This is a genomic window from Pseudomonas sp. MF08831, from assembly GCF_059862645.1.
Genome location: NZ_JCBCUX010000015.1, coordinates 1 through 50,773 on the forward strand (window position 1 = coordinate 1; position 50,773 = coordinate 50,773).

Genomic DNA, 50,773 nt, shown 5'->3' on the forward strand with positions numbered 1-50,773 from the left:
GTCGGCCAGCTTGGTGGCGGCGCCCAGGTCGTTGGCGGGGCCATACCAAACTTCGGTGCGCTGAGTGTCTTCAGCACCAGGTGGGAAGCCCCACTTGATGCTGATACCGAACAGTTCGCTGGTGGTGGTCAGCGAGCTCACCGCCGGCGGCAGGCCTACCTTCCCTTCCAGGTTGGTCAGGTTGGAGCTTTTCCAGATCGACGAGATTTCGAACGCGCTCACCGACCGCACGCGGGCCAAGTAGGCGCCCGAGTAGATGCCGGTGACGTCGACGCTGGTCGAACCAGTGCGCTGCACCTTGATCCAGTTGCCGCTGTCCTTGCGCCACTCCACGTCGTACGCGACGGCGCCGGTGATGGCTGGCCACGAGATGTTCATGGTGCTGATGGCTAGGCCTTGGTCGATCGACACGTTCGACGTTACGGTTACGCTTTCCGGCGGCGGAACCACGGTTACCGGAATTACGCTGATCGGACGCTCTTCCAGGCGCGCCCCTGTGTCGATGCTGGCGAACTTGCCAGGCTCATATTGCAAGGCGCTGATGTCGTAATCGCCTTCTGGCGTACGTGCGGTCCGCATCACTCGATATAGAGGGATCGCCAGGTCGTCAGCATCAATTGCCCACTGAAGTTGTGCAGCTGGTGCCTCGCTGTAGGCAACAGTCACGGTGACGTTGCGGCCACTCACGCTCTCTACAGTGCGCCCCTCTGCCCGTCCGCCGGGAAGGTTTATCACCAGCCGGTCGCCGGCCTTGGCCAGGGTGTCGCGGTCCAGGGTGATGACCTTCCCCACCGCCGCGGCAATTCGCCCGCCGATCTCACGGCCTGCCAGTAGCGAGTCGGCAACGGGGATGATGAAGCCTGGCAGAGGGATACGGCCTTCCATGCCGGTCCTGAAGCTGATGGTACGGTCCTGGTTATTGCTCAGCACCAGCCATTTAGCGCGGCGCTGGGCCTCAGATGCCCTAGTACAGCCGATGGCACTGATCTCGGTTGGCTTGTCGCCCAGACGACGCTGAAGTGGCAGGTCTGAATAGACCGTGACGTCGGTGTCGTAATTGTTGAGCGGGTTGTCGTAGCTGACCAGGCAGCGAGTGAAGCGGGTCTTCGCCGATGCGCTGCCGTAGGAGATTTTTCCGTCGATGACGTTGGACCGGGTGAAGACGTAGTCAATGTCCTGCGCCCGAGGCATATCAGCCTGCATGACCAGCTGGCCCTGCGCCCAATACGTCATGCCGCGGTAAATACCGGCGATGTCGCGCAGCAGTGACCAAGCATCGGCCTTGCCCTGCAGGTTCATGTCGCACAGGAAGCGCGGCTCCACGCCATCAGCACCATTTGGCACCAACTGATCGCAGTACTGCGCAATGCGGTACAGCTCCCACTTGTCCACCATCCATGGCTTGATACGGCGGCCCAGGCCGAAACGGTCCTGTGTGCAGATGCCATAGGTGACCCATGCAGGGTTGTTCGTCCAGGCCTCCTTCATGGTGCCGTCCCAGGCGCCGGAGTAGGTGCGGGCCACCGGGTCGTAGTTGCTCGGAACCTGCCAGCGGCGGGCTTTGCACTTGACCGTAACAGCCGGAATGTTGGTGAACTGCTCGGCGTCGAACTCAACGAACAGCAGTGCGGTGTTCGGGTAGCGCAGCTTGGCATCGATTACTTGGGTGTATCCGGCAATGAACAGGCTGTCTGCGATCTTGTCTGTGTTCTGGTTTGGAGTGATGCGGCGAACGCGGATCAGCCAGCCACTGGTTGCCGGCGGCAGATCAATGCGCAAGGAGCGCTCGTAGCGAGTAGTGGTCTTGCCGGTTATGGCTCCTACCAACACTTCCTGATAGGCCCCGCCATCAGTGGCAACGTCGACAGCGTACTGGATGCTGTAACCACCAATATTGCCTTCGTTGTCCTGGCTCGCAAGCCGCGGCGTGGCAACGCGAATACGTGCCGCGGACAGCTGCAGGTTGGTCAGCGACTGAACCCACGGCGTTCCGCTGCGCAGCTCGATATTCAGCGAGGTCTCGTTGTCGACCGATGGGATACCCGGGATGTAGGTCTGCTCGACAGAGCCCTGACGCCAGTCCCACTTCACGTTGGTGAAGTTGAAATTGCCGCTGGCATCCTGGATCGGGGTGTTGTCGAGGAAGATATCGCGCGCGGTGGGCGTGCCGTCGAATTCACCCTCGCCCACGGCGATCAGGATCTTGGCCACGTTGGTGGAGCGCAGGCTGTCGGGTGACTCTACAGGAGACTTTGGTTTGCTCTCGCCACCCTTGGCGCCGTGAATTTCCAGCTTTTGTGCTGCGCCCATACTTTCCTCCAGGCAATAAAAAACCGGCTCATGGCCGGCTTGTTTCGTGCGTTGCGTCTACGTTTTGTCTTCGGCGTAAATCGATGCAGAGATGATTGCCCCGCCCCACCGGCGCTCGCCGATGCAGATCGGCACCGGGTTGCCGCTGGCCGTGGTGTTCTTGGCGCTGCCGAACGCGTAGCTGGGCTGATTCTCAGGCGAGGCGCTTTGCTTAAGTCCTGCAGCCTGTGGGCTGAGCATTTGCACGACGCCGCCAGCCACGAGCGCGATGCCCGTAGCCAGCGTCGAACCACCGGTAACATACGACGCTGCGATCAACACAACGCCAATGATTGTCTGAAGCAGGCCTGCGCGCTTTGCACCCTCTACCACCGGCACAATCCTGATTTCCCTAGCGCCGCCCATGCCGAACTCGTCCGATCCGACGTTTTTACGGTTGCGGAAGATGGCGAATCGAAGGCCCAGGCGGGCAAGTCGACGGATCTCAGCCTCGAATCCGTCAAGAGTGGCCTTCAGCGCCCGGAAAACCTCCCAGGTGTCGCCTGCGGAAACCTGGCGCCGGTGCAGTCTGCCGAACTTCTGGGCCAGCGAGCCGGAAAGCTTTATGGTGGTCATCGGCGAATAAACGATGGCGCTCATCGGGCCTCCTTGTGTCGAAGAATTAAACGTGTGCGCTGCAGCCATGGGCCGCCGTAGACGATCACCTCTGACGGCCGTCCATACAGGTGGTGAAGGACGAAAGGCCCGGGGCCGAACGCGCCAGACTCTTCACCTGGCAGCGCCGGGTCAGCGCCCAGGTAAATACCAGCGTGGTTCGGGTGAGCCGTGCGGCCTATCTCCATCACGATCATGTCGCCTCGCCGTGGGCTGTCGACCTGCTCGAAGCCGGCGGCCGCATAGTTCGCCTCATACAGACTGGTGCTTTCCGCGCTCTCCCACCAGCCATCGGCGCGCTGGAAAGCTTCAAATTCAAGGCCCCACTCCCGCTGATACCAATCGGCGCAGACCTGCCAGCAGTCCCAGGCGCCGTGTACAAACGGGCGCTTGAGCAGCGGCGTGCTGCGCGTTGGAGTGATGGTGCGCAGGTCGCCCTCTGGCCAGGACAGAATGTGCCAGGGCAAGGCGGTGGCTTCGCACATGGCCAGGTCCCGCGACGACGGCCTGCTGGTGGCGTTGGGATGCGAATGCACAATACCGATCACCTCGCCCTCGTCTTCCGCTGCGGCGTAGTCCTCAGGATCAAGCCGGAACTCTTCGTTTGGCTCCGTGGCGATGTTCCGGCACGGAAAGTATTTCTGCGCTCTGCCCACGGCCAGCACCAAGCCGCAGCACTCTTTCGGGTACTCGGCCGCTGCATGCGCCTGGATGGCCGCAATGATGTGTTTGCGCATTCTTCAGCTCCGGGCAATGAGTGACACAGCGGGAAATCCACCGAATGGGTAGGGGTTGCCCTCGCCGAATCGCGGGATGCAACCCTTCCCCAGGGTGGCGTCGCACACGTCCAATTCAGGATCATCGGTAACCACCCCGTCCTTCGTGACGTAGGGACCGGTGTATCCGCAGTTTGGGCCTCGATAGCCACCGGTGAGACACCAGTGACACAGCGTGGTCATCTGCCGGCCGATCGTTTCACCGCCGACATCGCCCGGGCTGGCCAAGTCCCAGCTGACCGTTTCGCCGTCCTCGTTGGTCTTCTGGTCGACATACCAGACCTCGATCGATTCCTGGGTGGGATCAGCCGTAGGGTTGCCGCCTTCGAAGTTCGCTGCGTCGAGAAACTCGGCCAGCGTATTGCGGATGGTCAGCTTGAACTCGAGCAGATCCTCAAAGGCCAAGCACAGGGCTGTGATGCGCCCGTTGACGTTTCCGACCGACAGCTTCGGCCTTACCGCAGTGCCGTCGCCGTTCGCCTCGCTGCCCTCGTACTGCATCGGCCAGGCGCCGTACTCTTCGCCCTTCCACCAGATAGACTTAGCCGGCAGTTGATCGGCATCGACGCCGGCAGCGATCAGTTCGGCAGGCGTGTGCGGGATCGCATGGCCATGGAAGCGCAGCACATCGGCGCCATAATCGCTGCCGTTCAGTTCAAACAGCATGACTTCGTTCCCAGGCTCAAGAGTCTGGATAGCATTGATCAGCGACATAAATTGACCTTTACGGGTGGAAAGCGCGCTCGAACGTCGCTGTCACTTTGAATACGCCGCCACCCATAGGGGTGGGGGTTGGGTTCTTGCAGGTGAACAGGCCGAGCTGGCCCAGTGGCGTGGTCCACCGGAAGGCCTTGGCGCCCTGGTGCCGGTCGAAGAACGCCATCATGGCCGCAGCCGTCGCGGTGTTTCCCGTGTGGGTTACCGGGTAGGCATCGACTTTGTTGTTGATCCCATCCCCGACCTCTTGCTTGTAGCCGTCCCCGAACTGGGAGGTGCGCACCCGATAGCTAATATCGGGTGCTTCTCCGTTCTGGGTGGCCCAGGTGAATGTCTCAATCGCCACGTTTACCTCCCATTGATAGCTCGCCAGATAGCCCCGCCAGGCTGCACACCTCGTGCGATGGCTGCCTCGGCTTCCGTCTTGGTGACCTGCTGGATATTTCTTCCGGCCTGCGAGGTGTCCTCCTGCGTTGCATTGCCTCCGCCACCTGCGGTTTGCACGGAAACCGAGACGGGGAAGTTGTAGGTGTTGCCGCCTCCCCCACCCCCTCCGCTGCCAGCTGCAGCCATGATGGAGCTGCCGCCCGTCATCAGCGGAGTGACACTACCGCCCTCGGCACCAGTCATCAGGTACGAGCGGCCGCCCTGACTGAAAAGCTCAGGGCCCTTTTCATTTACCTCATACAGTGTGTTCGGATCGACAGGACCGCCTGACGCCCTTCCCTCGACCAGGGCGCTGCCCATGCTTGAGCCAAAGCTGGGTGTAGCTCCACCACCGAAATACGCCCCCAAGGCACTGCCGGTCAGGCTGGAAAAAATGCTGGACGCCGCTTGCCGAGTAGCGATGCGCGCCATGTCCGCCAGGATCGACTTGGTGAAGTCGGAAAACGAAAGTTTGCCGGTGATGGCAAAATTCGCGACCGCGTCTTCCATGCTGGAAAAAGCATTCGTGAACAGGCTCTTGGTCTGGCCAGCTACATCATTGGCAGACTGCAAGTAGTTCTGAAAAGCCGACGAAGCACCACTGCGCCAGTCTCCCTGGGCCTCCGACATCTTGTCGTAGTTGTCGACCACCGTGTCGCGGTACTTCCGTTCCGCATCTTCCAGGCTGGCCAGGTCCCGCATGTAGTCTTCCTGGCTGTACTTGTCGGGCGCAGTCTTGCGGCGATCCAGAAGCTTGGCGCGCTCGTCGTTGAACTTGTCAGTGGTCGCGTCGAGGGTGGCTTGCAGGCCCGCCTCGCGGTCGCCGAGACCCAAGCCATTTGCAGCGCGAGAGCCCGCCGCTTCCAGTACGGCCCGCTGTCGCTCCAACTGATTGACGTACGCCTCTGAGGCGGCCGTCAGTTGCTCCAGACGGCCCTTCTCGTTTGTGGCGATAACCGTCAGCTGACTATCGGCATCCTTCTGAGCCTTGACCATCCCCTGCCGTGCATCGGCGATCTTCTGGTCAAGCTGGATGCTCTGGGCGGCCGTTGTGCCTTTCTTGGCCTTGGCCACCTCCAGAGCATCGATTTCAGCTTGGTACGCGGCCGTCACATCGTCCTTTTCCTGGTTGATCAGGGCCGACCGTTGCTTGGCATAGTCCGACAGCGAAACCACGCCAGCCTTCTGCTGCGCCTCCAGTTCCTTCTGGGCGTTTCGATAGTCGGTGACAATATCGGACAGGTTATTTTTGGCGTTGTTGAAGCTGGTCAGATCGACCTGGGTGGAGGCTGCTTTGGGGTCTTTGTACTTGTCGTTGACGTCCTTTATCTGCTCGGCGACGTACTTCGGATCAACCCTCTTATCGTTGGGATTTGCCGCGCGGATCTTCGCGGTGTCCTCGTTGATCTTTTTGATCTCAAGGGCGCGCTTTCCTTCATTCGACAAGTTAGCCAAGTGCCGGGCGTCGGCTCTGGCGGTCGCGTCTACTGCATCGTCTTCGACCTTTCTGCGGTCGCCCACGTACTTGCTTTGACGCTTTTCAATCTCGACATAGGCTTCTTTTAGTCGGATCGACTCTTCAAGCTGCTTGCGCTCCTCAGATACCGAAGCACTACCGGCAACAATTTTGTTTCCGGACGTTTTTTTATTCAAATCGGCGAGCTTTGCTCTCTCGCTTTCTAACTGCTCTGCCAGAGTTTTCTCGCGCCCGAGCGAAAGCGGGACATCGAGCGCTTTCTTGGCTGCATCCCGAATGTCATTCCATCCACGCTCAATGAGTCCAAGGTTTTGTGTGATCTGTCCGGCTCTTGTTTCAATGGTCGAAGCGTAACTGTCAGTGAGTATCTTCGCGGCACCGACTGTGTCGCCTTGCTCTTGGAGGGCGACGATTTGCGAGTACACGCTTGCAGTCAAAAAATGATATTGCTCATTTAAAGATTTCGCCGCAGTGACAGGATCCTCAGCAATTTTTACGAACTCTGCGACGGTTGCCTCAACCGACTTGCCAGTCGCCTTTTCCATGGCAAGAGCAGCTTCCGATATCTCAACAAAGCTTCCGCTCGCGAGCTTGCCACTGCCTGCCAGGGATGCCAAAACCTCGGCAGCTTGCCCCGTAGTACCAATGGTTGCGCTCACCTGACGAGCCATATCACTAAGCTGGGCGGCACTTACCCCGGCGCGGTCGCCAGTCAAAATCAGGGATTTGCTGAAGTTTTCCTGCTCCTCGCTGCCCTTGTGGTAGGCATATGCAAGGCCGCCTATGGCGGCGACTACTATCCCTATAGGTGCAGCGATGGCGAGCATGCTTGTCATGGTCGCGCCAGCGCCAACGCCCAGTTGGGTCACAGCACGAACCCCGCTACCCCAGTCCCCTGACTGAAGCGCGTTACTGAGCTGCATGACGTTTTCTTGCGCCTGGCGGGTTCCTAGCTTCAGCTTGTCGAATGCGCTGGCGGTCTCGGTCAGTCCGGCGCGATCCTTGCCGATCTTTGCCAGAGCCTCGTTGTAACGAAGCGCGTCATACTCACCTGATTTATGCAGCTCGTTGAGAGCCCGTTCACGAGCCTCCAACTCAGCCAGTTTCTTGGTGAGTGGATCTATGCCATTAACAGTTCGCTTGAGCGCCTCTATGCGACGGCTCTCTGACTCAATCAGTTTCTGCTTTTGAGCATTCTCTTTCTCAGCGGCGGCGATCTGCCGCATCCGCGATGATTCGACTTTCAGCTCTGCCTTATCGAGAAGCCCCTCAAGTCGAATTTCATCTTCAGTCAGCAGCAGACCACGTTCCTGGGCCTTGACGTAAAGTTCATTCGCCCGAGAAAGATTCTCTCTGGAGCCCGCGGCGGCCGCGACTGCAGCTTCAAGCTGCCGAGTAATGGTCATCTCGTACGCGGCACTATCGCTGCGTTTTTTGCCAGCAGTTGCCTGACGATCAATCGCGCCAGTTGTCTTTTCGACCCCTTGCGCTACTTCCGCCTCGGTCTGAGAGATTTTTTTGCCCGTGTTCGCGAGACCTTCACCAGTTTTTCCAAGCTCATCGATGGCCTTTTCGGCATCCACCGCCGAGTCGACAAGCTTGTCCAGATCATCGGAAGCCTTAGCTGCCTGCGAAGACTCCACCGAAATGCCCAGGGAGGCAAAATTTGTGCTCATTGGCTTCTCTCTTCTTGCACGGTTGACCTGCAATCCGATGCTTTTCTTTGGGCAATAAAAAACCGCCCGTAGGCGGTTTGTTTTGTGTGCTTGTTTCGGCGGAGCCTAGGAAGCCTGCTGTAAATCACTGCCGCAGTGCTTGCACTTAATAGCAATCACGAGGATTTCCTCTCCGCAAAATTTGCAGTTTTTCTTTGGTTTATCCTCCGCATAGAGATTCGGATTTCCTCCCGCAGTCCCAGATACGACAACAGGCGACGGCTGCTTAAACGCCCATACCAAAGCGGCAACCCACCCCAGCAGACTCCAGCCGAGAAAAAAATTAACAGCCGCTATCGCTGGCAGATTATTGCTTTCGCGCAACCAGGCCTCAATCGTTGGGAGCATGTAAAAAGCGGGAATGAATACTATCCCGCTGTACACCACTAGCTGGCCAAACGCATTCAGACCGCCGCGCTCCATTCCCATGGAGTAGCTATAAAAAGCGAGGAACCCCAAAACTACCAGTCTGACTACGAACATCTGAAGTCCCTGTCCAGTGGCCATGGGTTGTCCATGGCTGATAATGCGATGCTATCACTATCAGTCAGTACTGAAAAAACGCCAACACGAAAGCCCCGCATGGGCGGGGTTCTTCAGGTTCGTGGGAGGGTTACGCTACGTCGAGCTGCAGCGTCAGTTGAAGCTGCTCCAGCAAATGCTCGACTCGGCGTTCAAGCACAGGCTTTTGCCAGCGCCATGTCGCCAGCCCTTTCCCTTGGGCGCTGGCGAGTTTTTCACGCTCATCCAATATTCGGCATGCTCCTTCATACTCCTGGCGAATGCCGATATCCCCATGCAATAGCGTATCAATCTGAACATCACACCAAACGGCGAAATCGGCGGAAAGCCAACGCGCAAACGCAACGGCCAGCTTTGGATGAATCCAAGTACCGCCGCCACGATCCGCGCGAGCCCGGCTGGTTTTTACATACGGGATTTCCCCGCATGTACGCGCCATTGCCTTCAGATACTCAATCGTCTCCGGAAGTCGAAGCCATTCATTTGGCTACTTCCCGAACTGCTTGGCCGCCTGCGTGGCGTTAATCCAGCCGCCACCATTAAAGGCGACAGCATGACCGTGAAAATCAAACGGGATAATGTTGCTCATGCTGTCTTCCTCAATTCAATCGACGCGGCCACGTTCGAGTTGAAGCCGTCCAGCGGCATCAGGCTTTTCTCGCTGACCGAATAGCGCTTGCCCTCGACCAGCATCAGCCAGTTTTCATCGATCTTGCTGATCATTTGACCAGAGCGGCCGACCAGATTTGGCCGCTCCGGGGAAAGGATCAGAGCGCGACCGCCTGTTTTGAGGGTGAAGTTCATGCTGCCACCCTCCACTTCACTTTCTCCATCGCCGCCAAAGCGAAATCAAACAGCGCCGCCGGCGGGACGTGAAGTCCGTTAGATTCAGTGACGGCCGCCAAGAACTGAGTCGGCGACATCACGCACGCGTCTAACGAAACAGGCTGAACCTGACGCTTGCCAGAACCGTCAGTGAACACCAGGTAGCGCTGGGTTTCCGAAAGGTCGGTCGGGATGTCGACAGATTGGTAGCCGCCCTTCGGTAAGTATTCGCCCTCGATCGCGTAGCTCGCGACGAAATTGCAGGCTGCATCCATTTGGTCGACAGGAATCAGCTCCATGCGCGGAACATCGAAGCGGGCGTGAAGGGCCGAAGCGAGTTTGGCGGTGGCGCTGCGCTGATGCTCGGCATCCAGCTTGGCTACACGGCAGCGCATGACGTTGCTGAGCGTGCGCGCCCCTTCTGCGCCTAGCGCCTCGTAAACAGCTTTGGCGACGAGAGTCTTGCTCGACAGGCCAAGCTGGGCTGCCATCCAGTTGAAGGCAGCAATATAACCTTCCTTGATAGCTGCGGCTTTCTTGCCGGTGAAGCTCATCACCAGGAACATGAAACCGTCCTTGGTCATTTCGAAGGCTTCATAGGTGTTGCCGCGATGCTCAAACTGAACCGACGAAAAGTTGTCGGTTAAAAATTGAGCAGAACACTCAAGCGCTCGGACCTTGGCAATAACGTGGTTGTGCAGCTTTTCAAATGCGTCAGCGACCTGCCGAGTTGAGGTGAAGACCTCGCCGTTACGGGCCTCAACGAATTTGCGCATGTCAACTACTGTGGTATTCTTGCTCATGACGTTTTTCCTGATAGTTAGACGTTCTGCTTCATAAGCCTCAAGCGTTGGCGCGCTTGGGGCTTTTTTATGCCTGTTTGATTTGTTCATCTCGCTGCATCGCCTCCCTTAGCGCCTTTCCTACGAGCCAGTTCTGGCTGCGCTCCTCTTGTTGGGCCTTCTTTTCAAGCCATGCCTTGATATCCGGCTCTGCCCGAAATACCACCTGCGCCATTTCCCTTACCTTCATATCCCCTCCAGATGCATCACCGTTGTTCATAGCGCAAATGTATAACGGTGATGCATTGCCGTCAATACCACCGTGATGCATTATTTCGTTCCATTAAATGGAACCGGATTTGAGATGAGTCGCAGCGATCCACAGTTCAACCTCCGCATACCAGAGGATCTTCGGGACTTGGTAATGGTCGCGGCCAAGCAAAACAAGCGGTCAGCTACTGCCGAGATACTTGATCGCCTAGAGCGAAGCTTTACTGAAACAGATGATATGGGAGTTAGCGACCTCGATCGGATGAATCCTGATCACCCGCTTTACAGTCCAGGCCCCAACCCCGAGATAACCACGAAAATTCACAAGGACCGTCTGATCACCGGGCTTGATGGCCCGCTGACGGCACAAGAAGAAAAGATCATGTCGGCAATGCTCAAGGCCCTGCGCGGCATAGGCAAATTCGAAGAAGAAGATGCTGATATCCCAAACACGGGCCCCAAGCCTCGCAAGCGCTACCCAAAGAAGTGATTTGTCCGACAAGGAGAGTCAGATGTCACCCAAAGAGCCAGTGCCAGAACCCGATAACGCCAGCGCCTTTTCGTCAGTCACGGTCTGCTTCGTGCCCAGGGCGTTTGCCGCCAACACCCTGGCGAACCTCGGCTTGGTTGGCACACTCTGCAAGTTCGGCGACAACGAGTTTCGACGAATCGAGAAGCTGAAGTGCGACCTGTACTTCCCGGCCGGGACATTTGTCGCTCTTGATCAGAATGGAAACATAGACAGCATCCATACCTGGTCCGACATCGGGCAGCTTGACCTGGCTTTCAACGACTACTTGAATTTCCTAATGGATGTCCGGCGGATCTACGAAGGGACGGGCACCTACGACAAAAAACTTGAGGCCGTCGAGGCCATGACCACCGGCATGGGACGTCAGGGACATTCCCACGGCTACTTCATAGCCAAGCATGGCGGCTCTGGCCCCCTGCTTGATAAATGCGTCCAGCGAAAGCAGTAGCGAAAGCACGTCCTATGCTGAACATAGCCTCCCACACCGATCCCCCGGAGTATTGGGCAGCTGCGTATGCCTGAGTCCATCGAACACAATGTTAGGAAGGAGTAGCTGATCATGTCAAAGACAGCCAATGAGACGCACGATGTCAAAATCGATATCACTGGACATATCGAGCTGCCAACTCTCAAATCTTTGTACATAGAAATGTTCTTTGAGGAAACTCTTCTAAGCAGCGGCACTGCATTCCTTGTGGCCCACGATAGGGAGTCGCACTGCTGCCTCCTGACAAATCGGCACAATGTGACGGGACGGCACCAAGAAACTGGAAAATGCATAAGCCCCCATGCCGCCGTACCTGACTCAATGACTATTTACTTCCATAAAAACGGCGCCATGGGGGAGTGGATCAAGGTACGGCTACCCCTTTACCGAGATGACAATACTCCCTATTGGTTCGAACATTCCAAACTGGGTAGCAAGGTCGACGCAGTCGCAATGAATCTTAACTGGGGTAGCGACGTCCAAAAAATCCCATATTACCTGTCAGAACCTCTCGGGCTTGATCGACATGGGCTGTTCGTCGGTCCGGCGGATACGGTAAGCGTTATCGGATACCCATTCGGGGTCGCTGCCGCTGGTAAATTCCCAATTTGGGCGACTGGTTTCCTAGCTCAAGATTTGAGCTTCGTAAATCCAGACAACCCTTCCTTCCTCATCGACTGTCGAACAAGACAAGGCCAATCAGGATCGGCTGTGATTGCTTATAGGGCTGGAGGGTATAGAAAGCTCTCAGACGGCCGGATGCAATCTGTAATGTCCGCCGAACCGACTTGGGAATTTCTCGGTATCTACTCTGGACGCATCAATGCGGAGTCGGATCTTGGTCGAGTTTGGAGTGTTAGTGTAATCGAAGACCTGTGGAAATCGTCCGAGCAGGATCAGCAACGCCGGGAATCACTTGCACTAAAAGATAAACAGATCTGATCACTACCTGTTACACGTTTTAAAAGCTTCGCCTCGCGTGAACTCCCCTTCTGACCTGCAAACCTTACATACGCCAAGCCCCATTCTATAACGTATAGAATGGGGCTTGGCGTATGCAGACCTCAGCCTACGACCATCGGTGACCAACGTGACAGAGCCCACCCTCACCTTCAAATGCCTCGGCCACACCAAGCGAGACGACGACTTGATCGGCGCTACGACCTGGAAGTGACCGACAGTCGCAGCGAAAAGACAGCAACGATCTCTGTCGAGCCTAGGCACCTTGCCTCTGCCCGAAGCATAAAGAGGATCCTGCTAGATCGGTGCATGCTCTACAGGGCAACACGCGCGGAGCACGATCACATGCTACTTGAGATTTTTGATCCGCAGCCTGAAGCAATCCGAGAGTAGCCGGCGCCGCCGGCTTTTTAATATCTGGCAGAAACTACAAAGCCCGCATCAGCGGGCTTCTTTTTTGCTTGCCCTATCACGGCAGCAGTTTCAGGAAATGTCCCAAATCATTAACACCGTGGTTTACCACCCAGCCTTCATTGAACGGGGCCAAGGGTCCGCCGAACCCCTTTGAATCAACCAAGCGACTTCTAACCACTTGAAATACCGGCTCACCTAACCTAATCGGCACGCCAGCCCCGTCTATAAGAAGCGCGATCGGCTCTTCGTCGGTGTTGTTCTTGAACACACCCCAGCGCCCAGTCAAATACGTTTCGCTCATATCAATTTCCCATTCGAAGCATCAGGGGCAGAAGAGTGCTTCAAGATGTCCGAATGGGCAAGAGTCTGTAGCACTACCGACCCTTGCTGGACATCGTTACGACCATTTTCTGATCGGGTTCGCTGCAACTGATCAAAACACTGCCGTCGGCCGTATAGACTCTGGTGATAGTCAGCACTGACGAGTTTACGATCGGCTCGATGTCTGAGGCTGGCACATTGAGCTTTGCGATGGTATTTGCCTGATACGCTTGGCACTCATCAAAGCTCATTGAAATAGATTTTGACTGTGCGTCGGCATGCGCCACAGTAGCGAAACAGACTGATACCAGTATCCCTATTAAAATCCGCATGTCGTTCCCTCTTTGGTTTGGCGGGACTGTAGCACCGGCAACTAGCTTTTGTACAAAACCAAACCGTAAGCACATCCTGACAAATTTGAGCTGCAGCTCTACAATCGAGCATATCACCATGGATGGATCCACAGTATTTATTGGCATGCCGTGATGGCATAATGATTTCATCTGACGTACTCACAATCAACGACATCAGCCTCATAATCAACAATGGAATGTGAAATGGACATAGCCTCAATCCCGGCGACAGTATACGTTGCTTGTGGCGTAATCACTGCAGCACTACTGACCGGCTTCTTCTCATTTATGAACATGGTCAGTTCCAAAGAAAACAAAGTTTCTGAGTTTAGACTTGTCTGGGTAGACGGGCTAAGAAACGAGATTGCTGAATATATATCCGCCGCACAAGAGCTCGGTCGAGTATCAGGAAAGTTTGACTCCATAGCTCGTATCCACTCGGAAAAAGAAGAGCATGCACTCGACATCGAATGGTACAAAGAAACTCGAGAAGTTTTTAGTCGGGCAGTCGAAAGCTTAAGCAAAATACAGCTTAGGCTAAATGCAGATCATATTGCGGAGGACTCTGACACTCCGGAAGCGCGACTTATGAGAGCTATACTCACCGCACGAAAGCTTTCAATTGAAGGCGACTTCGACAGTGTCATTGATTCCTGTGACGAAATCAGATCAGCAGCAGCCCCAATTTTGAAAAGCACATGGGACTTAGTTAAACGTGGAGAAGTTGGTTACCGTAGAATTCGCAGATACGGGTTACTTACGGTAACTCTTGGATTTTATGCAGTAGTCACTTTCGGCCTTTATATAGGCTTCAGCACTTATAAAGCCAAAGTAGAAAATGACAAAACCCAAACCGCCCAAAAAATACAAAAACTTTACGAAGCTTTGGAAAGGCTTACACCTCGCCCTGCCAACAAATCACTTCAAGAGATTTTAGATAAGACAACCCGGTGAAAAATTCAGTAACAACTTAAACCTTTAGTTACTCGTTAGTACTAGACTCCCCCCAGCCCTTCGCCTGCAAGCCCAAGGATTGAGGTACGCCAATATCGGTGCGTTTATGACCTTGAGGTCAATGTGCCTCTGATACTCAACAATCTGCAGCTGTCTCGACGTCACACACCAAATACAGCCCAATTGCATCTTGGGGACCCGGATGGGCGTGCAGTAATTGTCAACATAAAACTCGAAGGGAACCCGTCGACGAGTTCTCGCTCAAGGAAATGACGAAGCTTGGTCTAGAGGCCGCTAAGCATCTCACGCACCAGGTCTGATCGAAGCCTGAAGCGAATCAATACGCGCTGCGAGTGCATTATCGGCATTTGCTCTCGCAGCCGCTTCGGTGGATACCTGAACGCTCAAACTCGACATTGAGTGAGAGATCGACTCAATGCACTCGTCGGTAATTCGAACCATTCCGACTGTGCTATCGCCGATCATGGCCTCGTTGATGTAAAGCTTCCCATCAACAATGGCAAAAGGCTTGTCCATAGTTTTCTCCTGCGGCCATGCCGCGTCATGTTGGTTGTCTTGCGTCTTTGTGCCTGAGGATCAGGCGCCTCTCGCGCTCTCCCGCTGCTCCGCCATCACCTGAAGGGCTTCAGCCTCCATCCGCCGGAAGTCACTGAAAATGGCTTGTCGCTGGCTGATCGGCACACCACACATCCGAATCACCCCGGAGAGAACGCTGTAGTCCATGCCTATAGCGCCGCACGCGCCTGTGCGCCACTGGGTGCTCATGGCCTCGAAGACTTTGAAGGCGTCCCAGTTGTCGGGCCAGATGCCTACTTCCTTGTCAGGAATGTCCTGGCGCGATAAACCGAAGGCCATCAGATCTGCATCTGACGGCCCTGGCTCATACAGCGCGCGCGAGGCGCTTAGGAGTTTCCCAGGCGGGCCTCGCTAAAGGCTTCGGCGTAAGCGTTCAGCACTGCCTTCGGCGCCGAGTTGATCGAATTCACGAGGATGCGCACGTTCTCAGGCGTGAATTCCTCTTCGATATCCCAGCCCACCACCACGTCCAGCAGTTGGTCTGCTTGCAGGGCGATCTGGGCGGCGGTGAAAGCTTTGAGATCCATATCCCCGATCTGCTTGCCCAGCTCATCGTGCCGCTCGTTCCAGCCGGTATACAGCTCCGCCAGCGCGGTTCGATCCAAGTACTTGAACTCGAACTCCACCTTTTCGGCGCTGTAGCCCGCCCGCTGGATCATCACCGGCGCCTTGAAGGTCGGCTTCTGGATCAATTTGAACTTGGCCATGGATTACACCGCGGCCGCGTAACGGGTTGGGCGGCCGGTCAGCGCAAGGCTGATCACACGGGTCATCAGGTTGTTACGGGACATGGTCGGCGTCGAAGTGATCGACACATAGCCGTTGTAGATGATGCTGCTGCCGCCAGGAAGGTTAAGTCGGAGCAGGCGCGCTTGCTTGTCGTCGTCGGCGGCCTCACAGACCTCCACATAGGGCTTCGAAGAATCATCGGCGACGGTGATGGTAAGCGTGATCGGATTTTTGGTGGTCGGCATCTGGCGATCATCGTCGTCGGCCAGGAAACCAAAGGTCAGAAACTGCTGGTCGCCGCCGCTGGAGTTCAGCTCGGTGATCTGCGAAATCTCAGTGAAACCCGTTACCTCCCGCACCGAGCCAATGCCCGAGCCGGCCGGATACTGCTGGACGTTGACGGTATTCACGTTTTCCAGCGCGAAAGTGCCGCTGGCGATCTCGCCGACACGAACGCCTCGCCCTTCAAGGCGAGTCCAGCCGGAGTTGACGGCGATTACATCGCCCTCGGCCAGGCCATGCGCCGCAGCGGTAGCGACGGCTGGATTAGCGTTCGTCAACGCAGTGAATGGGATCGCAGGGCCGTAGGTGGCTGCAATCTCGAAGGTGGCGCCGTTGGGCATTTGGATGCCGGCCATGGGTGTTTCCTCTTTTCAGAAATGACAAAACCCGCACAGAGGCGGGTTCATTGGTAAACCGTAGGAGCGGTGGATGCCGATACAGCTGACTAGCTATTCTTCGTAAGCCAACATCCCGGAAGCTGAATATTCCATGTAGGAGTTGCACTCGTTGAGTGAAGGACGCAGGTGTATCAGTTTGTCCATCAATCTGGTTTGTCGAGTTTGGAAGCTAACTCGACGTTTATCTCAAACTGCTCACCGACATCGATCAGCGTTCGGCTGCTTTCGTCGATTGAGCCTTCCCTAGTCCAGAGAAACGGAAAGAATGAAAAGCACTGATCTGCTCTCAGTCCCCGCATGTCCAGACGCCAGCCATCCCAGCGCAGGCCGTCGTAAAAAGTAGCGAGCCGATCACTTAAGGCCCACCCAAAAAAATCGGTATAACCAATGTCCAACTGCTCCCACCGCAGTGTATCGGGTGCCCAGTAATACATCGCTCCTACATCATCGCCCAGACCGCCGCCGTTGATTGAAAAGAACCCTCCAGCAGCATCGTCGGCGACCAGTAAATAACCATCGGCACGGCCCTTGTTCCAATCAACAAGGTTTCGGGGCAATTGCGGATGTCCGGAGCCGATCAAGCGTAACCAGCCATGATCAATGAGAAGACCACCAGTCTCGTAGGCTATCGCCCCCAGCGGAGATCTAGTTGTAATCTGCAGGCCGGAAAGGACACGAGCTCTATCAGTGGACGGAGGGAGCAACTGATAACTCAAAGTGGCTTCTCCCAACGTTTTTTCAATGAGGGGTAGCGCGGGGTCTCGGCTGTCTATCAGGTCTTCCAAACTTGTCATCTGCCGGTCCTTGGGAAAAAGGAACCGATTATAGCCGCATACGCAATATCGCGGATTGAGGCTCAGTGGGTACTAACAAACCGGCTATGAGCTAGTATCTGCTCGATACTCGAAAGAGACTGGAACCATGTATGTCGCTGCGTCTGTGATCCCTGGCCCCTGTTCTACCGGCGACATGGTGACCACTGTGACGCCGCTCTTCGTGTCTCGGGCATACAGCCGGAACAGTCCAGTCAACTCGACCACAAGCGGGTTCGTCTTTGTCTTCCCAGTGTTCGCCGGAGCCACAATGCTGACCTGATAGACGCCGATGAACGCCCGATGGTCGCCAGCAAGCGTGCTACTGGCAGTATCGCCTGGTAGCGCGAATGCACGAAGGTAGGTCTCGCCCTCTGCAGGGTCATACTGGATATTCTCAAACACGACCTTGATGGGCTCCGCACGCGCCTTGCTCCAGGCGAGCAGCTTGGCTTCGTAAATCGACGCGATAATGGCGTGGCTCATACCTGGTTGTTCCTTGTGGCTTCTTCGACGATCTGCTGGAAGCGGGCCAGGGTGATTCGGACCATTCCGCCGGGTGCTTGGGTCGAGTGGCCATATTCCAGCGGGATAGAATAAGGAAGGTTATTCACGATGTAGGCCGTTTGCCCCGCTGTCAGGGATTGAACCTGCGCCTTGAGCACGGCGATGCTGACGTTACCGCTGACATCGATCTGATCAAGCACTCCCTCGGCCGGCGTATCAATCGAAAACTGCCAGTTCCCGCGAAACCGCCCGCCGACGTAGCCCTTAGCTGCCACCAAACCGTTCACGTTGAAGTTCTGGTCGCGCTCGGTCTTGGTCAGGGGCTTGGCGTACTTCACGCCCTTTCGCAGCTTGCCGGCTTTGGTGAAGTTCGATTCGTTCAGGTTGATGATCGTGTTGCGCACAGCCACCTTGAAGTCGTAGTCATCGGCGGCTCGCTTGTTCGCCTGGCGGTGAACGACGTTCGCAGCCCAGATCTCGGGGTTGCCCACCGGCGACATTCGGATGACGCTGCTGCCGATCTCGATCACGATCTCGCGGATGGTTGCGTCGATTCCGGCTTGAGCGCGCTCGGCGAAGTCGCGGATATTCTCGGCAAAGCTGCCGTTCATGTTTGCGTATTTGTTCGTCACGATCGCACCTGCAATTCATACAGGATCGGCGTGCCGGCTGGATTAATCTCTTTCAGCGGAGGGACGATTGACCAGGTGCGGCCTTGGGCGACCACCTTGTCCAGCAGGCCCGGAACCCAGGCCAATCCCTGCGCACCGATCTTGAGCTTCTTGTCGCCCTGCTTGATGAGGCTGTTGTTTTGGAATTCTTGGCCGGTGAAGTCGAGCAGGATGCCTTGCGCGATTTGCTCAACAGTTGCGCCGGGCGCTGGGCCGCCTATTTCAGGGTCATACTCACCCAGCTCCGTCTTGCTGATGGTCACGGACTGGCCGAACTCCGTGATCATCTCCAGAGCCATCACGGCCATTTCGTCGTAGAATGCCATGCTCATTTACCCAAGGAGGAAATATGAATTACGGAACGATAAGTGACGACCTAAACCGGACCTCGCGAGAGATTCGTGAGAATACCGGCGGTACAGGGAAAAGCCTTGAAGACAAGTTCAAGGCGAGAAATTCCTATCAAACTGCCTTTGAGAAGACAGGGTTCGGCGCCAAAGCTTCTAAGGAAATGGCAGAGCGAGACTTCCCGTTAGACCAGCCCGTGTCTTTCGATAACTTGGATAAGGCTGTGAGGACTATTAAAGATGGGGACCAAGCCATCAGAGATGCGTATCCGTTTCTGGACATGTATGAATTGTCCAACGACTGATCAAGCCCTAACAGCAAACAACCCGCGTTTTTGTAGGTAGTCGGCAAACTGCGTTGCACTTGGACGGTCCGGCGCCGCCGGTAGAAGCCGGTTGCTAGTGGACGGGATCGCGGCGTACTGCCGCGTCACCGCCCCCTCAACACGATCCAGTAAGACAGCACCTTTGCGCTTCTCCACTGGGTCGATATCGTCCTGATGAATCTCGGCTGCCAGCGCCATCTGGCCGTACTGAATACGCGCCGGCAGGTAGTTGTTCGGCTTGATCTCATGATCAAGCCGCACTTCCCGGCGCGGCCAGGACAGGGCCTGCTCGCTGTTCGACTTGCGACCCTTCCAGGTCATGCCATCCATCGCCAAGGCGGCCCGACGAAGCAACGCTTCCTGCTCCGGAACGCTTACAGGGATGACCGTGCCGAACTTCACGGCATACATGGCCAGGTCCTCGGCGCTCGCGTAGCTTTCGGCGTCAGGCTTGCCGGTGCCGTCCTCGATGATGAGTGTCATGCGTTAACTCGCTGGAATGGTTTGAAGATTGGCCGCCGGATCACCAACAGCCAGCAGTATTACTCCTTGGGCAGCTCAGCGACGAGCTTTTCCAGGGATTCTTTGGAGGCGTTGGCCCGGTACTGGACCTTGGCCTCATCGAGCTTTGATTTCAGTGCCGCGATCTCACCGGCCTCATCAGCCGACGGCGTGAGGACAGACTTCTTCAGCGCTTCAACCTCGCCACGCAGTGCGTCGACAGTCAAGGCCAGGCCATCACGTTCAGTGGTCAACTCATCAACCGAAGCATGGATGGTGCCCAGCACGTCAAACAATCGCAACGCCAGGTCGCCTGACTCGGGACGGTGAATCTCTCCAGCTTCCAGGCCACCAATCAGGATCTCGATCGATCCATGCTCAGCACGCAAAACCGCGATCACCTTTTCCAGTTCGGCTTGGTTGCCCGCACCAACAATCTGCGCCCGCTTGGCTTCCTTCACCGACACGTCGATGCCGACTGCTTCGTACGCATTGACCACGCTCGGCCAATCGCCAATCACCAGCACGCTGGTCACACCCGCTTCGGGCTTATCGAAGTGTTCCGGATTGCGGTAACGCTTCTCCGGGTCGAAGCCGCTCAGCTGGTTGCTGTAAGTCAGTTCCATGTGTTTCTCCAAGGCGGCCATCGCTGGCCGCGCGTTGAGTTTGAGACTTAGCCGCCAGTGACAGGAGGCGTTGTGGTCAGCGTGATCATCACGCCGGCGGTGACTTTGTTGCTGCCTGCGTGCTTGATCCAGTTGGCAGCGGAGCCGACGGCGGCCAGGGTTGGGTTGGAGCCGCCAGTGGTGGCTTTCCAGCTGTAACCCAGCACATCGATATTCACGGTGCCTTCCGCGCGGTAGCCGATGCTCAAGTTCTCTTCGTCGTTCACTTCGTAGGAACGGAAGCCCGGGGCCTGCGACTCGGTAATGGTCACGGCGTTAGGCAGCAGGCCGAAAATCACGTCCGCCGGCGCGGTGTCGGTCACCAGTACAGGCTTGCCCAACGTGCCCGGCAGGCCGCCGTAGATCACGACACCGGCCTCTTCGTAGATCTTGTTGGTGATCGCTTCGTCGACGATGTCGAAGTAAGCGCTGGAGTGCATCACCCACAGAGCGATCCGGCCGAACTTGTCACCGAACTTGCGCATGCCACGGGTCAGCGTCTTCTTGCCGTCGGTTTCGATGTTGGCCGAAACCACCATGTCAGCGTTGGATCCGATGGCGGCACGCAGGCCAGCAGTTGCGTACTGGATGAAGCCTTCCAGGGTCGCATCAGCGACGTCGGCGCCGACGATCTGGGAGAACTCCTCGACCGGACGACCGCGGCGCTTGAATGCCTCTTCGGTGGTCTGGTAAGGGCCGTACTTCCAGGGAGCTTTGACGCCGACAGCTTCGCCGGCGCTGATCTTCTTGGCGGTTACCTTGCCGTCGGAGTTGACGTCGCGATGCTCCAGAGAGCCGTTCAGCTTGTACAAGGCGCGCTTGCGGAAGTCGCCTTCGATCAGTTCGTTGTCCAGCACCATTGCGCCGTTGGACGATGCGTTGAATACATCCAAGTTGTCCTGGACACGTTCCAGGTATGCGGTTTGCGCCTCATCGTTGTAGATGATCAGGTCGCTGTTAACGGTTGTAGCCATGGGTCAATCCCCTTACTTGGGCAATGCGAGATATGCGGTTTGGCCGTGCTTGCGCTGGAAATCGCGCTTCTGCTCGGAGGTCATTTCGGAGCGCTTGAATGCAGCCTTGCCGCCACCCCCGCCCGGGGCAAATGTCCCTGAAGCCCTTGGCCACAGATGAGGTGCGCTTTCGCGCAGAGATTCCGCCCATTCAAGCGGAGTCAGGGGGGTCTTGCCGTCTTTGCCGAGGATGACCTGGCCGGACTCATCAACGGCGACCGCATCGCCATCTTCGTTCAGGGTAAACACGCCCTTGGCGCGCAGGATGATGTCGTCGGTTGCTTCCGGCAGTGCGCCGGCTTTCAGTGCCGCGCCGCGTACCGAGTCACCCAGGACTTTGCCCTGGAACTTAGCAGCGAACGATTCAGCCTTCTCGGCGCGCTCGCTGATGGTCTTCAGCTGCTTATCGTAGTCACCACGCAGACGCTCGGTCCGGCGGTTGAAGACTTCGTCCACCTTGCCCTCGGTGAGCAGCTTGGTTTCTTCGTCCTGCCCGGCGCGGTTGAGCAGTCCTTTGACGGCTTCAATGTCGATGCCTTCAAACTGTGTTTCGAACTGGGTCAGCTTGCCGGAGGTTTCCTTCAGCTTGCCCAGCAGTTCCGAGTTCTTGGTTTTGAGACCAGACACAGATGCTTCAACGGCAGTCGCGATAGCGGCCTTGATTGCCGGGTTTTCCAGGTCGATTTCGTTTTCTTCTGCCACGTTGATGCACCCCTTGGGTTTGTTTGCCCGCTTTACAGGTAAAAAAAATCCCGCAAATGCGGGTTACGTTGCGTTTCTGGTGCTGAACCCTTTCAATGCCGCTTTTCATGGAATAACTGAAATGTCAGCAGGGTCTAAAGACAAAACCGGGACCGACTTGAAGATCGCATTCAAAATTGCGGCCTTTTCTTCTCTAATGACACTGGCCGGCGTGTTGGCGACGAGCGTCGTCACGCTGGCTAGTAGCGCACAAGCAACCAGATCAAGTGAAAAGCTCAGCTGTGTCAGCCGGCTCGACAAAAGAGAGGAATATGCCAGGATCAAAAGTGACAACTTCATGGCGTCCCTCGCTTCTCTAACGACTGGTAGCGCCTCACCTGGCTTCGCAGAGAAAAAACCTGCTTACGTTGAGGCATTCTCCAGAGCTGGCTACTCGTTGATGCTGTTAACAAAAACCGCGCTAGGAGAAAAATCCGGCGAACTATCCGACTGGCTGACTATTCGGGTTGCAGACTACAAGTCATTCGAAAGGCCAGTGTTTAAAAAAGAGGAATACGAGAAACTCGTAACAGAGTGGAAAGACGCGTACTACCAGTACATGGAAGATCTAGATACCCAAAGAAAAGACTGCTGATCAAAATCAGCCAATCATATCCCCGCACGCTCAAACGCCAGCGGCTCAAGCCCTTTCATCTGCACCAGGGTCAGCGGCGTGAAGTTGCGATCAAGCTGCAGCTCGGCGAATCGCTCCACGGTCAAGCCTCCCTCCCGGAACAGCTTGCCGCGGACGGGGCCGATGGCAACGTCCTGGAACGCTGCTGGCTGCTGCTGGAGCCAGTGGTAGTAATCGAGGTCAGCACTGACTTGCTTTCCGCCGTCAGCACCCACCGAGGCGCGCGTAGCGCCCTTAGCGAACATCGCGCTGAGTTTGGTCAGCAAGATGAATGTGGTACGGCAGTTCGGGTGGAACGGCGGCCTTGGGCCGGAATCCACCGGAAACTTGCGTTTGTCCATAGAGCGGCACAACTGGCTGGTCTTGCTATCCAGCGTGGCCACCATCTGGATCTCTTGCACAATGTCAGTGTTGGCCTTGGCCACCTCCATCCGCGCCTGGGACGACACATGCTGAATCGCGGTGTGCACGACCGTGCTGGCATTACGGTTGGTGGTAGCGAAAATTCCATCTTTGTAGCCGGCAGCCTTGGTGCCGCGAATGTTGCGGATGATCTGGAAGTTCGTCTGCCCCTCGAAGAAGCCCTGCCGTATGGCGCCGGTGACGCGATCACGCTCTGCGCCGGTCCATCCCTTGATGAAGGCCTTCAGCAATTTGCCGCCGCCGGTACCGCGCACGCTGAGCGGGTTAGTCAGCACTGCGGTACGAATTGCAGCGGCCGTCGGCGCGACCACATCCAACGACACACCAACCGGCACCGACCTGGCAAGACTGGTCGCCTCAAATTCGGCCTCGTAGTTGGCGATGTCCACCAGGTCAAGGTTCAGTTGCGCGCTGTAGCGGTCGAAGATGCCCAGCAACAGGCTGTCCACCTCCTTCAGCAACGCTTCCAGGCGCTTCGTGTTGTATTCGGTCAGATCCGACTGGGTAAGCCGGTCGCGGATTGAGCGATCAATCTCCTTGAGGAAGGGAGCAAACTTGCCCACCTCCCCCGCCTTGAGCTTTTCGAGAAAGACCGCGTGCCGGATCGTGGCATCAAGTACTGCCGGATTTACCGCCATTTGGTTTGTCCTCGTCATCCAGGCCCAGGCCGTCGCTCTGCTCTTCCAGTTCACCGTCGATCTGCAGGTCCGTACGCTCTGGCGCAATCAGGCCCAGCTTGCGCAGGTAGGCCCGAAGGTCTGCCTTGGCGAAGCCGCCTTGCTGCCACAAGCTAACCAAAGCCGTGATCATCTGCGGATCAGCCGTCAGTTCGACGAACTCCTGATTCACCTGGTAGGCGACCTTCTTGTCAGCGATACCCATGTAGGCGCAGCACCACATGATTGCCCGCGTATATGCCTCGCTGACGTTTGCAACGCAGCCGGCCAGCACTGATGTGGACGCCGATTGGTCACCACGGGCCTCGGTCGCCGTTTTGGACGACAGAGACGCAACCACCATCCGGGCGCCCAGCTCGATCATCATTTGGTTCTTATCGCCCATGGCCTCTTTGACAAGCGTATTTGGTGCAGGCTGGGCGTAACCGAAGGCGCCCCCTGCCGGCAGAAGCATCGGCGCACGGGATCCAACATAGACGCCCTTTGCCTCTAGCAACTTGACCCACTGCTCGTTCAGACCGGAAATCCATGGTTGAGCCTGGCCACACCAGAAGACGCTGTCTTCGTAGTCGGCACTGTTTCGATAATGCCCCAGGTTGATCATGGCAATGTCGTACAGCGGCGACTCGTCAATGCTTGGGTCGTTGTTCTGCGCGCCTACGAAAGTGAACGGGATCTCCTTGAGACGCCCGGTGACGCCTTCCGGCCTGAACTCTTCGATGACCGCCAGCGGCCCGCCGCCTTTCGGACCGGATCGGCGCCAGACCCGGCACACAAAGCCGTCATCCTCAAGCGCCAGTTCCCGGTACTGCTCAGCTGTCTTGTAGCCGAAGCCGTCAGGAATCTCCGGAGACTCGCGCAGCACCACCAGCGTCAGCACGCTATGGCCGTTCACCATGCCGGTGCGCCAGTTGATGATGTCTTCTGCACAGTAAGACAGGATCACCGAGTGGCCGCCGACACCAGCATCTTGGTGGTAATCGACATACAGGCCATGCCGCCCCGCCTCAAGTACCTTTTCGAGCGTGCCCTGGGAGTGCTGGTAAATGCTCACACCGGAGCCGTTGGCATTGTCTTGCAGGTACTCCAGCTTTTTCGGTACCGCGAGCGTCGGATCTTTGTGGAAAGCCAGACCCAGCAGCCCGTTACGGGTGTGCCCGGTGGCGTTCTTGAACACCGCCCGCTCGCGGTAAGCCCGGTTTCGATCTTCGTTCTCCGGGGACTTGTCGTGAGCGTTGATGTACGGCAGCCGATCGACAACCCGATGCTGGCCCGCGCAAACGTCGCGAACGGTCGCCCACCGGTCCAGCACTGCCGTGTATTCCGCCCGCTTGAAGGAGACGTCGTTACTCATCGGGCGTATCCCATTTTGATAGAGGTGGCCGGCTTCCTGGCGCTCTTCGCCACTGCGAAGTATCGGAATCCGTCGGAGCCGTGAGAGGTCCAGTCATGCAGCGGCCTGTCTTTCCAGCAGCCGCGCTTGTCGTCCCACTCTTTTCGGTAGTTTTCGATGCAGTTGATACCCTCTTCGCACTTCGACTCATCGAACACGCAGAGCGGAAGAATCTCCCGCACCGCCTCGATGCCGTCGTTGATACCAATCTTAGGGACCACCTGAAATGTCATGCTGTAAATCTGGCCGTCGATCTCGTAGCCTTCTTGGGCCAGCTCCCGACGAGTCTTGGCATCGCTGCCAAACTCCCGGTTATCAATGTCGTGTGGCCCCCAGTGCTCGGAGTAGGTGTAACCCTTATCCTTGAGCACCTTCATGTAATGCCGCAGACCTTCGCCTGAGTTCTCGTAGTAATCGATGACGTGGTATTGCTCGCCAACCTGACGCACAAACCAAATGGCCGTGGAGTCGCTGACACCGATGTCCCAGAAGCTCATCACCGGTAGGTGGCTGTTGTCCGGGATCACGCCAATGCGCTGCTGCGAGTAGAGCTTGGTCAATTGATGCGCGTAGTAGGCGCCCTCGACCGACTGCTGGAAGGCTTCGACGGGAATCGACGGGTATTCCCGCTTCATGTCGTCGCCGAGAGTCTTCTCCTTGGCGGCGTACCAGGCTCGCTGGCCTGGGTTCGTGTCGATGCCGTGCTTGGCGAACAGTTCGTTGAAGTAGTCGGTCAGGCGCTGTGGGATGACCACGTCAGTGGGGTCAAGCCAATAGCCTTTGTTCTTCCACCAGCTGAAGAAGAAGAACTTCCAATCCAGCAGGCCCAAGGCCATGCCAGACAGTTGCTGCTTCTCAGCGCTCTGCGAGTAGTCGAAGAAGTAGCCGGCCCGACCTTCTGCCGTCGATTCGATGGTGACAAAGCAATCGGTGGCCACGGCCTCGAAGGCGCCGGTGACGATCTCGCGGGCCTTGTGCGGGAACTTGGCGCATATCTTCCCGAACTCAGATACGTGCAGGTAACGCAGCGTGCCGCCCCGGAAGGAGGTGCTGACGTAGAGCGAGCCACCCTTGCTGAACACCAGCTCACCAGCAGCATCGTTACTCGCCGGGTTGGCAGCGCGTATCTCGGCCGGCAGGTTGTCGTAGGCGTATTTGACCTTCTCCCGGAACAGGCGCTTGGCGTCGTTCAGGGTGTGAGCGATCAAGGCACACTTGGCCGACTCGAACAGCGCCGCGTCCAGCTGGATGATGCAGCACTCAGTGGTGAAGCCGAGCTGCCGGGCCTTCAGGATGATGTTGCGGGTGTGCATCCCGTCGAAGTATTCGATTTGCTCGTCCGTCATCCGGAAGCGAACCTTCTTCCCGGCTTTGTCGGTGATGAAGTAGAGATTGTTCAACCGCCAGCGCTTATCCCGGAGCAGCTTCAAGTGCTCGGGCTTCATGTCAGGCTTCCTTCGATAGATCGTCCATCATCTTGGACAGCTCGTCAGCGTCATTGCCGCCGGATTTGGTGTCGAGGTCGTAGGCTTGGCGCTCCAGGGCAACCAGAGTCTTCAAGGTTTCAGCCAATTCCTTCATGGTCTTGGTCCGGGACGGCAGGCTGGCCATTTTGCTTGCCAGTTCCAACATCGCCGAATCAACGTCATCGTTATCCTTCAGCTGGGCAATCAACTCCTTGAGCGTCCCCTGCTCCTCGGTCAGACCTTCCAGTTCATCCAGCAGCATGTTGGTCAGCCGGCGGCCGCGAGAGATATCGCCACGGTGAGCCATCCGCACATTCGCAATGACCTCAGCATTGACCTCGATGATCTCGCGCTCGGTTTCCACCGATTTGCTGGCAACCTGTGTGGCAACCTCGCGTTTGGCAACCAGCGAATCAGCCTTCGCCTTAATCTTCGCCTTGAGGTCGCGCTCCCAGCCATTGGCCTTCGCACGCTTCTGAATGGCGGTGTGTGAGACGCCACAGGAAGCGGCAATCTCTCTGACGGAAAGCAGTCCGGCCCGGTAGGCGCGTTCGATTGCCTCCCAGTCGGGTTGCTTGGTTGTCATGAGGAATCCTTATTGGGTGAGCTTCTGTAGCCACTCTTCAATGATCCGCTTCACCACGGGCTCAGTCAGGATCGAGGAAGGCTTGTCGCCAGCGATCACCGATTGAACCAGGGCGTGCGGGATTACGTGGGCACCATCACTGGCTACCACCATCAGGTGCGGGCGCTGGTCGGCGATGTCGTGGATGCTCGCGGTCATTGCGTCACCATCTGGTGTGTCTGTGCGTGGGCATGGCCGTGGAGCAATCCAACAATCAGGCCCTGAGGCAGTCCGGCAGCCTTGGCAGCGTCCACGGCATCAGCAATGGCCTTGTCGAGAGCGCTTACCGCTGCGTTGATGTCAGGGCTCATCGGGAGCGCGTGGCGCAAGCGGGTGACGCTGCTCATGCGTTGTGCCCTTCCAGAGGCTGAGCAAAGGTGAACTTCACACCGTCACTTGGGTAATAAGTGGAGTAGGTGGCGTTCTGGAGTATCACGTCATCGACCAGCATCTCGGCAGCTGCATCACCGTACTTGGCGATCAGCGCAGCCTTCAGCTCATCCGCAAACAAGGTGAGCTGGATGTTGTTGAAGTGAATCAGCTGTTTCTTGATACTCATGGGGATACCTCATACTGGAATGCCCGATCAGCTGGCATGGCCGTCACAAACCGGCATCGGTGGTGGTCGAACGGTTCATTGAACGCAATGGTGCGCCGGTACTCGGAGGTGACCTTGCCGGTGAACCGCTCGCGGTGAACGACCACACCCTCACGCAGGAACTCGACCTCGGCCGATCCAAGTAGCTTGGTTAGGATTACTTTCATGTGACGTATCTCGCGCCACGATTTGGCGCATTCGAAAACGTGGCGCGGATTACTGCGATACGCGGTTTAGGGCTTCGTCCGCTTTGTCGGCAGCCTGGGCCGCAGTAGTTGCAGCCCTCGTGGCCTTGTCGGCGGCGGTGCCGGTCTTGCGGGTCAGCTCTTCAAGGCGCTTATCACGCTCAGTCATGGCCGTGTCGTACGCCTCGCGAATGCCTTTCACCTGGTTGCTCTGGCTCTCGGCGAGAGACCAATAAGCGGCCTGGTACCCAAGAACAGCTCCACCACCAACCAGCACGACGGCAATCGCCCAGACTTCGGCCCGGCGCCACCAGCGGCGCGCGATAAATTCCAGTGCGCATCTGTCCATCAGGCGATTCCTCCCAGCTTGGTGCGCAGGCGAGTGATCTCGTCGCTCTGCTGCGTCACGCGGTCAGTGAGTTGAGCGACCTGACTGGTCAGCGCTTCGATCTTGCCTTCCATGCGCCCAACGGCGGCAGCCAGGTCGTTCCGCTCCTTCGCGAACTGATCGGCGCGGGCCTCGGCTTCTTTGCGCGCAGCGCGCTCTTGGTTCAGAAGCTCGTTCAGGCGCTTCAGGGTGCCGATATCGGCGCTGTCCATTGCCCGGTCGGTCGCGTCCTTGGAAAGGAACCGGCGCAGCCAAAGCAAGCCGCCCAGTACAACGGTGGCGCTACCGCCCAGCCAGGTAGCTGTGCCTGGGCCGAGGTCAGTAGGATCCATCGTCACTCCATGAAGAAAATGGCCTTGGCCAGAAATAGATCAGCCCCAGCAGCACTCCCAGCCATAGCGATGGGTGTGGTGGGGCCGAAAACGAAAAGGCCCGCACAGTGGCAGGCCGTGAATTAACGATTGATAGGCCCGAACGTGAGTCCTTTCAGGAAAGAGCGCTGCTCTGGAGTAACCAAGTCGGCATGTTTTGCGTTTTCGATCATGGAATTACTGATCGTCGCGTAGTTGATGAAAACGATGGTATCGACCACCACAAACGGCTTGGTTTCTTCGAGACTTCTCAGCGCCATGTCGAACCTCCGTAAACGAAAAAGCCTCTGCGTATGCAGAGGCTCTGAATAGGGCCCTCATCAGCGTGACAAGTCAGAGGCTCTGAGGGCTTGGGGAAACTTATGCAATAAAAAACCCGAATTCTCCCGGTGAGGGAGTGAAGGAATGGATTAGCGGCGTCGCCAGAGCAGACCGCCCTGACGAAGTTCGGCGCGGATGATTTCCTTGACCTGGCCGGCCTGCGCCAGAGTCAATTTCTCAACCTGCTCTTTCAGGTCTTGACCAAGATTGGTCTCGCCGATCTTGTCGGCAATGTCGCGGCGGATGTCCAAGGCGCTGCGGTCGATGATGGCGAAGCGATCTGCCGACACAACGAACTGCGACGACAAGCCCAGGCCAATGCCAGCGGCGACGTACTGGCCGCTGGTGTCCACCTGCATCTTCAGCGACCAATTGGCGGCGAGCTTGCTGTCGAGACCTTCATCACTGGAAGTATCATATCGTTTGACGCGGAGTCGACCATCCGTATCGACATACACGCCGAGGATAGGAACGTAGAATCCAGCGCCGATCTTGGCGTTCGTGACCGAACCATCATCGACAAAGGCCTTGTTGATGTAGCCCTGATCGCCATCAACCTTTAAGGGCTCAGGTTGCTCGGGATCAGGCAGCGGTGCGTCTAAGTTGCCAAACTTCCAGCGAACGACACCGTCATGAATCACCGTAGTGCAGCCACCCGCGCGCACGATCCGCGTGCCGGCGCACTTCGCCTTCGCGAGCCGATTGGCAAGCTCTTCCTCCGTCTCGAGACGGGAGTAGCTCAGGAACAGGCAAGCATTGAATGACTCATCACCGTAGCTTGCATCGAACTCTTCGAACTCGGCGGCGTGGCGATACTCTTCCGGAACACGTTGCAGCTCGGCCTGCATGAACTGGAGCAGGTTGGCAGCGTTCTTGGGCAAGTCGTACTTGCTCCAACTGGCCACTTCGACCGACACCATCTGGCGCTCTGGCGCATTCGCCGCGCTACCGAGGGTGCAGGAGTTGATCTCGAAGTCACCGCCAGGGTTGAGCTTCCAGCCGGAAACGCCCGGCACGTAGTTGCTTGATTGGATAGAGCCGGACATTTGCTGTGCCTCATAACGTGAAAAGCCCCAGCAAATGCTGAGGCCCTGAATAGGTGTGCGCGTCTTTCCGCGCTGCCAGCCAAAGACAATTCCAGCGTCGACGCCCCAATGCATCGATCTCGCTGTTCCTGTCTCGTGCCACCCTAACGCATGGTTGGAGCAAGGGTGCACGGGCTGCCGGGGTTGTTCCGTACGTCGCACTGTCCGGCTATCGACGTCCAGGCCTTCCCGAAGGCTGCCCTGGCTACAGGTGAAACTCAGGCAATAAAAAACCCGGCGCAGTGGCCGGGTTTTCTTGGATCATCGAGTAAGTTGCCGAAGGCAAAACTCTAACAGTGGCGAAATCATGCCATGAGCCGCACGGGAACGCAATAGGCCCTCATGCGGCCTCGCGCATTTCGTAAATTACCGCTGCAACGGGGCTCAGTGCACGACGGTCCAGATCCTCGCAGCACTCGAAGATCAGCTGCAGCACACCACCCCAATCTCGCTCCCAGTTGCACGACTCCAGACGCACACCGTAGAACTGCCACATCCACGCCCGGAACTTTTCGGCATTGGCGAAGGGATCTTCGTTGGCCGACTGCCCGCCCTGGTGCATGTGCTGGTACCGACGCATCACGCCCTTTACGACGAACTCCAATTTCTCGCGCTTGGCCGCCGTCATGCGCGGCGACTTGCCAACCACCATCAGGAATACGACCTCTTCCGCCGCCTCGCGGATGTCGTCGCTCTGCTCTGCGGCGTACATGAAGTCACCGAAAACGCGGATCTGCGGGTGCAGTCGGGCGATTGCCGATTGGATATGCCCGGCCAGGGCGCCGTGCACCGCGTGGTTTGCAGTGGGGCCGCGCTCGGTGTTCTGCACCACCACGCCGAGCTCAGCAGCATCTGAGGACTGGCCGGGGGCCGGGTTGTACTTGCAGTCATGCCACGCTTGACGTGCGGAGTTGATTTTCATGCTGCCTGCCCCTTTTTCAGCTCTCTGGTCATTGCACGATATTTGGCCTTGATGGCCTGCAGCTGCTCGATGGTGTGGCGCTGGGGCTCATGAGGGCCTTCCAGCCAATCCACTTTGTCGGCGCCGATACGCTTCACCAGCTCAAGCCGGTAATTCACGATGTCGCCCGATTTGTGGTTGTTGCACGGCGCGCACTGGCGCCACACATTCAGTGGCTCAAAGCGAAGCTCTGGGTTGCCACCGACGGTACGGTAGTGCCCGGCGTGCCACTGCCCGTTGTGGTGCCGCCCGCAGCTCACGCACGGCAAGCCGACATCCCGTTCGCGAATCCAGGCGTTGAATGCGGTCTGGGCCTCTTTCATGTACTGGGCGCGTGACTTGATCTTCACCTTCGCGGCGCGCAGCTCCTTGCGGCCAATCTCGGCCAGCGCCTTACGCGCCTTCGACTCATGCCTGGGCGCGTCGATCATTGCACAGGCCGGGCTGCAAACCGCCTGACCCATCCGGGAAGGGACGAATGAGGCCCTGCACGTAGCAATGCGGCATTTCTTCGGCTTGGCCGGCTTCCGTTCGATGGTCATACAGCCTCCTTGGCTTTCTGCTGCTCATGGGTGAAGTCGCCTCGCAGGGGCATCAGGTTCTTTTCGTGCTTTACCGCATGCATGCTTCTGAATTTGCACAGCCATCCACCAACACCGGCCGCCGGCCTGAACTCGTAAACCTTGCCCGTGGTGGGTGAGACGATCAGGTCACCAGGCATTACGAATCGCACCAGTTCTGCGGTCTCGCCCAGATACCCACCCGAAATAACGAGCGCCAGGTCGCCCGGCTTGAAGTTATGGCTCATCAGTAGCGCCCTCCCCAATTGTCCTTTTGCGTCCAGCGCACCTGGTGCTCGGCGCCGAAGGCATGCACCCACTCGATCAACTCGCCGCACTGCTTCACGGTGAGCTTGCTTGTGCGTTCGTAGATGACGTCGAAGCCGTTTCCGTCCACCGCCGGGATCATCTGCGGTTGATCGCCCGACTCGCGCAGCCAGGCGGCGGTCAGCAGGCGCTTCCAGATCAGGACATCCCACTTCTTCCCGGCGTGCTCGACCTGGCCGGCGATATCTGCCAGCGCCGCGTGCAGGGCCTTGTTCTGCTCCCCGCTGCGGTCCACTTCGGTGATGGCCAGCTTCTTGGGCTTGGCGAGGTCCAGGCCGGCGATGTAGCCCATGGCCTTATTGCGGTCTGATTCGGTGCGTATCTGGAGACTGGTCATCTTTCGAGATCCCCCAGCAATTGTCGCGCCCCCATGACCGCCCCTCTGTCGCCTGATGTTTTGCTGATGTCGGATAGGAAGTCGCGCAGACGTTCGTTCTCGGCCAGCAGCTCCAGCGCCACCTCCTCCACGGTCTTCTCGCCGAGGAATTCACCAAGCGCGTCAGAGCTATGCTTCCACTCACTGCAGTCAGCCTTCCAAGAGGCGACTTCACTCCACAGCAGTTTCTGAAGTTTCTGCTTGTCGATGGTCATGTCCGTTGCTCCAATTCCTGTGCCTGTCTGATCAGCAGCGCCCGGCGATCCGCCAACTCATTGGCCGCTTCAATCCGCATTTCGGTTTTTCGTTCGGCGCTGGCCTTGCGCATCTCCAACATCGAGTTTTTGACCAGTTCCAGCTTCTGGCGCAGAACTGGCGCGGGCTGGGTGACGGCGCCGGTGAGCAAACCGGCAATGGCGCGGCCATCCTCGGTAACTGGAACAATGCTCAGGTCAGCCAAGTACTTTTGGCCGTGTTCTTGGGGGATACGCTTCAACTCCACCGCCTTGGCGACGGCCTGGATACGACGGTTGGCGTCGAAGCCCACGGACACGTGCCAGTTGACCGGTTTCGCATCCTCGCGGGCCTGGCCCACGAACCTTTGGTAGGCGTCGATGAACGCCATGCGCGCACCGATTTTGTCGCCGCCATCCAAGATGGGTTTCGCGGCAGCCAGTGCCAGCTGGATCTCGTCGGTCAGCACCACGGTTTCGAATTCATCGTTGGTGGTCATGGCGATTGCCCAGGCCTCGTCCTTGCCGGGACGGCCGTCGGAGGACTGCACGCGCTGCAGGATGTCAGCCATAGCCAGCTTTCCCTTCACCTCAAAGCGGCAGGCCTTCAACGCGGCTTTGACGATCGGCACCGGATACGCACAGAGGTCTTCAGCCATCATCGCGGCAGTGCCCGGGTTCATTTCCTGGCCCATGGCCTCGGCGGTGGCGCAGATGGCGGCGGCCAGCCCGGCAACCTGCTGGTCATTCATTTCAAAGGTATTCATTGCGGTCACCTGCTTGGCGTTTGGCCAGAACCATCTGGGCGGCCTGCTCCGCTGCGGAGTGGTTCGCCTCTGTCCGTTCCATCTGGCGGGCGGTTGTGCCGTTGATGCGCTGCCCGGTCACCCACTGGGTGTGATAGCTCTCGGCGTTGGCCAGCAGCTCGTTGAGGCTGTGGCACTTGCGCAGGACGGCGGCATCGCTGGTTTTCAGGAAGTGGGCAGCGACGTGGTGGGCGACGTCGGCGCCGAGACGGTCTACCAACTGTCCGAGCTGGCCGCCGACCTTGGCATTCCACACAGGCCAGGCGCTGTAGCGCTTGCGGTAAGCCATGGCGTAGTTCGCCCAGACCTTGAAGGTTTTGCAGGTCTGGTCTTTGGGGCCAGGCATGTCGGCGGGGATCTCGACCCGTGGGGTGTCGGTGCGATCAACCACCAGCACCAAGCCGCGGGGCTGAGCCGGCACGACCTCGGCGGGAGCCGGGGGTGCAATTGGTTCAATGACCGGTTCCATGACTGGTTCAAGAGAGTTACCGATTCTGGGTGCAACTGCTGCACTACCCCCTGGTGCAGGAGATTCACTAGGGGGTGAACCTGCTGCACTACCCGGGTGAATCTTCTGCACTACCCCTGGTGCAGGAGGTGCACCACCACCGTCGAGGGTTAGGAAGTAAACGTTCGACGAATTCCCCTTTGGTCCACCCTTCCGGATCTCCTTGCGCAACAGTCCTGCCTCACAAAGCGCGGTGATGTGGTTCATGACGGAGCGCTTGCTGATCTCGCACTGATCGGCGATGTGCTGGTAGGACGGCCAGCACTCGCCTACGTCGCTGGCGTTGTCGGCCAACTTGATTAGCACCAGCTTGCGCAGCGGATTACCAACGCGAAGCTTCATTGCGGCAACCATAAGGCCCATGCTCATGCTGCACCTCCGGCGAACGCGCGGAAATCAATCGTCCGCACGCCCTTCCAGCTATTGCAGGACATGCAAAGGGTCTGGAGGTTGCCCAAAGAAGCCTCTCCACCTTGGCTCTCAGGTACGACGTGATCAGCCCTCAAGCGCATCAGCACCGAACAGCCGCAGCGCAGGCAGGCGTGACCATCGCGAGCGAATATTTGCGCGCGCAGAGGAATGGGTTTCTTTTTCGTCCGGCGCCGAGGCGGGAGAACGGGAGGCTGGAGGGCGGTGACGTGGCCCATGCGGTTCGGATTCCACTCACAGCCTTTTTCGGTTAGTCGAAATGCCTCTGTTTGCAGCTCAATCAAACCGGCCTCCTCCAGGGCCTTCAACATGCGGTAAGCAGTGTCCGGCTTATCAGTGAGCAGCGGCAGCTCCTCAGTGATCTTGGCCTTGCTCAGCGCGAAGAAGATCCCGTCATCGGTCTTGATTGGCTTTGTCCAGCTCGGGCAGCCGTAGACGAACGCGAACAGCAGGGCCTGCTGAGAGTTCAGCCCCCACTCCAGCGCCTTCACCTGGTTAATCGTGACGGTGTATTGCATGTCAGGCCTTCCCGACCTTTGCGGCCAATTCAAGGAAGCGATCCACATACCAGTGAGGCTGCGTCTCGCGGGGGCATTTAGGGCTGGTGAGGTTTTTGCCGTAGGCCATGCCCTTCTCGGTCACGGACCAGAAGTCCACCATTTCCTGCTTGGAGTTTTTGCGCTGGAGGACCTTGAGGAAGCCGTGGGCCTCCAATGCAAGGTTGAAGGCGCGGGCCGTGCTGGCGATGGCGTGATCTTTGATCAGAGCGGTGATTGCCTTGGTAGGCATCGAAGACCCACCAGCAGCGTCTGGCGCGGCGTCAACGGCGTAGCCCGGGAGGAACTTTGCATCCAGGCCGTTATTGGCGGCGATCTTTGCCAGCATCAACATCTTGCTGGAGTTCGCAGGCTTCAGCAGACGGTCGAAGCATTCCAGGATGGCGAGCTCGCCGACGATCTTGGAGTTGTTCGGGCCCTGTGTGGAAAATGTGCCGGTCTTGCGAATGCTCGGCAGGACTTGGCCCACCACCCACTCTTCAAACTTCTCGGCGGCCGGCAGCTTGGACTTCATCACCAGCCGGTACAGGTCTCGCTCAGGAATGATGGTCATGAAACCACCACCCTGTTTCGGGGTAGTGGTCGCAGCCTTGCAGTGACGGGCCACCGCGTTCTCCGGTTTGGAGTAGCCGAGGGCGTCAGCGACGTCGCGCGCAATAAACCACGGATCGCCGAGCTTGTCGGTGATGACCCGGATTGCGGCGCCGTCGAAGTCGAACGGAATAACTGAAGAATTGCGCGCCACGTTTTCAGAGTGCGGAAAACGTGGCGCGAGATTGGTAGCGCTATTGATATGTGGCGGGGTTTGCATATAATCGGCCTCACAAAGTGTTATCGAATTAGCCGACCTCGACCGTCGGCTTTTTTGTGCCTGGGTTTTTGTTCAGCTCTTCCTCCAATAGTGGAAAGCGACTGCTCCAAATCTGGCGTTTTCTGCAAAAGAAACATTTCGCATGCGGAATGTCCTAGGCCGCCTTCACGGACGCGTCCATCACGTCAAGGCTCTGCCGTACGTGATTGATCTCTTGGCGGATCAGGCTCTTTTCGAAAGTGCTGACGTGGTTGTCGTCCAGTGCCTCGTGCACTGCGATCGTCAGGTCAGCGACTTCCTTGCCCACGTTGATCAGCGACTTGGTGAGCGCTTGCGGCTCCGGCGCCGACTTCGATACCAAGTCAAAGCCGAACTCATTTGCCAGGGCCATCAACGGGCGCATGTCGCCGGTGTGCAGCAGGATCCCGAACAGATGCTCCACGGTCAGGTGATGAGCCTCGTTGTCAGGGTTGGCGCGCTGAAGCAGGCCAACGTGCGGAATACCCATCTTTGTAGCCAGGGTCTTGGGCTCGTTGCCCTTCACTGCGGCCTGACATGCATCCAAAAAGTCTTCCATTCGTAAAACCTCAAATTTGTTTCCGTGGCGCCCTGCCGATGCAGAAGCGATCATTTGCTCAATGGATCGGCGGACACGGATATCAGGCGGCCTGAGCCTTCTTTGCTGCCTTGAACCTGCCCTTGGAGAGAACCTGAATCTGGTACTGCCTGGATTCAGGGATTGTTTCTCCCCACATGGTCACTGCGCTTGGGCGGATACCCAGGGCTAGCGCCAGCTTTGTCTTGCTGCCGAAGAATTCGGCGACTTCATGCGTGTTCATTGCGCATCCTCGTTCGAGCCTGCCGCAATTTAAGCATGCTTAAGTTATGGCATCAATGGTGTTTTCTGCCTACTGCATGCTTAAATTCAGTTAACTTAATATTGAGTCCATGGAAAGACACGCACGCATCGCCCGCGCCATACAGGTCAGCGGAAAAAAGAAAGGGGAAATTGCATCGCTTTGCGGCGTTGCAAATTCTGCCGTTACTCAATGGATTACTGGTGAGAGCAAAAGCCTCAGACCGGAGAACCTTTACGCGCTGGCGAAAGCGACTGGCTTCCGGGCCGAGTGGCTTGCTATCGGTGAAGGTGAAGAGCGCGAGGTTTCAGAGTCGAATGTCTCCCCCGCCGTCCAGCCCACCAAATCATTCCGCTATCCGGTAGTGAGTTGGGTTGCCGCCGGCGCCTGGGCGGAAGCAGTGGAGCCTTACCCGGCTGGAATCTCGGACACCTACGAGTTTTCGGAGTACGACTCCAAAGGCCCGGCGTTCTGGCTGACGGTCAAAGGTGACTCGATGACAGCGCCCGCCGGCCAGAGCATCACCGAGGGCACGCTGATCCTTGTGGACACTGAGGCTGAAGTTGCACCAGGTAAGCTGGTCGTGGCCAAACTGCCGGACAGCAACGAAGCCACATTCAAAAAGCTGGTCAGCGATGGCGGACGGCTGTTCCTGAAGCCACTGAACCCAAGCTACCCGATTGAGGCAGTCGACGAGAACTGTCGGATCGTGGGCGTGGTTGTCCAGGCGCTGCAGAAGTTTTACTGAGGTGCGCCACGGCGAAGATACGCTGATGGGGAGATAAACGAGATTCGCATCACTGGGCACGTGGTTTGGCGCGACGGGATGCTTTAGCAGTTCAATTGAGCGCGGAGCGCATGGAGATACGTGTGAGCGAGGATAAGCCAGTGGCATCGCCGGACGGCAATGAGCCATTGAGAATATCATTTGATGAGGCCGTGAGCTTTTTCGAGTCGGTATGCGATGAAGCTTTGTGCTCGGCTTGCGGCACGGCAGAGTGGGAAATACCAACCATAAAAGGTGATGACGACACTTGCGCCCTTAAAAAGTCAGGCCTAAGTGTTAGTGGAAGATCAATTCTCAATCTAGAAATTGAATGTCTGAATTGCGGGCTGCTACGTTCACATCGCGCTGCGAGAATAAAAGAGTGGATAGATAACCCCAAATCTGTAGAAATCGAAGATGAGTAAATTTGAAAAAGGAATTTTCATTGAGGCACATTTACCTAGGGCGCAGTTCGTCAGGGGTGACAATCGCACAAAAACGTCCAATACTGCTGCTATGAACGACATCACGCGTGAAGAACTGAGCTCAACGTTATCTGCTATTGAAGAGCGGATGGATAAGCGTATCGACAGGATGGAGCACGAGGCAGAAAAGCGCGTTTTTGATTACAGAAATGAGATTGCGCTTCGTGACAGTCAGCTTCGCCGCGAACTCGATCTCCGTCAGGAGTCATTCCGCGCCGAACAAACTGCCAGAGATGCTGCGCTCTCCGAAAAATTCGCCGGATTCCTTGCCGCGCAGGCAGAGAGAGATAAAGCCTGGGAAAAAATCTCAGAATCCCGTTTTGATCGTATTGAAAAAGATGTGTCCAGCATCAAAACCGATACCAAAAAGGTTTCTGAAGATGTAAATGGCATTAAGGTTACTATGGCTAAATACCTCGGAGCTGCCGTGGTTATCGGCGCATTAGCTTCAGCCGCGCTCGGTGCTGCAGCCAAACATTTCCTGAGCTAATTTAATGCACAGTAACAAGCCCGGCCCAGCGCCGGGTTTCTTGTTTCTGCCCTTCGTCGTGCCACCATTGAGCTGGCAATCCGCGAGATTGCACACTGGGTGCGCTGAAGGATCGGCACCCCAGGTGTTACAGAAAGCTCGCCCAGTGCGGGCTTTTCTTTGTCTGCGATTTGGCTCCAGGTATCGCCCGCCGTCGGGCTAGATCGCCTCAACCTTTCTACATTGAGAAATCTCGGGCAATGCCTGATCCGGAGGCACTTTATTGAGCTGCCACTGCAGGTCAACAGCGACAGCATTGAATCGCTTTGCCTGCACTCTCGTGCTATTGGATGTGAGGCTAACGTAGGAGGCATCTGATCGTTTAACACCGACTACAGTGGTCGTGGTGCCCCCCTCAAGATCGGAATTGCCCAAAATTCCGGCCTTCCATTTCTGGGTGATCGTGTGCTCACCTGGCGTAATAGGCACAGCTACGTAACCGCCGTTCTCTAGAGACGCTATCTGCTTTCCGTCCAAAGAAATCAAAGCGGTCATTAGGCCCATTTCGTAATTACTGGGCCTGTATACGTAGAGAACACCACGTTGAGAGTCAACGTTTTCAAGTGGCGTGAATTTTGGTCCTGTCATCGTGCAGGAGCTGAGGAGCCCCAACCAGAGAAATGCTGAAACCTTCCATACCCGTGTCATAACCGCTCCATTCTGATTAAGCGCTTTATGATCAGCAATGCAGGTCACTCAATCAAACCTTTTATGGTGATTTTGCACACGCCACACTCCCGTCAGGCTTCCCGCCAATGGTGGCTGTACGCCACGAATGGTAAAGTGCGAGCTCAATTACGGAGGGATCCAATGAAAGGATTTGGGACGTTCGCGCTGATAGCCGGCATCTGCTGGCTCATATTCGCGCTGAGTATGGATGTGTCCGTCTCGACCGGCGCGGGTGGCCGGGTAAACAACCTGGGCCTCATGGCAGACCGCCAGGTGCACACGATTGTCGGCGGAGTGATCATACTCGCCGGCTTGCTTATGGTGCTTCTCGGCGGAAAATCCACTGCGCCGCAATCAGCGGCCGAGACAGATACCCGCCCCTGCCCGCTCTGTGCAGAGAACATCAAAAGAGCAGCCATCAAGTGCAAACATTGTGGTGGTGACGTGCTCCCAGTACTGTCCTCACAAGCACCCTTGATGTCAGGATGGACTGTGCGGGTGGAATGCGAGCCATGGGCTCACGCAGAGGCAACCCGGTCAGTGAAGCGCCTGGGGCTCCCGACCACGAAAGGATCGGCGAAATACGTCGCTGTCGGACCATTTGCCTCGGAGGCTGAGGCGCTAGGTGCGCGCGACAACATCCGCTCAGTGAGCGACCTTCTCGGCGAAATCCATATTGTGGCACCTGACGCGTAGCTCTCCCGATCAACCTCAAGCCCGCCAAGCGCGGGCTTTTTCATGCCCGCCGAAAAATACCTCCTTAAAAATATGCATTTATGCATGAAACTTCGTACCGCACTATTGCCAAGATATGTCAGTGCAAATACTGTGCATGCATACAGAGTTCGCAAGGAGCGAGACATGAATCAGACACCCTACCCCACACCCAAACCGAGAAATTCCTACGAGCTTGTGGGCCATCGCCTGCAGCGCTTGATCGCATCTCCCCGGGTCCAGAGAATCCAGTTGGTGGAAGTATCTAGGCGCGACGACGAAAGCCCTGAAGCCTGGCACCAGATCATCCAGGATATCAGCGACACCGCCGGCATCAGGATCGAGCATCTGGAAGACGGCGGCGTCCGGATCGGCTGGCGCGAGTACTGCGACTCATAAAAGAGCCCGCCAGTGAGCGGGCTTTTTATCGCCTATAAATTTCAGCAATCTGAATTTATTCATTCAGTATGCTTGACACTTTAATTTCAGCTTGCTTAAATTCAACTCAAGCCAGCAATGAACACCGCCGGCCAGCAGCGAAAGCTGCGCCGCTCTTTAGCGACACCACTTGCCGGATCACCACCGGCCCAGATTCAAAGGCAGCGATGAACCGGCCTAAACGGTTCAGAGGGTTGGCAACTGACCCGGGCGTGCAGCGTAAAGCGCCAAGAACAGTTATCCAGCGGGAGAACAAGCCGAAAGGCCCGCGGCTGGAGTGACATTTGATTCAAGCCGGTGACCGACGCCAGTAGCGGGTCACGGCGGAAATTTTCACTGATGCACCCAACTGCAGTTCGGTCGGGTGCATTGGGAAAACAACCGAGGGCAAGACGATGCAAATCGAGATCGAGCTGGCCGCACCAGCCACACCGAACCCAGCAATCGCGCAATGGCTTCTCGCTGCGGATGAAGCTGGGCGCGCCGGGCTGACATTCGCGGCGAACATGTACCGCAGCACCGCCCGCAGCATTGAGATCCAACAGGAAACAGGCGTGGCAGTCTGCGCTTGCTGCTTCAAGCCCTTCGGCCGGGGCACGCTGCACCACTGAACAACCAGCGCTACGACAGCCTGTCGTTAACTGCCCGATCCACCTGCGTGACGGAGCAGGCTGTATCGGAGATCGCTCGGCTGACTGCCCCGAGATAGCAGGGTGGCCACCTTTACCCGAGCCAGAGCGACGAACAACGCGGCGAAGACGGTTTACTCGCCAGACAGATTCGAGCGATCTCCGATGCAGACTCAATAGGTGGCCACTGCCTTCCCAGTGAGCGAACAACAGGAGATACGGCCATGAAGTAGATCATCGATTTACCCGCGCGGCGTGGCAAGCCTGAAGGCTGCGTCCAACACTCCTACAGGCAGCGGACAGTAGGTCGTCGATGTCACCGCGCATCGGCCGGAACTCCGGTAGGCCACCCCAGCGCACCAGGACAACTTGACGCTGCAAACCCAGGCCGTCGCCAGTTGCGGGCCTGCGCCCCCTTCCCCACCTCTATTACGTCAGCACTCCTCCCCCGCGCCCATCGGCAACCAGCGGGAGGCATGAGTGTTGACGAATACAGGTGAACCAACGAATGGAGAGAGTCATGGAAACGAAGCACACACCGGGGCCGTGGAATATTAACGGCGTGGTCGAAGGTTCCGGCCAGATTTCTATCTCAGCTGGACGATGCGTGGTTGCGGACGCCCTGAACGCCGTTAGTGCTGGAGACGTGCTCTTTGGCAGGCGGCCAGAGATGCAATGGGCCAACGCCAAGCTAATAGCCGCCGCGCCGGATCTGTTTAAGGCGCTTGAGCGCATTGCTCGACCACATGACTGTGGATGCGGGCCATGCACTGGCTCCTGCACTTCGCACGAGGCCCTTCAAATCACCGTTGATGAGATTCGGGATTTGGCAAAAGCCGCAATCGCCAAAGCCACCGCGTAACCCCAAACACTGGAGGTCGCCATGAGCGATTCCGCAAAGCCTCGCCGGGTCAAAGCGAAGATCACTCGCCTCGTAACTGAGTGGGCAATCGTCACTCTCGACCGAAACGGCAACCTTGATGAGTTCGTCGAGACCATCGAAGAGCTTGAACACATCGATGTGATGGAAGTGCACAGCATCGACCGAGTTATCAGCTACCACGACTGACCCGCCAGCCTGGAGGCGAGCATGAACGCAGCATTGAATATTTGCCAGGAGCGTTTCGACGCTCAGTTGCCTCCAGAGGTCAGCGAGAGCGACGAGGTGACGGACTGGCTTGCGCATTCGGCGGAGCGCCTGGTGTGCGGCGTCGACATCAAGTGGAAGCGCCGCTACGGCCAACCGCAGGTCGTGACATTCGACCGGTTCTGCACGGTCCTGCAGGGCCACCTAAACCAGCGCCAGATAGACGGCCTGGACCCGCGCGATTCGTTTGCCCGCCTGCTGCTGTCGGCAATGCTCGGCAGCCAGAGCGATGCCCGGGCCCACGCCGCTGACCTGCTGGGCCAGCAACGGCCCATTGAAGCGGTCGAGAAGATCGCTGTAGCGCTGCTGAGGCCCTATGCCGAAGACGCGGTAGCAGCGGAAAGGGAAGAGCGCGAAGACGACGTGGATGCAGACCTATGAGCCCGCACATCCTGATCGATGAGGCCTTAGAAAGCCTTGAGCATCCCGACAGCGAGCCAGGTGCCCAGGCGGTGGTGGCGCGGATGATCACCAACATGCTTACCGGCGACGCGATCACCACCGAAGAGTTCAACCACTACTGCCAGCGCCTGCTGAAAATCACCAGGCACCGCAAGGAGGCTGCATGACCACTGCACCGGTTAAATCACTGATCGACGAGCAGATCGCCGAGATCGAACGCAGCCTGACCATCCTCGGCGCCGGCCTACCGCGCGACCTACCGGTATCGGCACTGCCGCCCAAGCTTGCTGCTGCAATCAAGGGCGGGCGCATTGCGGTGAGGGTTCGGCCGTGAGTTTCTTTGAAGATAACATCGAAGACGGCAGCCACTGCATGAGCTGCTGCGAGTTCATCGGCGAGGATGTGGGTTACACGCGCTGCTGCCGTAATTGTGGCGGCGAAGGCAGCGAGTCGAATCCAGAAGGCCACAAAAAACGCATGAAGGCCGAAGCCATGCAGCGCTTTGACGGTTGGCTGTCTCGCACCGGCATCGCTCACAAAAAGCACAACAACGGCTACCACGTCGTGCTTACGCTTCCCGATGGGCGAATGATCGATTGCTGGCCCAGCACGAAAAAATGGCAGTTGCGCGGGCAACGCGTGAGCCGAAACGGTAAGGCACTGCACGAATTGGTGTTGCAGCAGTTGAGGCCCTGGCCATGACCACCCGCCAGCGTACCCGGCGCCTACTCATCTGGCGCGGCTCCTTCTCTGCCCTTTCTGTCTGCACCTTCCTGATGTTGCTCAGCGCCCTCGCTGATCGAATCACTCAATAACCAACACCTTCAATCGCTGCGTGCATCGCGGCAAGGAATCCCCATGTCCGCAGTAATGAAGCAGGACGACAACACGCCTGCTATGTCGGAGGCCGCGCTCGTTGAAGTGCTGAGCAGCAGCCTCTACCCCGGCGCAGAAAAGAACTCTGTTGTGATGGTGTTGGCTTACTGCCAGGCGGCGCACCTGGACCCAATGTTGAAGCCGGTGCACATCGTCCCGATCTGGAACTCGAAGACGAAAAAGATGCAGGACACGGTGATGCCGGGCATCGGCCTGTACCGCATTCAAGCGGCACGCACCGGCCAGTACGCTGGTATCAGCGAGCCTGAATATGGCCCTCCAGTAACGGCGAAGCTGAGCGGTGTAGAAGTCACGTATCCCGAATGGTGCCGCGTGACGGTCAAGCGGCAGATGAGCAACGGGCTGGTTGCCGAGTACACCGCCAACGAGCGCTGGCTTGAGAACTACGCGACATCAAGCAAGGACACCGCGGCGCCCAATGCCATGTGGAAGCGTCGAGCATTTGCCCAGCTCGCCAAATGCGCCGAGGCCCAAGCCCTGCGCAAAGCTTTTCCTGAAGTCGGATCAGCGCCAACGGCCGACGAGATGGAAGGCAAGGCGTTCGAGGAGCCGGCGCGCGATGTCAGCCCACGACAGCAAGCCCAGCCTGAACCGGAAGCGCTGCCCGCCTACTCCGACGAACTGCTGACCGAGAACATCGTGAAGTGGCAGCCACTTATCGACTCGAACCGAACCAGCCCTGAACACCTCATTGCGACCATCAGCAGCAAGTACACGCTGAGTCCGGCGCAGATTGAAAAAATCACCAACCTCAAAGCCCTCGATGGAGATTCAGCATGAAAATTCACAACGTAGCTCAAGGCTCCGCCGAGTGGCTCGCCCTTCGCGCCAAGTTCCGCACCGCCTCCGAAGCCCCGGCAATGATGGGTGCCTCGAAGTACCAAACCCGCACGGACCTGCTGGCAGCCAAAAAGACCGGCATCACGCCGGACGTCACGCCCTCTCAGCAGTTTATCTTCGACAAAGGCCACGCTACTGAAGCCCTGGCCCGCCCACTGGCCGAAGCACTGATCGGCGAAGAGCTTTATCCGATCGTTGCCACCGAGGGCAACCTGCTGGCATCCATGGATGGCGCCACGATGCTCGGCGAGACACTGTTCGAGCACAAACTGTGGAATGAGTCAGTCGTGGCCCAGGTGAAAGCGGGCGACCTGGCTCCGCACTACTACTGGCAGCTTGAGCAGCAACTGCTGGTGAGCGGCGCTGAGCGGGTCATATTTGTTTGCTCGGACGGCACGCCGGAGAACTTCGTGCACATGGAGTACCGGCCGGTGGCCGGGCGCGCAGCCCAGTTGATCGAGGGCTGGAAACAGTTCGAGGCTGACCTGGTGAACTTCGAGATGGCTGACGCGCCTTCAATCGTCGTCGGCAAGGCACCTGATGAGCTGCCAGCGCTGCGCATCGAGCTGACCGGCATGGTTACCGCCAGCAACCTGAAGGTGTTTGAAGACTCGGCCCTGGCGGTCATCGACTCGGTAAAAACTACACTCTCCACCGACCAGGACTTCGCCGACGCCAAGAAGGCAGTCAAGTGGTGCGGTGATGTCGAAGAGGCCGTGTCGGTTGCCAAGAAACAGGCCCTGTCACAGACCCAAAGCATCGACGAGCTGTTTTCGTCACTGGATCGCATCAGCGCCCATGCCCGCGAGACCCGCCTAAAGGTCGACAAGCTGGTTAAGGCTCAGGAACTGCTGGTGAAGACCAACATCAAGCAGAAAGCCGAGCTGGCACTGGCGGATCACATCGCCGCAATCAACAAGACCCTTGGCAAAGTCACCCTGCCTCATGTCGTTTCGGACTTCGCCGGCGCCATGAAGAACAAGCGCACTATCGCCAGCCTCCAGGACGCGGTAGATACCGAGCTGGCCCGGGCGAAGATCGATGCAAGTCAGACAGCCGACGGCATCCGCTTGAACCTGACCAGCCTGGCGGAGCTCGCCGTTGATCATGCCTTCCTGTTCAGCGACGTGCAGCAGCTGGTGACCAAGGCAAACGATGACCTGGTAACGCTGATCAAATTCCGCATCTCCGAACACCAGAAGGCGGAGCAGGCAAAGGCCGACACGAAGCGCATCGCCGAAGAGCAGGAAGCCCAGCGACTGGCAGCCATCAAGTCAGAGCCAGTCGTGGAGAAAGTGGCGGCGCCCGAGCCAGTCCGCGCCACGCCAGTTCAGACAGCGGCACCCGTCGCCCAGGCTACAAAGCCAGTAACGAGCCACGCGGGCGAGCAGGTAGAGCTGCAGGCCAACGTGACGGACTTCGAGGCACTGATCAAAGCAGTGGCATACGGTCAGGCGCCGACCACTGTCCTTTTGGTCAACTGGGAAGCGCTCGACGCAATGGTCGCGTCGCAGGGTGCAAACTTCAGCATGGCCGGGGTGACACTCGGCAAGGCGGCAGCATGATCAGCAACCTCAGATCTGATATCGAGTTCCGGCGCGAGAAAGCGCTGGAGCTCTCCAGCCAGGTACATCAGCACCTGGCCGCCGGCGGCAAGCTCACAATCGGCAAGAGCCCGGCGATCAATCCAGCCCCGGCGAAGCGTTCGGAGTTCGTCGATCCGACAACCATCCTCAAGCGCCGCAAGCCGCTCATCACCCGGGCCGAGCGTGAAGCGCTGCGCAAACTCGCGGAGGCTTTATGAGCAAGCGCAAACCCCACAACCTCAAAGCCCGCATTGACCGGTCCTGCCGTTCGCTGCTGGCCGCCAACCACGTCGCAGTGGTGAACATCGACCCCAGCGGCCGCCAGGGCATGATCAATTACAAGTCGCTGAAGAACATCGCGCCCGGGAAGATCGGTCAAGCCGTTTGCGGTATCCCCCACCGCTGGACGATCTACCTCAGCGCCCTCTGCATCGACGCCCGCGGCGACCGCTACAGCAAGTCGGTGGAGGTCGCGCCCGATGGCGTTTACCTCTCCGACCACCTGGAAGACGTGATCGAGCATTGCTACAAGAAGCTGCGCGACGAGGCCAATCAAAGCCAGATGGTAGCGTCGGGCTGGATTGCCATTCCTGAAGCGATGTCGCTGGACGAGGTACACGCCGCACGCATCTTCGAAGCCGTCGGCGCCTGGCACCAGGTGAAGGTCGATTCATGCGCCGCATAGCCCGCATCCAGCAACGCAAACGACAAATCTGGCTCGCACTGCCGGCCAGCGGAATAGAAGAGGTAGGCCATGGCCAAGACTGGACGAGAGCGATCAGCGAAAGCCGCGCTGAAGCGGATCGAGTTCGACGAGAAGGAGTTGCGGCACCGCTGCAGGCTCGGCACGCGGCAGAAGCTGGAGGAGCTCATGGCTTGGAGTGAGGACACCGAACAAGCTTCTGTGATTGAAGGCTGTCTACGCTATGTTCATTCGCTTGGGCCAGACGGTGCGCGGGAAGCATTGAAAGAGCGCCACGAAATCGTGATTAGCAAAAACGTGGCGCTGGAGTTTCGGAATCAAACCTTAGCTGAGTTGAAGCGCGATCCAGGGGATGAAATCATTGCGCCGGCGCTTTCAAACTCTTAAGTGCAGCTAGGGCCTCCATATTCTTACCAAACGCCCTTTCCTCCATGAAAAGTACGTGACCAACATCCAATAGCAAGTTGATATCTAGATTGTCGAATAGCTCATAGGTATTTGCATACTTCTGAAAGTTACTACCTTTACGACTCAAGCAATTATAGTACAGAAAGACTAGCTCGTAGTCCGACAGAAGCGATCGCGCCACCCGTGCCAAGTGTTTTTCGTCTCCATACTCAGCCAATTCAACGAACCTGAAAACGGAGTACAAACTTCTAAAATACAACCCTAAATCACCTTGGTGAGATCGTAAAACGTGCTCGTATGCCATGCCTGCCCGGAAGCTCTTGCTCCGTCCATCTTCATAGTTCGCATTATATTCACGACACAATTTTCTATGCCAATCCCTAAAACAGTCTCGCCCTTCAATAGTATATTGAAGATCGTTTCTATTTACGTGCAGATCAAATCCTTGAATCACTTGCTGCTGCAGCGTCAACATACTGTAAAACTGCGACTCGGTTTGCTGCTTGGCATTTTGCAACTGGCTTTCAGCCAAATCCTTCCTCTGAAGCAATAAAGTAATTAATACACCAGAAAACGCTAGCCCCGAAAAAAGAGCATTCAAAACTCCAAATGCGTCACCAAACACGCCCGAGCGAACGCCGGTTAAGTTACCACTACTATCGATTGATGTTTCGTACCCCGCATACAGAAAAATATAGTAAGCGGTGTATACACCAATCACAAAAAAAACGGCGAGAAGCCCTAAAATTATAGGTTTCCAAGATTTACTTTGTTTACTCATATCAAGCACGCTCATTGATTCGGCTCCATGCCGGTCACCCGTAATACCCCAGCAAAGCCTGAATTGCCATCACCAACTCATGACGGAATTCAATAGGTGCCGATTGAATGAGCCATCATTAGATGCGGATTGGCTTTCATATACATCAGCCACTTGTCTTCAATGCCGGCGTCGACGAAGTGGGCAACGACCTGAGGGAGTAACCAGCACACCGTTTGGAGCAGTAAGTTGTCTGACCCTCGCGGCGCTTTTTCTTCGTAAATGTAGCGAAGACTTTTGAAAATGTCCTTCTTGCTTTCCAACAGACCGACCTGAGAGGCCAGTCCGACCTTTTCCGCAACATCAGCGGGAACCTGATTGTAAAGCCCAATCAGATCGTGCCCATCTTTCAACTTTATATGCCTGGTGCTGTACTGTTCGAGTACCGTTCCTCTTCTCGGATTATCCACTGCTTCGACCAGCAGGCTCTTGATCAAAAGCTCCATGGCCAAGGCAGCGTTAACCTCGCTCTCGTAAGAAAGATGCGCGTTAAGAAGGATTGCTGATGCCTTCGCGTACCTGTAAGCGGACTCCAAAACCCAGATCGACATGTCCACTCCTCAAGCGCTTTGGATAGATTTACCAATACCCCATATCAACGAATCACGCCAGCCGGCGAGGATCCCCTATGCCCGATATCACCTACGGCTCAGTGTGTAGCGGCATCGAAGCCGCGACACAGGCCTGGCACCCGCTGGGCATGCGCGCCACCTGGTTCGCCGAGATTGAGCCGTTCCCCTCGGCGGTCCTGGTCCACCACTACCCCGACGTGCCGAACCACGGCGACATGACCAAGCTGGCCGCCCTGGTGCTGGCCGGAAAGATCCCGGCGCCGGACGTGCTGGTCGGCGGCACCCCGTGCCAGGCCTTCTCGGTCGCCGGCATGCGCGAAGGACTCACCGACCCGCGCGGCGCCCTCACCATCAAATACGTGGAGCTTGCAGATGCAGTTGACTATGTTCGCGCCGGCCAGCGAAAGCCCGCCAGCGTCATCGTCTGGGAAAACGTCCCCGGCGTCCTCAGCGACAAAGGGAACGCCTTCGGATGCTTTCTTGGCGCGCTTGCTGGGGAAGACTGCGAGCTGCAGCCTCCAGGGAAGAAATGGCAGGACGCTGGTTGTGTGTATGGACCCAAAAGAACAATCGCGTGGCGGGTCCTGGACGCCCAATATTTCGGCCTGGCCCAACGACGCCGTCGTGTGTTCGTTGTCGCAAGTGCTCGAGACGGGTTCGATCCCACCGAGGTACTTTTTGAGCGCGAAGGCGTGCGCCGGGATACTGCGCCGAGCCGGGGCCAGGGGCAGGACGTTACCGGAACAGCTCCTTTCGGCCCTGCGCTCCAGTGCGGAGAAGGATGCGAGTACGTCTTTCCAGAGCAGTTAGGCGCTTATGGCTGCCCGAACTGCGAAGGCGACTTCGGGCCGGCGGTATCGATGTTCGGCGGTATCCCAGCCTTCGGCGCCGGGCGCATGTCCGGCTCAATCGAAAAGGCTGGCACCCTCACCCACCACGAAGGCCGGAACGATCTGGACAGCGAGACGTTCTTTGTTCAGTCGCCCCATGAAACCGTTGGAACTCTTGCCGGAACATCACCTGGTGGAGGTTGGCGGATAGGCGCCGATGAGGCGGCTGCAGGGCATCTTGTAGTTGGTGCGCTCCGAAGCTCATGCGGCGGTCCGGATGACAACTGCGCGCAGGCGGGACATCTGATCGCCGGAACGCTCAACGCCAACGGCAAGGCGGCTGGCAGCGCCACCACACAGGATGCCGAGCAAGGCCTGTTGGTAGTGCATGGCACGCAAGACCCCGGTGTCAGCGACAAGCTCGCCTTTGCCCTGGGCAGGAACAACGGCCAGGAAAACGCGGTGCTGGCATTCTCCTGCAAGGATCACGGCGCTGACGCAGGGGAGATCGCCCCTACCCTGCGCGCAATGAATCACTCACGAAGCCACGCCAACGCCGGCGGCCAGGTTGCCGTCTGCATCACTGGAGACATCACGCACACGCTGAAGGCTGAAGGGTTCGACGGTAGCGAGGACGGGGCCGGGCGAGGCCAGCCGATTGTGGCTGCATTCGCTGAGAACTCACGGGCCGAATTGCGATACGAAGATGGTGACGGCGGCATCACCGGCGCCCTGAGCGGTGGCGGTGGCAAAGCAGGTCAGGGAATGCCATCAGCTCAGATTGGCTCATCCGTCCGGCGTCTGATTCCGCGCGAGTGCGAACGCCTCCAGGGCATGGCCGACGACTACACGCTGATCCCCTGGCGCGGCAAGCCTGCCAGCGAATGCCCTGACGGTCCTCGCTACAAGGCGATCGGCAATTCCAAAGCTGTCACCGTGGTTCGTTGGATAGGTCGGCGCCTTCTGCAACAACTCTGACTCCCCCACTCTACCGCCCGGGCATGGCCCGGCAAGGACTCCCCGTGATCAACCTGTTCTGGCGCCTGGTCGCAAAACTGCTTGCACGCCCGGCGGTTGCCGCCTGGCTCATCACCCGCGCCCAGCGCACACCGTACCTGCACATCATGTCCGCCGACGGCGCCGAGATGTACATGGGCCGCTGGTGGCTGTTCAACCCCTACTCCCGCGACACGCACAAGCCGGCGCTGTGGTGGTGCCCGTGGTCGTTCCGTGTGCACCACATCATGCGCCCGGACGAAGACCGGGACCTGCATGACCATCCCTGGAACGCGCGAACCATCATCCTGCAGGGTTGGTACACCGAGCAGCGGCTGCTCGATCATGAAGACCCTGTGCTGTCCGGTCTGAACGTTCCCACAGGAGCCCAGGCCACCGAATACATCGACCGGCGCGCCGGCGACACCGCCCGCCTCAACCATGGCGAGTACCACCGAATAGACGAACTGTCGCCAGGCGGCGTCTACACCCTGTTCATCACCAGCAAATGGCGTGGTGACTGGGGCTTTCTGGTCAACGGCGCGAAGGTGCCATGGCGCACCTACACCGGCACAGACAACTGATTCGTTGAGGTGATTATGAGCAAGCCGATAGCGCGCACTACGACGGGCGCAACCGTAACTCTGACCATTGAGCTTTCAGGGCT

The 50,773-nt window shown here is 57.6% G+C and carries 75 protein-coding genes and 2 pseudogenes; 25 read left to right on the top strand and 52 right to left on the bottom strand.

The genetic code is table 11. The annotated features are described in order from the left end of the window. The 12 genes and pseudogenes from AC19YS_RS25315 to AC19YS_RS25370 all read right to left on the bottom strand — a co-directional run. Nucleotides 1–2,310, bottom strand: a 2,310-nt coding sequence (locus AC19YS_RS25315) for a TipJ family phage tail tip protein (protein ID WP_500602861.1), incomplete at its 3' end; no start/stop codon positions are given. A gap of 57 nt (nt 2,311–2,367) precedes the next feature. After that, complete coding sequence (locus AC19YS_RS25320; RefSeq protein ID WP_500602862.1) at nt 2,368–2,949, bottom strand: tail assembly protein; 582 nt, start codon at nt 2,947–2,949, stop codon at nt 2,368–2,370. Then, the gene (locus tag AC19YS_RS25325; RefSeq protein WP_500602864.1) at nt 2,946–3,701 is read right to left on the bottom strand and encodes a C40 family peptidase; all 756 of its coding nucleotides are present in this window, start codon (nt 3,699–3,701) and stop codon (nt 2,946–2,948) included. The genes AC19YS_RS25320 and AC19YS_RS25325 overlap by 4 nt, the downstream gene beginning before the upstream one ends. 3 nt (nt 3,702–3,704) lie before the next feature. Next, on the bottom strand, nt 3,705–4,454 hold the full coding sequence (locus AC19YS_RS25330; protein WP_500602865.1) for a phage minor tail protein L: 750 nt from the start codon (nt 4,452–4,454) through the stop codon (nt 3,705–3,707). A 10-nt stretch (nt 4,455–4,464) separates the two neighbouring features. Beyond that, nucleotides 4,465–4,803 carry a phage tail protein gene (locus AC19YS_RS25335; protein WP_500602866.1) on the bottom strand — a complete coding sequence of 113 codons (339 nt, stop codon included), beginning with the start codon at nt 4,801–4,803 and terminating at the stop codon, nt 4,465–4,467. A 2-nt stretch (nt 4,804–4,805) separates the two neighbouring features. Next, nucleotides 4,806–8,036: a phage tail tape measure protein gene (locus AC19YS_RS25340; protein ID WP_500602867.1), complete on the bottom strand. Its 3,231-nt coding sequence runs from the start codon at nt 8,034–8,036 to the stop codon at nt 4,806–4,808. Nucleotides 8,037–8,141: 105 nt separating this feature from the next. After that, nucleotides 8,142–8,582, bottom strand: coding sequence for a superinfection immunity protein (locus tag AC19YS_RS25345; protein WP_500602868.1), 441 nt, complete (start codon nt 8,580–8,582; stop codon nt 8,142–8,144). Nucleotides 8,583–8,688: 106 nt separating this feature from the next. Next, nucleotides 8,689–8,877: a hypothetical protein gene (locus AC19YS_RS25350; RefSeq protein WP_500603020.1), complete on the bottom strand. Its 189-nt coding sequence runs from the start codon at nt 8,875–8,877 to the stop codon at nt 8,689–8,691. Between the two features lie 12 nt (nt 8,878–8,889). Next, nucleotides 8,890–9,072 (bottom strand): annotated as a pseudogene (locus AC19YS_RS25355) (KilA-N domain-containing protein); the annotation flags it as partial. A gap of 110 nt (nt 9,073–9,182) precedes the next feature. Continuing rightward, nucleotides 9,183–9,401 (bottom strand): hypothetical protein, encoded by a 219-nt coding sequence (locus AC19YS_RS25360; protein WP_500602869.1) that lies wholly within the window; start codon nt 9,399–9,401, stop codon nt 9,183–9,185. After that, entirely contained in the window at nt 9,398–10,225 is an 828-nt protein-coding gene (locus AC19YS_RS25365; protein ID WP_500602870.1) for a Rha family transcriptional regulator, read from the bottom strand. Before AC19YS_RS25365 ends, AC19YS_RS25360 begins: the two co-directional genes overlap by 4 nt. A 67-nt stretch (nt 10,226–10,292) precedes the next feature. Continuing rightward, nucleotides 10,293–10,535, bottom strand: a complete 243-nt coding sequence (locus AC19YS_RS25370) for a hypothetical protein (RefSeq protein WP_500602871.1) — start codon at nt 10,533–10,535, stop codon at nt 10,293–10,295. A 33-nt stretch (nt 10,536–10,568) separates the two neighbouring features. On the opposite strand from AC19YS_RS25370, the gene AC19YS_RS25375 reads away from it, so the two are divergent. The 3 genes from AC19YS_RS25375 to AC19YS_RS25385 all read left to right on the top strand — a co-directional run bounded on the left by AC19YS_RS25375 (nt 10,569) and on the right by AC19YS_RS25385 (nt 12,435). After that, nucleotides 10,569–10,964: an Arc family DNA-binding protein gene (locus AC19YS_RS25375; protein ID WP_500602872.1), complete on the top strand. Its 396-nt coding sequence runs from the start codon at nt 10,569–10,571 to the stop codon at nt 10,962–10,964. 22 nt (nt 10,965–10,986) lie between these two features. After that, nucleotides 10,987–11,454, top strand: a complete 468-nt coding sequence (locus AC19YS_RS25380) for a hypothetical protein (protein WP_500602873.1) — start codon at nt 10,987–10,989, stop codon at nt 11,452–11,454. Between the two features lie 111 nt (nt 11,455–11,565). Beyond that, entirely contained in the window at nt 11,566–12,435 is an 870-nt protein-coding gene (locus tag AC19YS_RS25385; protein WP_500602874.1) for a S1 family serine peptidase, read from the top strand. Nucleotides 12,436–12,922: 487 nt separating this feature from the next. Here AC19YS_RS25385 and AC19YS_RS25390 read toward each other — a convergent pair whose 3' ends face one another. Then, on the bottom strand, nt 12,923–13,168 hold the full coding sequence (locus tag AC19YS_RS25390; RefSeq protein ID WP_500602875.1) for a hypothetical protein: 246 nt from the start codon (nt 13,166–13,168) through the stop codon (nt 12,923–12,925). A gap of 577 nt (nt 13,169–13,745) precedes the next feature. Here AC19YS_RS25390 and AC19YS_RS25395 point away from each other — a divergent pair. Next, nucleotides 13,746–14,495: a hypothetical protein gene (locus tag AC19YS_RS25395; protein ID WP_500602876.1), complete on the top strand. Its 750-nt coding sequence runs from the start codon at nt 13,746–13,748 to the stop codon at nt 14,493–14,495. Nucleotides 14,496–14,798: 303 nt separating this feature from the next. Here AC19YS_RS25395 and AC19YS_RS25400 read toward each other — a convergent pair whose 3' ends face one another. From AC19YS_RS25400 to AC19YS_RS25435, 8 genes are all read right to left on the bottom strand, one after another. Beyond that, the gene (locus AC19YS_RS25400) at nt 14,799–15,032 is read right to left on the bottom strand and encodes a hypothetical protein (RefSeq protein WP_500602877.1); all 234 of its coding nucleotides are present in this window, start codon (nt 15,030–15,032) and stop codon (nt 14,799–14,801) included. Between the two features lie 60 nt (nt 15,033–15,092). After that, nucleotides 15,093–15,371, bottom strand: coding sequence for a DUF1799 domain-containing protein (locus AC19YS_RS25405; RefSeq protein ID WP_500602878.1), 279 nt, complete (start codon nt 15,369–15,371; stop codon nt 15,093–15,095). A 47-nt stretch (nt 15,372–15,418) separates the two neighbouring features. Next, nucleotides 15,419–15,799, bottom strand: a complete 381-nt coding sequence (locus AC19YS_RS25410; RefSeq protein ID WP_500602879.1) for a phage tail assembly chaperone — start codon at nt 15,797–15,799, stop codon at nt 15,419–15,421. A 3-nt stretch (nt 15,800–15,802) separates the two neighbouring features. Next, entirely contained in the window at nt 15,803–16,459 is a 657-nt protein-coding gene (locus AC19YS_RS25415; RefSeq protein WP_500602880.1) for a phage tail protein, read from the bottom strand. Nucleotides 16,460–16,644: 185 nt separating this feature from the next. Continuing rightward, nucleotides 16,645–17,295, bottom strand: coding sequence for a DUF2625 domain-containing protein (locus AC19YS_RS25420; RefSeq protein ID WP_500602881.1), 651 nt, complete (start codon nt 17,293–17,295; stop codon nt 16,645–16,647). An 84-nt stretch (nt 17,296–17,379) separates the two neighbouring features. Beyond that, on the bottom strand, nt 17,380–17,799 hold the full coding sequence (locus AC19YS_RS25425) for a phage tail terminator-like protein (RefSeq protein WP_500602882.1): 420 nt from the start codon (nt 17,797–17,799) through the stop codon (nt 17,380–17,382). Next, nucleotides 17,796–18,431 carry a hypothetical protein gene (locus AC19YS_RS25430; protein WP_500603021.1) on the bottom strand — a complete coding sequence of 212 codons (636 nt, stop codon included), beginning with the start codon at nt 18,429–18,431 and terminating at the stop codon, nt 17,796–17,798. The genes AC19YS_RS25425 and AC19YS_RS25430 overlap by 4 nt, the downstream gene beginning before the upstream one ends. Before the next feature lie 17 nt (nt 18,432–18,448). After that, nucleotides 18,449–18,817 (bottom strand): hypothetical protein, encoded by a 369-nt coding sequence (locus tag AC19YS_RS25435; protein WP_500602883.1) that lies wholly within the window; start codon nt 18,815–18,817, stop codon nt 18,449–18,451. 23 nt (nt 18,818–18,840) lie between these two features. On the opposite strand from AC19YS_RS25435, the gene AC19YS_RS25440 reads away from it, so the two are divergent. Next, nucleotides 18,841–19,143, top strand: coding sequence for a hypothetical protein (locus AC19YS_RS25440; RefSeq protein WP_500602884.1), 303 nt, complete (start codon nt 18,841–18,843; stop codon nt 19,141–19,143). Here AC19YS_RS25440 and AC19YS_RS25445 read toward each other — a convergent pair whose 3' ends face one another. Genes AC19YS_RS25445 through AC19YS_RS25460 form a run of 4 tightly spaced genes read right to left on the bottom strand, consistent with a single transcriptional unit; the run spans nt 19,144 to nt 22,045 of the window. Beyond that, entirely contained in the window at nt 19,144–19,647 is a 504-nt protein-coding gene (locus AC19YS_RS25445; protein ID WP_500602885.1) for a DnaT-like ssDNA-binding protein, read from the bottom strand. Between the two features lie 59 nt (nt 19,648–19,706). Further along, nucleotides 19,707–20,291 carry a hypothetical protein gene (locus AC19YS_RS25450; RefSeq protein WP_500602886.1) on the bottom strand — a complete coding sequence of 195 codons (585 nt, stop codon included), beginning with the start codon at nt 20,289–20,291 and terminating at the stop codon, nt 19,707–19,709. Between the two features lie 47 nt (nt 20,292–20,338). Beyond that, nucleotides 20,339–21,304 (bottom strand): major capsid protein, encoded by a 966-nt coding sequence (locus AC19YS_RS25455; protein ID WP_448194404.1) that lies wholly within the window; start codon nt 21,302–21,304, stop codon nt 20,339–20,341. A gap of 12 nt (nt 21,305–21,316) precedes the next feature. Next, entirely contained in the window at nt 21,317–22,045 is a 729-nt protein-coding gene (locus AC19YS_RS25460) for a hypothetical protein (protein ID WP_145163877.1), read from the bottom strand. A 13-nt stretch (nt 22,046–22,058) separates the two neighbouring features. On the opposite strand from AC19YS_RS25460, the gene AC19YS_RS25465 reads away from it, so the two are divergent. After that, nucleotides 22,059–22,679 carry a hypothetical protein gene (locus AC19YS_RS25465; RefSeq protein WP_500602887.1) on the top strand — a complete coding sequence of 207 codons (621 nt, stop codon included), beginning with the start codon at nt 22,059–22,061 and terminating at the stop codon, nt 22,677–22,679. Between the two features lie 14 nt (nt 22,680–22,693). Here the strand turns inward: AC19YS_RS25465 and AC19YS_RS25470 are convergent, their stop codons facing one another. The 24 genes and pseudogenes from AC19YS_RS25470 to AC19YS_RS25585 all read right to left on the bottom strand — a co-directional run bounded on the left by AC19YS_RS25470 (nt 22,694) and on the right by AC19YS_RS25585 (nt 36,657). Next, nucleotides 22,694–23,779: a minor capsid protein gene (locus tag AC19YS_RS25470; RefSeq protein ID WP_500602888.1), complete on the bottom strand. Its 1,086-nt coding sequence runs from the start codon at nt 23,777–23,779 to the stop codon at nt 22,694–22,696. After that, a complete protein-coding gene (locus AC19YS_RS25475) occupies nt 23,754–25,172 on the bottom strand; it encodes a DUF4055 domain-containing protein (RefSeq protein WP_500602889.1) in 1,419 nt (472 codons plus the stop codon). Before AC19YS_RS25475 ends, AC19YS_RS25470 begins: the two co-directional genes overlap by 26 nt. Further along, nucleotides 25,169–26,656 carry a terminase gene (locus AC19YS_RS25480; protein WP_500602890.1) on the bottom strand — a complete coding sequence of 496 codons (1,488 nt, stop codon included), beginning with the start codon at nt 26,654–26,656 and terminating at the stop codon, nt 25,169–25,171. Before AC19YS_RS25480 ends, AC19YS_RS25475 begins: the two co-directional genes overlap by 4 nt. A gap of 1 nt (nt 26,657) precedes the next feature. Further along, complete coding sequence (locus tag AC19YS_RS25485) at nt 26,658–27,263, bottom strand: hypothetical protein (protein ID WP_500602891.1); 606 nt, start codon at nt 27,261–27,263, stop codon at nt 26,658–26,660. A 9-nt stretch (nt 27,264–27,272) separates the two neighbouring features. Next, nucleotides 27,273–27,461: a hypothetical protein gene (locus AC19YS_RS25490; protein ID WP_500602892.1), complete on the bottom strand. Its 189-nt coding sequence runs from the start codon at nt 27,459–27,461 to the stop codon at nt 27,273–27,275. Further along, nucleotides 27,458–27,649, bottom strand: a complete 192-nt coding sequence (locus AC19YS_RS25495) for a hypothetical protein (RefSeq protein WP_500602893.1) — start codon at nt 27,647–27,649, stop codon at nt 27,458–27,460. Before AC19YS_RS25495 ends, AC19YS_RS25490 begins: the two co-directional genes overlap by 4 nt. Beyond that, nucleotides 27,646–27,861: a hypothetical protein gene (locus AC19YS_RS25500; protein WP_500602894.1), complete on the bottom strand. Its 216-nt coding sequence runs from the start codon at nt 27,859–27,861 to the stop codon at nt 27,646–27,648. Before AC19YS_RS25500 ends, AC19YS_RS25495 begins: the two co-directional genes overlap by 4 nt. After that, complete coding sequence (locus AC19YS_RS25505) at nt 27,858–28,067, bottom strand: hypothetical protein (protein WP_500602895.1); 210 nt, start codon at nt 28,065–28,067, stop codon at nt 27,858–27,860. Before AC19YS_RS25505 ends, AC19YS_RS25500 begins: the two co-directional genes overlap by 4 nt. 49 nt (nt 28,068–28,116) lie before the next feature. After that, the gene (locus tag AC19YS_RS25510; RefSeq protein WP_500602896.1) at nt 28,117–28,434 is read right to left on the bottom strand and encodes a hypothetical protein; all 318 of its coding nucleotides are present in this window, start codon (nt 28,432–28,434) and stop codon (nt 28,117–28,119) included. Further along, a complete protein-coding gene (locus tag AC19YS_RS25515) occupies nt 28,434–28,805 on the bottom strand; it encodes a chemotaxis protein (RefSeq protein ID WP_025856073.1) in 372 nt (123 codons plus the stop codon). The genes AC19YS_RS25510 and AC19YS_RS25515 overlap by 1 nt, the downstream gene beginning before the upstream one ends. Before the next feature lie 122 nt (nt 28,806–28,927). Beyond that, nucleotides 28,928–29,104: a hypothetical protein gene (locus AC19YS_RS25520; protein ID WP_500602897.1), complete on the bottom strand. Its 177-nt coding sequence runs from the start codon at nt 29,102–29,104 to the stop codon at nt 28,928–28,930. Between the two features lie 150 nt (nt 29,105–29,254). Continuing rightward, a complete protein-coding gene (locus tag AC19YS_RS25525; RefSeq protein WP_500602898.1) occupies nt 29,255–30,325 on the bottom strand; it encodes a phage tail tip fiber protein in 1,071 nt (356 codons plus the stop codon). Nucleotides 30,326–30,590: 265 nt separating this feature from the next. Beyond that, the gene (locus tag AC19YS_RS25530; RefSeq protein ID WP_500602899.1) at nt 30,591–31,172 is read right to left on the bottom strand and encodes a hypothetical protein; all 582 of its coding nucleotides are present in this window, start codon (nt 31,170–31,172) and stop codon (nt 30,591–30,593) included. Continuing rightward, entirely contained in the window at nt 31,169–31,753 is a 585-nt protein-coding gene (locus tag AC19YS_RS25535) for a recombination protein NinG (protein WP_500602900.1), read from the bottom strand. The genes AC19YS_RS25530 and AC19YS_RS25535 overlap by 4 nt, the downstream gene beginning before the upstream one ends. Then, a complete protein-coding gene (locus AC19YS_RS25540) occupies nt 31,750–32,019 on the bottom strand; it encodes a hypothetical protein (protein WP_500602901.1) in 270 nt (89 codons plus the stop codon). The genes AC19YS_RS25535 and AC19YS_RS25540 overlap by 4 nt, the downstream gene beginning before the upstream one ends. Next, nucleotides 32,019–32,435 carry a recombination protein NinB gene (locus tag AC19YS_RS25545; protein WP_500602902.1) on the bottom strand — a complete coding sequence of 139 codons (417 nt, stop codon included), beginning with the start codon at nt 32,433–32,435 and terminating at the stop codon, nt 32,019–32,021. The genes AC19YS_RS25540 and AC19YS_RS25545 overlap by 1 nt, the downstream gene beginning before the upstream one ends. Then, nucleotides 32,432–32,689: a hypothetical protein gene (locus AC19YS_RS25550; RefSeq protein WP_500602904.1), complete on the bottom strand. Its 258-nt coding sequence runs from the start codon at nt 32,687–32,689 to the stop codon at nt 32,432–32,434. Before AC19YS_RS25550 ends, AC19YS_RS25545 begins: the two co-directional genes overlap by 4 nt. Continuing rightward, the gene (locus tag AC19YS_RS25555; protein WP_500602906.1) at nt 32,686–33,474 is read right to left on the bottom strand and encodes a hypothetical protein; all 789 of its coding nucleotides are present in this window, start codon (nt 33,472–33,474) and stop codon (nt 32,686–32,688) included. Before AC19YS_RS25555 ends, AC19YS_RS25550 begins: the two co-directional genes overlap by 4 nt. Beyond that, nucleotides 33,461–34,390 carry a helix-turn-helix domain-containing protein gene (locus tag AC19YS_RS25560; RefSeq protein ID WP_500602907.1) on the bottom strand — a complete coding sequence of 310 codons (930 nt, stop codon included), beginning with the start codon at nt 34,388–34,390 and terminating at the stop codon, nt 33,461–33,463. Before AC19YS_RS25560 ends, AC19YS_RS25555 begins: the two co-directional genes overlap by 14 nt. Beyond that, complete coding sequence (locus tag AC19YS_RS25565) at nt 34,387–34,602, bottom strand: HNH endonuclease (protein WP_500603022.1); 216 nt, start codon at nt 34,600–34,602, stop codon at nt 34,387–34,389. The genes AC19YS_RS25560 and AC19YS_RS25565 overlap by 4 nt, the downstream gene beginning before the upstream one ends. A 6-nt stretch (nt 34,603–34,608) precedes the next feature. Next, a pseudogene (locus AC19YS_RS25570) lies at nt 34,609–34,968 on the bottom strand (phage replication protein); the annotation flags it as partial. A gap of 1 nt (nt 34,969) precedes the next feature. Then, nucleotides 34,970–35,818, bottom strand: a complete 849-nt coding sequence (locus AC19YS_RS25575; RefSeq protein ID WP_500602908.1) for a BRO-N domain-containing protein — start codon at nt 35,816–35,818, stop codon at nt 34,970–34,972. Between the two features lie 154 nt (nt 35,819–35,972). Next, nucleotides 35,973–36,395, bottom strand: a complete 423-nt coding sequence (locus AC19YS_RS25580; RefSeq protein WP_500602909.1) for a phage regulatory CII family protein — start codon at nt 36,393–36,395, stop codon at nt 35,973–35,975. Between the two features lie 82 nt (nt 36,396–36,477). Continuing rightward, complete coding sequence (locus AC19YS_RS25585; protein ID WP_024075251.1) at nt 36,478–36,657, bottom strand: Cro/CI family transcriptional regulator; 180 nt, start codon at nt 36,655–36,657, stop codon at nt 36,478–36,480. A gap of 109 nt (nt 36,658–36,766) precedes the next feature. Here AC19YS_RS25585 and AC19YS_RS25590 point away from each other — a divergent pair, with 109 nt between their 5' ends. The 3 genes from AC19YS_RS25590 to AC19YS_RS25600 all read left to right on the top strand — a co-directional run bounded on the left by AC19YS_RS25590 (nt 36,767) and on the right by AC19YS_RS25600 (nt 38,416). Then, nucleotides 36,767–37,423, top strand: coding sequence for a LexA family protein (locus AC19YS_RS25590; protein ID WP_500602910.1), 657 nt, complete (start codon nt 36,767–36,769; stop codon nt 37,421–37,423). A 122-nt stretch (nt 37,424–37,545) separates the two neighbouring features. Then, the gene (locus tag AC19YS_RS25595) at nt 37,546–37,866 is read left to right on the top strand and encodes a hypothetical protein (protein WP_500602911.1); all 321 of its coding nucleotides are present in this window, start codon (nt 37,546–37,548) and stop codon (nt 37,864–37,866) included. Beyond that, nucleotides 37,859–38,416, top strand: coding sequence for a hypothetical protein (locus AC19YS_RS25600; protein WP_500602913.1), 558 nt, complete (start codon nt 37,859–37,861; stop codon nt 38,414–38,416). The genes AC19YS_RS25595 and AC19YS_RS25600 overlap by 8 nt, the downstream gene beginning before the upstream one ends. Nucleotides 38,417–38,614: 198 nt before the next feature. Here AC19YS_RS25600 and AC19YS_RS25605 read toward each other — a convergent pair whose 3' ends face one another. Next, nucleotides 38,615–39,103, bottom strand: a complete 489-nt coding sequence (locus AC19YS_RS25605; RefSeq protein WP_500602915.1) for a hypothetical protein — start codon at nt 39,101–39,103, stop codon at nt 38,615–38,617. A gap of 27 nt (nt 39,104–39,130) precedes the next feature. Here AC19YS_RS25605 and AC19YS_RS25610 point away from each other — a divergent pair, with 27 nt between their 5' ends. The 14 genes from AC19YS_RS25610 to AC19YS_RS25675 all read left to right on the top strand — a co-directional run bounded on the left by AC19YS_RS25610 (nt 39,131) and on the right by AC19YS_RS25675 (nt 46,867). Further along, nucleotides 39,131–39,820, top strand: coding sequence for a hypothetical protein (locus AC19YS_RS25610; RefSeq protein WP_500602916.1), 690 nt, complete (start codon nt 39,131–39,133; stop codon nt 39,818–39,820). A 165-nt stretch (nt 39,821–39,985) separates the two neighbouring features. After that, nucleotides 39,986–40,237, top strand: coding sequence for a DUF1654 domain-containing protein (locus tag AC19YS_RS25615; protein ID WP_500602917.1), 252 nt, complete (start codon nt 39,986–39,988; stop codon nt 40,235–40,237). 434 nt (nt 40,238–40,671) lie between these two features. Next, a complete protein-coding gene (locus AC19YS_RS25620) occupies nt 40,672–40,887 on the top strand; it encodes a hypothetical protein (RefSeq protein ID WP_500602918.1) in 216 nt (71 codons plus the stop codon). A 538-nt stretch (nt 40,888–41,425) separates the two neighbouring features. Continuing rightward, the gene (locus tag AC19YS_RS25625) at nt 41,426–41,767 is read left to right on the top strand and encodes an XkdD/Y8K6 family phage-associated protein (protein WP_500602919.1); all 342 of its coding nucleotides are present in this window, start codon (nt 41,426–41,428) and stop codon (nt 41,765–41,767) included. A gap of 21 nt (nt 41,768–41,788) precedes the next feature. Continuing rightward, complete coding sequence (locus tag AC19YS_RS25630) at nt 41,789–41,974, top strand: hypothetical protein (protein ID WP_448209229.1); 186 nt, start codon at nt 41,789–41,791, stop codon at nt 41,972–41,974. Between the two features lie 21 nt (nt 41,975–41,995). Continuing rightward, nucleotides 41,996–42,433, top strand: coding sequence for a hypothetical protein (locus tag AC19YS_RS25635; protein WP_500602921.1), 438 nt, complete (start codon nt 41,996–41,998; stop codon nt 42,431–42,433). Next, complete coding sequence (locus AC19YS_RS25640) at nt 42,430–42,621, top strand: hypothetical protein (RefSeq protein WP_500602922.1); 192 nt, start codon at nt 42,430–42,432, stop codon at nt 42,619–42,621. Before AC19YS_RS25635 ends, AC19YS_RS25640 begins: the two co-directional genes overlap by 4 nt. Beyond that, nucleotides 42,618–42,788 (top strand): hypothetical protein, encoded by a 171-nt coding sequence (locus AC19YS_RS25645; RefSeq protein ID WP_017528181.1) that lies wholly within the window; start codon nt 42,618–42,620, stop codon nt 42,786–42,788. Before AC19YS_RS25640 ends, AC19YS_RS25645 begins: the two co-directional genes overlap by 4 nt. Next, nucleotides 42,785–43,156 (top strand): hypothetical protein, encoded by a 372-nt coding sequence (locus AC19YS_RS25650; RefSeq protein WP_500602923.1) that lies wholly within the window; start codon nt 42,785–42,787, stop codon nt 43,154–43,156. Before AC19YS_RS25645 ends, AC19YS_RS25650 begins: the two co-directional genes overlap by 4 nt. Before the next feature lie 168 nt (nt 43,157–43,324). Continuing rightward, nucleotides 43,325–44,131 (top strand): phage recombination protein Bet, encoded by an 807-nt coding sequence (gene bet / locus AC19YS_RS25655; protein ID WP_500603023.1) that lies wholly within the window; start codon nt 43,325–43,327, stop codon nt 44,129–44,131. Next, nucleotides 44,128–45,756 carry a YqaJ viral recombinase family protein gene (locus AC19YS_RS25660; protein ID WP_500602924.1) on the top strand — a complete coding sequence of 543 codons (1,629 nt, stop codon included), beginning with the start codon at nt 44,128–44,130 and terminating at the stop codon, nt 45,754–45,756. Before bet ends, AC19YS_RS25660 begins: the two co-directional genes overlap by 4 nt. After that, nucleotides 45,753–45,995 carry a hypothetical protein gene (locus AC19YS_RS25665; protein WP_500602925.1) on the top strand — a complete coding sequence of 81 codons (243 nt, stop codon included), beginning with the start codon at nt 45,753–45,755 and terminating at the stop codon, nt 45,993–45,995. The genes AC19YS_RS25660 and AC19YS_RS25665 overlap by 4 nt, the downstream gene beginning before the upstream one ends. Continuing rightward, on the top strand, nt 45,992–46,462 hold the full coding sequence (locus tag AC19YS_RS25670) for a hypothetical protein (protein ID WP_500602926.1): 471 nt from the start codon (nt 45,992–45,994) through the stop codon (nt 46,460–46,462). Before AC19YS_RS25665 ends, AC19YS_RS25670 begins: the two co-directional genes overlap by 4 nt. Before the next feature lie 69 nt (nt 46,463–46,531). After that, nucleotides 46,532–46,867 (top strand): hypothetical protein, encoded by a 336-nt coding sequence (locus tag AC19YS_RS25675; protein ID WP_200625348.1) that lies wholly within the window; start codon nt 46,532–46,534, stop codon nt 46,865–46,867. Here AC19YS_RS25675 and AC19YS_RS25680 read toward each other — a convergent pair. Beyond that, complete coding sequence (locus AC19YS_RS25680; RefSeq protein WP_200625349.1) at nt 46,839–47,684, bottom strand: putative phage abortive infection protein; 846 nt, start codon at nt 47,682–47,684, stop codon at nt 46,839–46,841. The two genes, AC19YS_RS25675 and AC19YS_RS25680, sit on opposite strands and share 29 nt — an antisense overlap. A gap of 74 nt (nt 47,685–47,758) precedes the next feature. Then, nucleotides 47,759–48,259 carry a hypothetical protein gene (locus AC19YS_RS25685; RefSeq protein ID WP_500602927.1) on the bottom strand — a complete coding sequence of 167 codons (501 nt, stop codon included), beginning with the start codon at nt 48,257–48,259 and terminating at the stop codon, nt 47,759–47,761. Nucleotides 48,260–48,336: 77 nt separating this feature from the next. Here AC19YS_RS25685 and AC19YS_RS25690 point away from each other — a divergent pair, with 77 nt between their 5' ends. Continuing rightward, entirely contained in the window at nt 48,337–50,088 is a 1,752-nt protein-coding gene (locus AC19YS_RS25690) for a DNA cytosine methyltransferase (protein WP_500602928.1), read from the top strand. A 44-nt stretch (nt 50,089–50,132) separates the two neighbouring features. Then, entirely contained in the window at nt 50,133–50,690 is a 558-nt protein-coding gene (locus AC19YS_RS25695) for a hypothetical protein (protein WP_500602930.1), read from the top strand. Nucleotides 50,691–50,773 lie beyond the last annotated feature (83 nt).

Excerpts from the sequence above, each read along its gene's own strand:
- AC19YS_RS25320 (WP_500602862.1), bottom strand. The coding sequence starts at position 2,949 with ATGAGCGCCATCGTTTATTCGCCGATGACCACCATAAAGCTTTCCGGC.
- AC19YS_RS25325 (WP_500602864.1), bottom strand. The coding sequence starts at position 3,701 with ATGCGCAAACACATCATTGCGGCCATCCAGGCGCATGCAGCGGCCGAG.
- AC19YS_RS25330 (WP_500602865.1), bottom strand. The coding sequence starts at position 4,454 with ATGTCGCTGATCAATGCTATCCAGACTCTTGAGCCTGGGAACGAAGTC.
- AC19YS_RS25340 (WP_500602867.1), bottom strand. The coding sequence starts at position 8,036 with ATGAGCACAAATTTTGCCTCCCTGGGCATTTCGGTGGAGTCTTCGCAG.
- AC19YS_RS25345 (WP_500602868.1), bottom strand. The coding sequence starts at position 8,582 with ATGGCCACTGGACAGGGACTTCAGATGTTCGTAGTCAGACTGGTAGTT.
- AC19YS_RS25360 (WP_500602869.1), bottom strand. The coding sequence starts at position 9,401 with ATGAACTTCACCCTCAAAACAGGCGGTCGCGCTCTGATCCTTTCCCCG.
- AC19YS_RS25365 (WP_500602870.1), bottom strand. The coding sequence starts at position 10,225 with ATGAGCAAGAATACCACAGTAGTTGACATGCGCAAATTCGTTGAGGCC.
- AC19YS_RS25370 (WP_500602871.1), bottom strand. The coding sequence starts at position 10,535 with ATGCATCACGGTGGTATTGACGGCAATGCATCACCGTTATACATTTGC.
- AC19YS_RS25375 (WP_500602872.1), top strand. The coding sequence starts at position 10,569 with ATGAGTCGCAGCGATCCACAGTTCAACCTCCGCATACCAGAGGATCTT.
- AC19YS_RS25380 (WP_500602873.1), top strand. The coding sequence starts at position 10,987 with ATGTCACCCAAAGAGCCAGTGCCAGAACCCGATAACGCCAGCGCCTTT.
- AC19YS_RS25385 (WP_500602874.1), top strand. The coding sequence starts at position 11,566 with ATGTCAAAGACAGCCAATGAGACGCACGATGTCAAAATCGATATCACT.
- AC19YS_RS25390 (WP_500602875.1), bottom strand. The coding sequence starts at position 13,168 with ATGAGCGAAACGTATTTGACTGGGCGCTGGGGTGTGTTCAAGAACAAC.
- AC19YS_RS25395 (WP_500602876.1), top strand. The coding sequence starts at position 13,746 with ATGGACATAGCCTCAATCCCGGCGACAGTATACGTTGCTTGTGGCGTA.
- AC19YS_RS25400 (WP_500602877.1), bottom strand. The coding sequence starts at position 15,032 with ATGGACAAGCCTTTTGCCATTGTTGATGGGAAGCTTTACATCAACGAG.
- AC19YS_RS25405 (WP_500602878.1), bottom strand. The coding sequence starts at position 15,371 with ATGGCCTTCGGTTTATCGCGCCAGGACATTCCTGACAAGGAAGTAGGC.
- AC19YS_RS25410 (WP_500602879.1), bottom strand. The coding sequence starts at position 15,799 with ATGGCCAAGTTCAAATTGATCCAGAAGCCGACCTTCAAGGCGCCGGTG.
- AC19YS_RS25415 (WP_500602880.1), bottom strand. The coding sequence starts at position 16,459 with ATGGCCGGCATCCAAATGCCCAACGGCGCCACCTTCGAGATTGCAGCC.
- AC19YS_RS25420 (WP_500602881.1), bottom strand. The coding sequence starts at position 17,295 with ATGACAAGTTTGGAAGACCTGATAGACAGCCGAGACCCCGCGCTACCC.
- AC19YS_RS25425 (WP_500602882.1), bottom strand. The coding sequence starts at position 17,799 with ATGAGCCACGCCATTATCGCGTCGATTTACGAAGCCAAGCTGCTCGCC.
- AC19YS_RS25430 (WP_500603021.1), bottom strand. The coding sequence starts at position 18,431 with ATGAACGGCAGCTTTGCCGAGAATATCCGCGACTTCGCCGAGCGCGCT.
- AC19YS_RS25435 (WP_500602883.1), bottom strand. The coding sequence starts at position 18,817 with ATGGCATTCTACGACGAAATGGCCGTGATGGCTCTGGAGATGATCACG.
- AC19YS_RS25440 (WP_500602884.1), top strand. The coding sequence starts at position 18,841 with ATGAATTACGGAACGATAAGTGACGACCTAAACCGGACCTCGCGAGAG.
- AC19YS_RS25445 (WP_500602885.1), bottom strand. The coding sequence starts at position 19,647 with ATGACACTCATCATCGAGGACGGCACCGGCAAGCCTGACGCCGAAAGC.
- AC19YS_RS25450 (WP_500602886.1), bottom strand. The coding sequence starts at position 20,291 with ATGGAACTGACTTACAGCAACCAGCTGAGCGGCTTCGACCCGGAGAAG.
- AC19YS_RS25455 (WP_448194404.1), bottom strand. The coding sequence starts at position 21,304 with ATGGCTACAACCGTTAACAGCGACCTGATCATCTACAACGATGAGGCG.
- AC19YS_RS25470 (WP_500602888.1), bottom strand. The coding sequence starts at position 23,779 with ATGGCGGTAAATCCGGCAGTACTTGATGCCACGATCCGGCACGCGGTC.
- AC19YS_RS25475 (WP_500602889.1), bottom strand. The coding sequence starts at position 25,172 with ATGAGTAACGACGTCTCCTTCAAGCGGGCGGAATACACGGCAGTGCTG.
- AC19YS_RS25480 (WP_500602890.1), bottom strand. The coding sequence starts at position 26,656 with ATGAAGCCCGAGCACTTGAAGCTGCTCCGGGATAAGCGCTGGCGGTTG.
- AC19YS_RS25485 (WP_500602891.1), bottom strand. The coding sequence starts at position 27,263 with ATGACAACCAAGCAACCCGACTGGGAGGCAATCGAACGCGCCTACCGG.
- AC19YS_RS25490 (WP_500602892.1), bottom strand. The coding sequence starts at position 27,461 with ATGACCGCGAGCATCCACGACATCGCCGACCAGCGCCCGCACCTGATG.
- AC19YS_RS25495 (WP_500602893.1), bottom strand. The coding sequence starts at position 27,649 with ATGAGCAGCGTCACCCGCTTGCGCCACGCGCTCCCGATGAGCCCTGAC.
- AC19YS_RS25500 (WP_500602894.1), bottom strand. The coding sequence starts at position 27,861 with ATGAGTATCAAGAAACAGCTGATTCACTTCAACAACATCCAGCTCACC.
- AC19YS_RS25505 (WP_500602895.1), bottom strand. The coding sequence starts at position 28,067 with ATGAAAGTAATCCTAACCAAGCTACTTGGATCGGCCGAGGTCGAGTTC.
- AC19YS_RS25510 (WP_500602896.1), bottom strand. The coding sequence starts at position 28,434 with ATGGACAGATGCGCACTGGAATTTATCGCGCGCCGCTGGTGGCGCCGG.
- AC19YS_RS25515 (WP_025856073.1), bottom strand. The coding sequence starts at position 28,805 with ATGGATCCTACTGACCTCGGCCCAGGCACAGCTACCTGGCTGGGCGGT.
- AC19YS_RS25520 (WP_500602897.1), bottom strand. The coding sequence starts at position 29,104 with ATGGCGCTGAGAAGTCTCGAAGAAACCAAGCCGTTTGTGGTGGTCGAT.
- AC19YS_RS25525 (WP_500602898.1), bottom strand. The coding sequence starts at position 30,325 with ATGCATTGGGGCGTCGACGCTGGAATTGTCTTTGGCTGGCAGCGCGGA.
- AC19YS_RS25530 (WP_500602899.1), bottom strand. The coding sequence starts at position 31,172 with ATGAAAATCAACTCCGCACGTCAAGCGTGGCATGACTGCAAGTACAAC.
- AC19YS_RS25535 (WP_500602900.1), bottom strand. The coding sequence starts at position 31,753 with ATGACCATCGAACGGAAGCCGGCCAAGCCGAAGAAATGCCGCATTGCT.
- AC19YS_RS25540 (WP_500602901.1), bottom strand. The coding sequence starts at position 32,019 with ATGAGCCATAACTTCAAGCCGGGCGACCTGGCGCTCGTTATTTCGGGT.
- AC19YS_RS25545 (WP_500602902.1), bottom strand. The coding sequence starts at position 32,435 with ATGACCAGTCTCCAGATACGCACCGAATCAGACCGCAATAAGGCCATG.
- AC19YS_RS25550 (WP_500602904.1), bottom strand. The coding sequence starts at position 32,689 with ATGACCATCGACAAGCAGAAACTTCAGAAACTGCTGTGGAGTGAAGTC.
- AC19YS_RS25555 (WP_500602906.1), bottom strand. The coding sequence starts at position 33,474 with ATGAATACCTTTGAAATGAATGACCAGCAGGTTGCCGGGCTGGCCGCC.
- AC19YS_RS25560 (WP_500602907.1), bottom strand. The coding sequence starts at position 34,390 with ATGAGCATGGGCCTTATGGTTGCCGCAATGAAGCTTCGCGTTGGTAAT.
- AC19YS_RS25575 (WP_500602908.1), bottom strand. The coding sequence starts at position 35,818 with ATGCAAACCCCGCCACATATCAATAGCGCTACCAATCTCGCGCCACGT.
- AC19YS_RS25580 (WP_500602909.1), bottom strand. The coding sequence starts at position 36,395 with ATGGAAGACTTTTTGGATGCATGTCAGGCCGCAGTGAAGGGCAACGAG.
- AC19YS_RS25585 (WP_024075251.1), bottom strand. The coding sequence starts at position 36,657 with ATGAACACGCATGAAGTCGCCGAATTCTTCGGCAGCAAGACAAAGCTG.
- AC19YS_RS25590 (WP_500602910.1), top strand. The coding sequence starts at position 36,767 with ATGGAAAGACACGCACGCATCGCCCGCGCCATACAGGTCAGCGGAAAA.
- AC19YS_RS25600 (WP_500602913.1), top strand. The coding sequence starts at position 37,859 with ATGAGTAAATTTGAAAAAGGAATTTTCATTGAGGCACATTTACCTAGG.
- AC19YS_RS25605 (WP_500602915.1), bottom strand. The coding sequence starts at position 39,103 with ATGACACGGGTATGGAAGGTTTCAGCATTTCTCTGGTTGGGGCTCCTC.
- AC19YS_RS25610 (WP_500602916.1), top strand. The coding sequence starts at position 39,131 with ATGATCAGCAATGCAGGTCACTCAATCAAACCTTTTATGGTGATTTTG.
- AC19YS_RS25615 (WP_500602917.1), top strand. The coding sequence starts at position 39,986 with ATGAATCAGACACCCTACCCCACACCCAAACCGAGAAATTCCTACGAG.
- AC19YS_RS25620 (WP_500602918.1), top strand. The coding sequence starts at position 40,672 with ATGCAAATCGAGATCGAGCTGGCCGCACCAGCCACACCGAACCCAGCA.
- AC19YS_RS25625 (WP_500602919.1), top strand. The coding sequence starts at position 41,426 with ATGGAAACGAAGCACACACCGGGGCCGTGGAATATTAACGGCGTGGTC.
- AC19YS_RS25630 (WP_448209229.1), top strand. The coding sequence starts at position 41,789 with ATGAGCGATTCCGCAAAGCCTCGCCGGGTCAAAGCGAAGATCACTCGC.
- AC19YS_RS25635 (WP_500602921.1), top strand. The coding sequence starts at position 41,996 with ATGAACGCAGCATTGAATATTTGCCAGGAGCGTTTCGACGCTCAGTTG.
- AC19YS_RS25640 (WP_500602922.1), top strand. The coding sequence starts at position 42,430 with ATGAGCCCGCACATCCTGATCGATGAGGCCTTAGAAAGCCTTGAGCAT.
- AC19YS_RS25645 (WP_017528181.1), top strand. The coding sequence starts at position 42,618 with ATGACCACTGCACCGGTTAAATCACTGATCGACGAGCAGATCGCCGAG.
- bet (WP_500603023.1), top strand. The coding sequence starts at position 43,325 with ATGAAGCAGGACGACAACACGCCTGCTATGTCGGAGGCCGCGCTCGTT.
- AC19YS_RS25660 (WP_500602924.1), top strand. The coding sequence starts at position 44,128 with ATGAAAATTCACAACGTAGCTCAAGGCTCCGCCGAGTGGCTCGCCCTT.
- AC19YS_RS25665 (WP_500602925.1), top strand. The coding sequence starts at position 45,753 with ATGATCAGCAACCTCAGATCTGATATCGAGTTCCGGCGCGAGAAAGCG.
- AC19YS_RS25670 (WP_500602926.1), top strand. The coding sequence starts at position 45,992 with ATGAGCAAGCGCAAACCCCACAACCTCAAAGCCCGCATTGACCGGTCC.
- AC19YS_RS25675 (WP_200625348.1), top strand. The coding sequence starts at position 46,532 with ATGGCCAAGACTGGACGAGAGCGATCAGCGAAAGCCGCGCTGAAGCGG.
- AC19YS_RS25680 (WP_200625349.1), bottom strand. The coding sequence starts at position 47,684 with ATGAGCGTGCTTGATATGAGTAAACAAAGTAAATCTTGGAAACCTATA.
- AC19YS_RS25685 (WP_500602927.1), bottom strand. The coding sequence starts at position 48,259 with ATGTCGATCTGGGTTTTGGAGTCCGCTTACAGGTACGCGAAGGCATCA.
- AC19YS_RS25690 (WP_500602928.1), top strand. The coding sequence starts at position 48,337 with ATGCCCGATATCACCTACGGCTCAGTGTGTAGCGGCATCGAAGCCGCG.